This window comes from Dyella sp., assembly GCF_051954575.1.
Classification (GTDB): domain Bacteria; phylum Pseudomonadota; class Gammaproteobacteria; order Xanthomonadales; family Rhodanobacteraceae; genus Dyella_B.
The window spans coordinates 1-57,671 of record NZ_JBQCHP010000134.1; the positions used below are offsets into that span (position 1 = coordinate 1).

A 57,671-nucleotide genomic window follows, 5' to 3' on the forward strand; every position below is an offset into this window, starting at 1 on the left:
ATCGGCATGGTGCGAGCTCAAACGATGGTGTGCCCGTGGCACGTGTTGCCACCTTGATGAGGCCTTATACATAGATGCAGCCGGCCTTCGGGGAATGAAAAAAGCGGTTGACGTAGGGGGCGAGTCCATACATAGGCTGGGATGAGGCGCAGCCGAACCCCCAAGCATCGCCGTGCACATCGTTACGTGAACTTTGCGGTGTCAGCGCGCGACCAGCGCATCCAGGTCCAGCCCCGCCCGCTGCTGCAGCCAATGCGATAGCAACCGGTACGACACGGACAGCGGCGTCGGCGGTTTCAGGCTGCCGTCGGCCAGGCTGTCGATGATCTGCTGCGGTGTAAACCAGCGGGCATCTTCCAGCTCGCCATCGCGCAACCGGATGGTGGGCGACAGCGCGGTGGCGGTGAAGCCCACCATCAATGATGCCGGCATCGGCCAGGGCTGCGAGGAGTGATAGTGCACCTCGCCTACCAGCACGCCGGCTTCTTCGGCGACTTCGCGCCGCACGGCGTCTTCCAGCGCTTCGCCTGGCTCCACGAAACCGGCAAGGGTGGAATAGCGCCCGGGCGGCCAACCGGCCTGGCGGCCAAGCAGGCAGGCACCCTGGTATTCGACGATGACGATGATCGCCGCGTCCGTGCGCGGAAAGTGCAGGCGTCCGCAATCGGGATTCGTGCACTGCGCGCGATGCCCGGAGGACACCATCTGCAGCGGCGCACCGCAGCGCGCGCAGAACCGCGTTTCGCGCTGCCAATGCGCCAGGCCCTTGGCATAGGCGAACAGCCCGGCTTCTTCGGCGGCCAGGCGCAGCCCGGCTTCGCGCAGGCCGACGCGGCGGGCGTTGAAGGCGTGTTCCAGCGCGGCGATGTCTTCGTGCTCGTCGAGCACCAGCATGAAATGCGGCTGGTCATCGGCGATGCCGAGCAGGCTCCAGGAGGCGTGCGCCAGCAATCGCTGCCGCTCGTCGGCGTCGAGCCAGCGCAGGGCTTCTTCTTCCCGGTGCAGGAACGCGTCGCCGGCGGCATCCAGCAACAGATAGCGCGCGTGCGGCGAACCGGCCTTGGCCGTGACCCAGTCGATGGCGTCGCGCTGTTCGGAAACGCGGTCGAGAATCAGGCTGAGTCCGGCGAACGTGTTGAGCTTCGTCGCGATCATCCGGACCGGCTCAAACTCATGTGGAGAACGAGGAACCGCAGCCGCAGGTGGTCTTGGCGTTCGGGTTGCGGATGACGAATTGCGAACCGCTCAGGTTCTCGCTGTAGTCGATCTCGGCGCCGGTGAGGTACTGCAGGGACAGCGGATCGACCAGCAGGGTGACGCCTTCCCGGGCCAGCGCGAAATCGTCCTCGGCCTGCGTTTCGTCGAAGGTGAAACCGTACTGGAAGCCCGAGCAACCGCCGCCGCTGATGTAAACGCGCAGCTTGAGGTCGGGGTTGCCCTCTTCCTGGATCAGTTCATGCACCTTGCGTGCGGCGGCCTCGGTGAAGACGAGGGGGGCGCCGGCTTGGCGGTAATCGGGGATGGCTACGATGGTTTCCATAGCGCGGACATGGGGCTCGGACACTGCGGACTCAAGCATATCAGCTCGAGCCCATGCTCCGTGTAGCCCATTCAGGCGGTGACCGGATCGGTGCGCACTTCCGGCGCCGGCAGCTCGCGCTGCACGTGGTCGTCGCCCTGGTGAGCGATGCGGCCGTTCACCTGGGCGCCGGCGGCCATCTCCAGCGAGCTGTAGCGAACGTCGCCGGTGACGCGGGCCTGCGCGGCCAGCTCCAGCCGGACGCTGGCGTAGATGTCGCCGGTGACCTGGCCGTTGATCATGGCGTGCGGCACGCGCACTTCGCCCTGTACCTGGCCGTGCTCGCTCAAGGTGAACACCGCATTGGCGCCTTCGCCGAGCACCGAACCCTCGACGCGGCCTTCCACGTGCAGGGTGCCGGTGAAGCGCACGTCGCCGCGGATGATCGTGCCTTGCGAGATCAGGCTGGTTTCGGCGTGGCGCGAGGATGAGGTCGGTTCGTTGCGTTTATTACGGCTGAGCATCGGATTCCCCTTGGGTGATCGTAACTGGGCTGGTGAGGGCGTCGCTCCAGGCGACCGCACGGCTGACCGGGTCGCCATTTTCGGGCGTGACCGTGACATGCAATCGCGTGGGACGAAAATCGGCGGGCAGCGCGATGGTCGTGTGCAATTGCTGAAAGTAGCGAAAGCGGAACGGAATGCCGTTCTTCTCAGCGGAGTCGCCCAACGTGGACCAGTCCAGCTGCACCACCTTGTTGTTGCGCAGGCCCTCCACGCTGACCGTGGTGGTGCCGCTGGTGTCGTCGTTGCGCTTGACGTTCTGGGTGAGGCTGATGGTCAGGTTCCACGCCGCCGGTGAATGCGGCACCGGCTGCAGGGACACTTCCTGCACCTTCATGCCTTCGCGTTGCGCATCGCCGCCCACCAGCCGCGAGTAGAAGCCGAGGTCGGCGCGCAGGCCGCTGATTTCCTCGTCGCGTTGCGTGATGGTCTTGCGCAGCGCCTGGTTGGCAACGTCACTTACCTGCTGCGAGCGCTGCAGGTTGGCCACATCCTGCTTGAGCTTTTCGTTCTCCGCATTGAGCGCGCGCAGCGCGCGCCGATCCACCAGGCTCGGTCCCACGCTCTTCCACGCGCCGCCGAGCAGGGCGCCGAGAATCGCCACCAACAGCAGGCTGCCCAGCCACGCCAGGCCGAGCCACAGCATACGGCGACGCTGGCTGGCAGCGTCGTGCGGGCGTACGACGTAGCGGGGCGGTGGACGGGAGGCCATGCGTGATCTTTACGGCAAACGCTGGATATAGCCCGTCCGTGATGAGACCGTCAAGAAAGCAACCGGCGCCTTGTGCTGTAGATCGCTTTGATCCGGCACGAGCAAATGGGTTCTTAACGTACGACGCGTGCAGAGCAGCCGCACAGGCGCCCGAATCAGCTTTGCATCTTCGATTGCAGGTAGCGTTCCGCGCCGATGTCCTTGACCAGGCTGAGCTGCGTTTCCAGCCAGTCGATGTGATCTTCTTCGGAGCGCAGGATCTCCTTGAACAGATCGCGGCTCACATAATCGGCCACGCCTTCGCTGTGCGCGATCGCCGCGCGCAGATCCTGCACCGCCATCAGTTCCAGATCCAGATCGCCCTGGATGCATTCGAGCACGTGCTCGCCGATGCGCAGTTTGCCCAGATGCTGCAGGTTCGGCAGACCTTCCAGAAACAGGATGCGTTCGATCAGGCGATCGGCATGCTTCATCTCGTCGATCGATTCGTGATACTCGTGCTCGGCGAGCTCCTTGTAACCCCAGTTCTTGAACATGCGGGCATGCAGGAAATATTGATTGATCGCGGTCAGTTCGTTGTAGAGCACCTTGTTGAGGAACTCGATGACCTTGGCGTCGCCTTTCATGGCTGTTCTCCGGGCAGGGGTTGATGCGGAACTATAAAGGCCTGCGCAAAGCGATGGCGCAATGAGAATGATTTGCCGCCAAAAGCAAAACGCCATCGCGCGGGGCGATGGCGTTCATGGCTGCAAGCTTTGCGCTGAAAAGCTTGTCGGATCAGGCCGTGACGAAGATCGGCAAATCCAGCGCGACTTGCTGGATTGCTTGATCCAGCGTGGCGCGGGCTTCCGTCTCGCAGCAACCGCAGCAGTCGGAGCAGCCGGTACGCGCCTGCAACTCAGCGAAGCTGCGTACGCCATCGGCGGCCGCGCGGCGGATGTCGTGATCGGTAACGGCGTTGCACAGGCAGATGTACATGCGCGCATTTCAACGCGAATGCGAATGATTGTCAACTAGACTTCGGGTTCAGGCAGCGCGTTGGCCTCGGCCGGGACGGCTGTGGACCTGCGGCTGCGGGCCCAGCTGGATGCACAGGGTGGTTTCCACCAGCGGCGCGAAGTGGCGCAGGGCGCGGTGGTAGACGTCGCGCTTGAAGTTCACCACGTGGGCGGCGGGGTACCAGAAATCCACCCAGCGCCACAGGTCGAATTCGGGCTTCTCGCAGGCATCCAGGCACAGCGCGTCTTCGCCCCCGACCAGTTTCAGCAGGAACCAGACCTGCTTCTGGCCGATGCAGGTGGGATGCTGGTGATGGCGGATATAGCGACTGGGCAGTTTGTAGCGCAGCCAGCCGCGGGTGCTGGCCAGTACTTCCACATGCTGCGGCAGCAGGCCGGTTTCTTCCTGCAGTTCCCGGTACATGGCTTCCAACGGGGTTTCGTCGCTGCGCATGCCGCCCTGGGGGAACTGCCAGCCGTCGCGGTGGACGCGGCGCGCCCAGAACAGCCGGCCGTCTGCGTTTAGCAGCACGATGCCAACATTCGGACGGTAGCCATCTGCGTCGATCATCCAGCCTCCTCGGGGCCTGTCGCTGCAGTCTGCCAGAGACGTCAGCGTGCGCGACCCTGGATCGATTCAACCACAGCCTACGAAGCGGGAGCAAGCCAACCACTTGAACCGAAAGGGCAGCCCGATTAAACTGCCGCGCCCCGCCTGAACAAAGCCCGCTCCGGACCCCGGACGGCGCACCCCTTGGCTATGTAGCTCAGCCGGTTAGAGCACAGCACTCATAATGCTGGGGTCGGTGGTTCGAGTCCACCCATAGCCACCATTTCCTTGTCTCGTTTGTTTTCGGCCCGTCGATGCGGCTGTTGCTCGGCTTGTTCGCCGGCACGCTCCGATTACAGGGATCGATGTCCACAGTCGTTATGCGTATCGATCAATGGTGCGTGTCATCGACCCGCTTTTCCTGTTGCGCCGAATCGTTGTCTTGCTTCCAGAAAGGTATCCTGCGGTTTCCCTCTGCTTGGCAACCATGCACGCATGAACCTTGCCCTGTTCGACTTCGACGGAACGATCACCCGCAAGGAAACCTTCGGCGCCTTCGTGCGCTTTGCCGCCCCGCGTTTCCGCCGTGTACTTGGCGCGCCGTTTTTTGCTCCGCTGGTGGCCGGTTATCGGCTCGGACTGGTTTCCGCCAATGACATTCGCGCGCAGGTCGTGCATTTCGGTTTTCGTGGCTTGCATGCGGATGCGTTGAAGCGCGCGGGGCGGCATTTTGCGCAGGAATGCCTGCCTGCGATCGTGCGGCCGACTGCGCTGGAACGTATTCATTGGCACCGTTCGCGTGGCGACAAGGTGCTGGTCGTGTCTGGCGCGTTGGATACCTATCTTTCTCCCTGGTGCGAGCAGCACGGCCTGGAGCTGATTTGTTCGCGGCTACATGTCGAAAATGGAGTGCTCACAGGACGCTTTCAGGGCGCGCAATGCGTCAGCGCAGAAAAGTGCCGGCGCGTGCGCGAATTATGCACGCCCGAAGATTTTCCGCTGGTCTACGCCTATGGCGATACCAAGGAAGATCTCGCCATGCTCGCGATGGCGCACAAGAAGTTTTATCGCTGGCAGGAAGTAGCCTAGCGGCCTGTGCGGCGGGTGCCGGGGCGCGCCCTTCCGGCGTATAGTCCTAACGGTCATCAGACCGTGACATCGATCTTGCTACCCTGCCGGCCGGATTCGCGGCCTAAGTCGCAATGCGTTGCGCTTCGGCCTGAGCGAATATTCGCCTCATTTCACGAAGGAGTACTGCAATGGAACAACCGACCCGCACGCTCCATGGGCTCGGCCAGAGTCTGTGGTTGGACAACATCACCCGCGGCATGCTGGGTGACGGCACCTTGCTTGGCTATCGCGAGCAGAAGGCGGTGACCGGGCTCACCTCCAACCCGACGATCTTTGCCCAGGCGATCAAGGCCGGCAAGGATTACGATGCTTCCATCCGCGGTGCCGGGCACACTGATCCGGAAACCGTCTTCTTTGGCCTGGCCATCGACGATCTGCGCCGCGCGGCCGCGATCTTCGAACCGGTGTACCAGCACACGCACGGGGTGGACGGCTGGGTCTCGCTGGAAGTGTCACCGCTGTTGGCGGATGACACGCAAAGCACGATCGAGCAGGCGGTGGCGCTGCACAAGCAGGCGGCGGTGCATAACCTCTTCATCAAGGTGCCGGGCACGCCGGCCGGCGTGCCGGCAATCGAAGAACTGATTTTCCGCGGCGTGCCGATCAACGTCACGCTGCTGTTCTCGCCCGAGCAATATCAGGCCGCCGCCGATGCATGGCTGCGTGGCCTGGAGCGCCGTCATGCGGCAGGGTTGGACCTGGACGTGGCATCGGTCGCATCCGTGTTCATCAGCCGCTGGGACGTGAAAGTGGCGGAAAAGGTGCCGACCGAACTGCACAACAAGCTCGGCTTTGCGGTGTGCGCGCAGATCTACGCCAAATATCGCGCGCTGATCAATTCGCCGCGCGTACAGCGCCTGCAGAATGCCGGCGCGCGCGTACAGCGCCTGCTATGGGCCAGCACCGGCACCAAGGATCCGAACGCCAGCGACGTGATGTACATCGAGAACCTGATCGCGCCGCTCACCGTCAACACCATGCCGGAAAAAACCCTGCTCGCGTTCGCCGATCACGGCAAGGCCGAGCGGCTGATGACGCTGGACGATCCCACCGTCGCCAGCACGCTCGCCCAGTTCGAGGCGCACGGCATCCAGGTCGAGCCGCTGGCGCAGACGCTGCAGAAGGAAGGCGCCGATTCGTTCGTGAAATCCTGGCGCGAGCTTATCGATACGGTCAGCGAACGCCTGGGGGCGACTGCATGAGTGCGTTGCGCGAGAAGGCAGCGTGGCGCGCTCTGGAAACGCACAAGCAAGAACTGGCAACGCAACATCTACGCGACATGTTCGCGGCCGATCCGGGCCGCGCCGAGCGTTATCGCGCTGACGCGGCCGGCTGGCGATTGGATTACGCCCGGCATCGCATCAACGATCAAACCTTGCAACACTTGTTTGCGCTGGCGCGCGAGTGCGGCGTGGAGACGCGCCGCGACGCCATGTTCGCCGGCGAGAAGGTCAATACCACCGAACAGCGCGCCGCCTTGCACGTGGCCCTGCGTACGCCGGCACGCAAGACCATCAAGGTCGACGGCGCCAACGTGGTGCCCGAGGTGCATGCGGTGCTCAAGCGCATGGGCGAGTTCGCCACGGCGATTCGCGCGGGACGCTGGCTCGGCTTCACCGGCAAGCCGATCCGCAACATCGTCAATGTCGGCATCGGCGGTTCCGATCTCGGCCCGGTGATGGCGTACGAAGCGCTGCGCCACTACAGCGACCGCAAGCTCAGGCTGCGTTTCGTCTCCAATGTCGACTACACCGATTTTGCCGAAGCGGTGCACGATCTGCATCCGGAAGAAACGCTGTTCATCGTCGCCTCCAAGACCTTCACCACACTGGAAACCATGACCAATGCGCATAGCGCGCGCGACTGGTTGATGAAGGCGGCGGGCGGCGACAAGGGCGCAGTGGCCAAGCACTTCGTGGCGCTGTCGACCAATGCGAAGGCGGTGGAAGAATTCGGCATTTCTGTCGAGCAGATGTATGGCTTCTGGGATTGGGTGGGCGGGCGCTATTCGATGGATTCGGCGATCGGCCTGTCCACCATGATCGCGATCGGCCCGGATGGCTTCGCCGACATGCTCGCCGGGTTCCATGCGATGGACGAGCATTTCCGCACGGCGCCGCTGGAACGCAACCTGCCGGTGATCATGGGTCTGTTGGGCGTGTGGTACACCGACTTCTTCGGCGCCGAAACGCAGGCGGTGCTGCCGTACGAGCAGTACCTGAAGCGTTTTCCCGCATACCTGCAGCAGCTCACGATGGAGTCGAACGGCAAGCACGTCACCATCGAAGGCGCGCAGGTCGATTACGCCACCGGTCCCGTGTATTGGGGCGAGCCGGGCACCAACGGGCAGCATTCGTTCTATCAGCTCATTCACCAGGGCACGCGGCTGATTCCCTGCGATTTCGTCGGTTTCGGGCAATCGCTCAATCCGTACGGGCGCCATCACGATCTGCTGCTGGCCAACATGATCGCGCAGGCCGAAGCGCTGGCGATGGGCAAGACGCTGGAACAGGTTCGCGCCGAGGGCGTCGACGAGCAACTGGCACCGCATCGCGTGTTCGAAGGCAATCGTCCGTCCAGCCTGCTGCTGGCGGAGCGTCTTACGCCGCATGCATTAGGCGCGCTGATCGCGCTGTACGAGCACATCGTGTTCACCCAGGCGGCGATCTGGGACATCAATCCGTTCGATCAATGGGGCGTGGAGCTTGGCAAGCAGCTCGCGTTGCGGGTGGTGGACGAGATCGAATCCCCGCGCAAGCCGCTGCGCCACGACAGCGCCACCAACGCAGCGATCAGCTGGTATCGCAAAGCGCGGCGCAAGACGGATGACGGCGTTGCCGTTCCGGTCGGCGCGGCCAAGCAGAAGGTGCTGGTCATCGATGTCGGCGGCAGCCATGTCAAGGCGATGGTAAGCGGCAACAAGCGTGAGGTGGAGATCAAATCCAGCCGCACGCTGACGCCGGTCGACATGATCAAGCAGCTGCGCCCGGCCATCCGCGGCTGGAAATACGACGCGGTCACCCTCGGCTATCCCGGACCGGTGGTGCACGAGCGCATCGCGCGCGAACCGTACAACCTCGGCAAGGGCTGGGTCGGCTTCAATTTCGGCGCTGCGTTCGGTTGCCCGGTGAAGATCATCAACGACGCGGCGATGCAGGCGCTCGGCAGCTATGAAGGCGGGCGCATGCTGTTCCTCGGCCTCGGGACCGGGCTGGGTTCAGCCTTTATCGTCGATGGCATCGTCGAGCCGATGGAGCTGGCGCATCTGCCGTACAAGAAAGGCACGTTCGAGGACTATGTCGGCGCACGCGGCCTGAAGGAACACGGCAAGAAGAAATGGCATGCGCACGTGTTCGACGTGATCGAGCAGTTGCGTGCCGCGCTGGAGCCTGACTATGTCGTGCTCGGCGGCGGCAACGTGCGCCATCTCAATGAACTGCCGGCCGATGTGCGGCGTGGCGACAACCACAACGCATTCCTTGGCGGCTTCCGCGCGTGGGAGGACCGAACATGAGTGCCGGAAAAGCACAACAGAAATCCTTGCAGCTCGGCTTCGTCGGCCTGGGCCGCATGGGCCTGAACATGGTGCGGCGCATGCTGGAAGCGGGCATCGATTGCGTGGTGTTCGACACCCACGTCGAAGCGCGTCGCGAAGCGGCAGGCTTCGGTGCGACGGCGGCCGAATCCATCCAGGATCTGGTCGCCAAGCTGGACGGTCCGCGCGCGGTGTGGCTGATGCTGCCCACCGCCGTGGTGGATGTGGTGCTCGATCAGCTCGTGCCCTTGCTGACCGCGGGCGACACGGTGATCGACGGCGGCAATTCGCATTACGTGGAAGACCTGCGCCGTTCCGAAGCTTTGGCCAGGCATCAGGTAATGTATGTCGACGTCGGCGTAAGCGGCGGCGTATGGGGTCGCGAGCGCGGTTATTGCCAGATGATCGGCGGCCCCGAGCTGGCTTATAAGCGGCTGGAACCTGCCTTCGCCGCGCTGGCGCCGGGCGTCGAGGCCGCGCCGCGCAGCGAAAGCCGCAGCGGCGATCCGCTGCCGGCGGAAAAGGGTTATCTCTATTGCGGCCCGAGCGGTGCAGGACACTTCGTGAAGATGGTGCACAACGGCATCGAATACGGCCTGATGGCCGCGTATGCCGAAGGCCTCAACGTGCTGAAGAACGCCAACGCCGGCAAGCAGAAGCGCACCGCCGACGCCGAGACGGCGCCGCTGGAACGGCCTGAGCTCTATCAATACGATTTTCCCATCGGCGAGATCGTTGAGCTATGGCGCCGCGGCAGCGTGGTCGGTTCCTGGCTGCTCGATCTCACCGCCAACGAAATGGCGCGCGATCCGAGCCTGCAGGATTACGCCGGCCGCGTTTCCGATTCCGGCGAAGGCCGCTGGACTGCGCAGGCGGCCATCGACGAAGGCGTACCGGTGCCGGTGCTCACCGCCGCGTTGTTCGGTCGCTTCACGTCGCAGGGTAATGATCTGTACGCGAACAAGGTGATGTCGGCGATGCGCCACTCCTTCGGCGGGCATCAAGAGAAAAAGGGCTAGCATGGCTGCCACCACGCTGGTGATCCTGGGCGCGAGCGGCGATCTCACCAAGCGGCTGCTGATGCCGGCGTTGTATCGCCTGCATACGTTGGGCTTGACGCGGGATCTGCGCATCGTCGGTTACGCGATGGAAGCATGGAGCCGCGAGCACTTCGAACGGCATATCCAGGAAGCCCTGCAATCTTTTGCGCCGGACTACACCCCGGCGCATTGGAATCGCTTCCGCCGCCAGCTGGATTACGTCGGCGGCGAGCTGCATGCCGATCATCTGGCTGCGCTCAAGGACAAGTTGAGTCCGGCCACGCTGTTCTATCTCGCCTTGCCGCCGCCGTTGTTCGGCGTGGCGGCCAAGGCCTTGGGTGAGGCGGGTTTCGCCAAGCCGCCGCGTGGCGGCTGGCGGCGCCTGATCGTGGAAAAGCCGTTCGGTACCGATCTGGCTTCCGCGCAAGCTCTGCGCCAGACCATGCATGCGTATTGGGAAGAAGAACAGATCCTGCGCATCGACCACTTCCTGGGCAAGGAAACCACGCAGAACCTGATGGTGTTCCGCTTCGCTAACCGCTTCATCGAACCGATCTGGAACGCGCAGCACATCGCGCAAGTGCAGATCACCTACGCCGAAACGCTGGGTGTGGAAAAGCGCGCGACGTACTACGACAAGGCCGGCGCGCTGCGCGACATGCTGCAGAACCATCTGATGCAGCTGTTCAGCCTTACCGCCATGGCGCCCTTGGCCGAATGGGACGCGGAAGTGCTGCGCAACCATAAAGTGGAGGTGCTGCGCTCGACGGTGCCGATCACCGCGGCCACCGTGGATGCGCATGCGGTGCGCGGGCAATACCGCGCCGGCCAGATCGGCCGCAAGAAAGTGCCGGGTTATCGCAGCGAGCCGGGCATCGCGCGCGGCTCATGCACCGAGACGTTCGCCGCCCTGCGCCTGGAGATCGATAACTGGCGCTGGCGCGGCGTGCCGTTTTATCTGCGCAGCGGCAAACGCCTGGCGACCAACTATTCGGAAATCGCCGTGCAGTTCCGCGAAGTGCCGGGTGCGCTGCCCAAGGCCGTGCATGCGGGCAACAACTGGATGATCTTCCGTATCCGGCCCACCGAGCAGATGGATCTGCTGGTGACGGCCAAGCGCCCGGGCCTGGACCTGGCCGGGCGGCCGATCGTGCTTACCGCGCCCTACGCCAGCGCGGACGATCGTGAGTTCTCCGCCTACGAGCAATTGCTGACCGACGCCATCGATGGCGATCGCACCCATTTCCTGCGCTTTGACGAAGTGGAGTGGGCGTGGCGCCTGCTGACGCCGGTGCTGGAAGCATGGCAAAGCGGCACGCCGGATTTCTACGCGGCCGGTTCCGATGGGCCGGCAAGTCAGAAGCGCTTGCTTGACGCTGGGCACGCGTGGCGGTCGATCGCGCACAACGGTGAAATCTAAAGGCAACACTGATTAAGTATCGCCGTCGTCATGATGCCTGGAAGGCTCGCAGGGTGTGTTGCGCGGCGCCGGGAAGACTGGCGGCCGTCTTGCCAAGCCGCGCGGCGCAGCCTGCGGGCCTTCCAGGCATCACCCCATCATTTGAATTCAATACGTGGGGGCCAGCCCTGTTTGTCCGCATGCCGCAGGTACCCGTCTCGACGATGCGCCAGTCTGCCTTCGCCGACGGCCCTGTGGCCTGCGAACAGACAGGGCTGGTGACGACGGCGATACTTGATCTGTGTTGCCTTAAGGATGCTCTGATCTATTCCACGCGCCCGTCACCGCGCTGTATGCGCGCCTCGCCGCTTGAACAGACGGCCAGTCTGCCCTGCGCCGCGCAACACACCCTGCGAGCCTTCTGGACGTCATGCCGAGTGCGCGGAATAGATCAGAGCATCCTTCCAAAGGCTCTCTTGCAAATGACGACTACACGCGATTACACGTTCATCGGAATGACAACAACGATCGTTACGCTACACAAAGCAACGCGAACCACACATGCATAGTTGAGTTCGCCAACTCGCATCGCGCGTGAAATCCCCCTGCAGATCGGCAGGAATTGCGCAGCGAACACGCAACACCATCATCACGAAAACACATCACGCACAACATCATCGCAACGTGCATCTCATGCATGCATCACCACGTTCGCATCCACGTTCATGAACATCACATGGATGAAGTGTCAAAGATCGACACGACGAATACATCTTTTCCGCCACGATCACTGGGCAAAAACAGAAAGCGCACTGCGTCAGGCAATTCACGTCGCAATCACTTTCAAAAGAATTTTCGCTATCACAATATTGAATGAAATTATGCGACTTACAGCACGTTTCTTAACGCCACATACACCCCCTAAACCCTAGGATCGCTCACCAACACCTGGTGCAGTTCTGCAGTAATCGCGACGGAAGCAGGGGCCATCGCGCTACATGTAAAAGTCGTGTAGTCGGGAGAATCCATGCAGTACCGGATGCTAATTTCGTGTGTCATCGCCGTGTTGTCGTCGGCGGCCGCCATGATTCTGCTGTACCACCACGCGGAATCGATCGGACTGGTCGACCGACCTGACGAACGCAAGCGTCACGTCGGCAACATTCCTCTCATCGGTGGGCTCTCTGCGTTCTTCGGTGTCATCGTCAGCATGTGCTTCGAGGGGCAGTCGCTGCTGTTCACCAACGCATTGCTCGGCACCGGCGCCGTGCTCGCACTCACGGGCGCGCTGGACGATCGCTTCGACTTGAGCGTGCGCACTCGCCTGGTGATCCAGACCGGCGCCGTGCTCACCATGATCTACACCACCGGTGTGTACGTGCACACGCTTGGACGTCTGTTTGGCCATGACCTGGAGTTGGGCGCCGCGGGCATACCGCTGACGCTGGTGGCGGTGGTCGGCCTGCTCAACGCCTTCAACATGATGGATGGCATCGATGGGTTGGCGGGCATGCTCACCCTGGTGAGCATCGGCGCGATCAACGTGTTCCAGGGTTTCTCGCAATGGCAGAGCTGCATCTTGCTGTTGTTGCTTGCCGCCGCGCTGATTCCCGATCTTGCCGCCAACCTGGAGCTGGTCGGCCGCAAAGTGTTCCTGGGTGACGCCGGCAGCGTGATGATCGGCTACTTCCTGGCGTGGACGTTGATCCAGCTCAGCCAACAGCCGCAGCCGCATCTGTCGACGGTGGACGTACTGTGGTGCGTCGCCCTGCCCGTGCTCGACACGCTGGCGGTGATGATCCGGCGCCTCAGCGAAGGCAAGTCGCCGTTCAAGCCCGATCGCGGGCACATCCATCACATTCTGCTCAATGCCGGTTTCAGCGCGCACACCGCCCTGGTGATGCTAGTGGGCCTGGCGATGGCGCTTGTGTTCATGGGCACGCTGACGCGCAACCTGGCGCCCGGTAGCAACCTGCTTACCTTCGCCGCGCTCACGCTTATCTATGTGGCGCTGACCGGGCGCGTCTACCGCGCACAGCAGGCGCGCAAGCTGTCCGATGCGGTCGAACCGGCGCTTGCGTCGCTGGCGGGAAAGCTGCCGATGGTCGCGCAGTTGCACCTGTCCACGTTGGCCAGCTACCAGGACGACGATGACGAAGCCGAGCAAGAGGCTGCCGAATCGTCGGAGCAATAAGGGCTTGCCAAGACCAGCACGAACACCCCTTCGGAAAACAGAACAGGACGTGATCGCCATGAGCCATACAGACGACGTGATACACCGGACGGAACAGCCGAAAACCAGCGGGGATGCGCAGCGCGAGCCTCGCCCTCTGCATGCTTCCATCCACGGCGGCGACACGGCTCCGGTGAGCGTGGTCGTCCCCTGCTTCCGCTGTGCGCACACCATCGGCCAGGCCGTGGCATCAGTCGCGGCGCAGGTCGTTCGGCCGGCCGAAGTGCTGCTGGTGGATGACGGCAGCGGCGACGGCACGCTCGAAGCACTATGGAGCGTAGCGCGCGATTATCCGCCGGGCTGGGTCAAGGTAGTCGCCATGCCGCGCAACGGTGGACCGTCCGCCGCACGCAACCGCGGCTGGGAACAAGCCAGCCAGCCGTGGATCGCCTTTCTCGACGCTGACGATACCTGGCATCCGCAAAAGCTCAAGCTGCAGATGAAAGCGCTGGCGGATGATCCCCAGATCGCGCTGATTGCGCACGAGATGAACGTGCAGTCGCGCTCGGCGCCGGCGCCCGCCCTGCACTATCCGCTGCAGGTGCGCGTGTTGCCGCGCCATTTGCTGATGCTGCGCAGTCCGCTGCCCACCGCATCGATCGTGCTGCGCCGCGATCTTCCTTTCCGCTTCGACGAAGCACGCTGGCGCGCCGAAGATTTCATGCTGTGGGCGCAGATTCTGCTATCCGGCTATCGCTGCGCCAAGCTCAACCAGGTGCTTGCCTCCTGGCACAAGCCGCCATTTGGCGCCGGTGGACTGAGCGGCGACCTGACCGCCATGTACGAAGCGGCCGTGGACGTGCGCAAAACCCTCTACGAGCAAGGCCTGCTCCCTTGGTGGCAGTGGCAGCTTGCCGACGCCATGGGCCTGGTGCGTTACGCACGGCGGCGCGTGCTTACCTTCAAACGTCGTCATGACGGCTGGCTGCTGGCCCGACGCAGCGCTTAAGCGAACACTCCATGCCTACATCCGCAACACCCTATCTGGAATATTCCAACACGTCGAACGTCATGACGAACGCGCGGATCGTGCTGAGCACGATGTTGATTCTCGCCGCCTGCGTGTTCGTCGATCTGGTGGTGGGCCTGCGCGGCATCGACGTGGGTTCGGATACCTATGTCTACGCAGACGTCTTCGAGCATCTGCGCGGCGGCATGATCGAAACGCGTTTCGAGCCGGGCTTTCTGCTGATCACGCGACTGATGAGCGTGGCCGGTTTCAGCGTGCATGCCTACCAGTGCGTATTGTTCGGATTGCTGCTGCTGCTGGCGATCATCGCCGCACGCCACTATTTCGCCTACCTGGGTGGCGGACGCGGGCGACTCACGTTCGTGATCGCCGGCCTGGCGTTCCTGTTGCTGTCGCCGATGTTCGTGAACGCCTCGATCAACGCCGTGCGCCAGGGCCTGGCCTCGCTGCCGGTGTTCATCGCCCTGCTGGCCTTTCACCAACGCCAGTGGCGCACGTTCTTCATCTACGGCGTGATCGCAACCGGCTTTCACTATTCCTCGCTGGTTTATCTTGCCTTTGCGCCGTTGCTGCTGATCAATCTGAAGACGCTGCGCATCATCGCCCTGCTGGCGTTCATCGCCTACTGCACCGGCCTGACCATGATCGTGGTGCGCGCGGCCGTACCTTCGCTGTACAACGCGGTCATGGATTACAGCCTGGCATCCAAATACAAATCGGGCGTACGCCTCGACTTTGCGGCGTTTTCGATCTTCTGGTACGCGCTGCCGTTCATGCTTTCGAGCATCGTGCGGGAGCCGTTCAGAGCGCGACTCAAGGACAGCACGGCGGTGTACCTGGTCATGCTGCTGCCGTTTTTCGCCCTGGGATGGGGCAATTTCTCCAACCGTTACCTGCTCTCAGCCTATATGGCGATCTCGATGATGGTCGCTGCGATATTTTTCCATAGTCGTTTATCGGTGCTGCGCAATCCCATCCTGCTGCGTGGTGGCCTGGTGATTTCCTGCGCGGTTTTCTATTACTACGTGGTCAACCAAGTGCTTGTATGAACGCATCCGTCAACGAGTACACCCGTACGTCGCTCGAGCCTCCCAGGCGTATCCAAATCACCACTTCGCCCAATGCCGGCGAGGTGGACCTCTCGCCGCTCGGCGACCACGGGCGGGATTTCGCATCGCTGGACCTGGTATCGCTTGCCGACATCCTGCGCAATGCATCGGTCTATCCGCCGCATACCATCTACCGCGACGTCAAAGTCGCCGCGACGGGTTTTGATCCCGCCCAGGATCTACACGATCAGCCGCGCTTCCACTTTCCGTTCCAATCGGAACTGGCGACTTCGCGTCCGCCCGTGGACGCGGTCGACGAAGAAGCCCTGCTGCGCACCTACCATCGCCTGCTGTGCGAAGCGGTCGCGCGCAGCACCGCCGGTGTGCGCTCACCCTGGCTGTTGCAGAGCGGGGGCAAAGATTCTACTTCGATGGCGATCGCGCTGGCCGACGTGCGGCCCGACGCCACCTGCCTGACCTACCTGGGCGGCAACGAAGAAAACGAAGTGGCGTCCGCGCGCTTCGTCGCGCAGCAGCTGGGCTTGCGCCATGAAGCGCTGGTCTGCGATCCGTGCCGCGCGTACGACCGCTACCTGGCAGTGCTGCCGCGCATACCGCTGCTCACCGCGGACTTCGCGGCGTTGTCCTATGTGGATCTGGCCACCGAAGTGAGCCTGAGCCATGGCGACGGCCTGATCGACGCGCTGGGTTCGGATCAATATTTCGGGGTGCCATTGCATCGGCAGGATTACGTGCTGGCCTGGCTGGCGCGCGGCCTGCGCGTGCCACAGCGAGTATTCCAGTCGCGCCTGGTCCGCCGCAGCTTCAGGCTGTGCTTCCTGCTGGCCACGCTGCAGATGAACCAGTTCGAGCGCTATTTCCCCGGTTCGCGCTTCAGCGATGCGGAAGTCGACGAGCTGTTCGGGTGGAACGTATCGGTGTGCTCGCGCCGGCGCATGGAAACTTTCCGCCCCGACCTGGAAGCCGCGGGCTCCGTCGAAGCGGTACGCCGGCTGTCGCTGGTGATCGGCGAATCGTCACACCTGATCAAGGGCATGAACGCCGCGCATGCACTATCGCTGCACCTGGCCTACCCTTACGCCGATCCGCAATTCCGCGACTGGGTGTTCCATCACGTACCAACCGAGCTGCTGGTCAGCCGCGACGGCGTGAACAAGGTGCTGATGCGCCGCTATATCGCCAAGCGTTTCGATCATCTGCCGTATGTGCAGGCGAAGGGCTGTTTCCGCTTCGATCTGCGCGGCTTGGCGCGGCGGCGCTTCGACCAGGTCTATGCCTACGCTCAGCAGGCACAGGTGTTGTTGCCAGGCGCACCGCATTGGCTGACCACGCATCGCGATCGGCTGGACAACAAGTATTTCGCGTCCAAGTTCTACTTGCTCGCGATGATATTGCCGTGGCTGCTGAGCCGCATGCACACGGCCACGACTGTTCAACACGCCGCTGCCGAGGAAAAGGTGGCGCCGTGACAAGGAAGATGTTCCCAAGGCAAGCACACGCGTCATCGAGCGAGCATCGGTTCGCCAGGACGTTGCCAGGTGGAAAGCTCCGTTCCGCGCTTTTGCGCTACCCATGGTTGAAGCGGAAAAAGCTTCACGGCCGCCTACGCAGGCATGCACCCGGTGATTTTATGACATCCGCCATGCTTCCTAAAAAAAAGCACGATGCGTTCGGACGAACGCATATCCAGCTCAACACGTCGCCCTATCAGGATGAAGTGGATTTCTCCCCGCTCGATAAACTCGAGCGTGGGGAAGCATCGCTCGACCCGGTATCGATAGCCGACCTGCTGCGCAACACCTTCGTCTACCCGCCACACACCATCTATCGGAATGTGAAGGTTGCCTCCTCGGGTTTCGACCCGGCCCAGGATATGCACGCCGACCCGCAGTTCCACTACCCTTTTCAATCGGCCCTGGCCAAGTCGCGGCCGCCGCCTGACACGGTCGACGACGACACATTGGTGCAGACCTATCACCGCCTGTTGTGCGAAGCGGCGGCACATGCGACCTCCGGCATGCGTGCACCATGGTTGTTCCAAAGCGGCGGCAAGGACTCCACCTCGATGGCGATCGCGCTCGCTGACGTTCGTCCAGACGCCACCTGCCTGACTTATCTCGGCGGCCGCGAGGAAAACGAAGTGGCCTCGGCGCGCTTTGTGGCCCGCAAGCTTGGCCTGCGCCATGAAGCATTGGTATGCGATCCGGGCCGCGCCTACGACCGCTACCTGGCGATCGTGCCGCGCATGCCCTTGCTTACTGCCGACTTCGCCGCGCTTTCCTACGCGGACATGGCCACGGAAGTGCGCCAACGGCGTGGCGACGGCATCATCGATGCAATCGGTGCGGACGAATATTTCGGCACGCCAGTGCACAGCAAGGAGCGCATCCTTGCCTTGCTGGCGCGCCGCCTGCGTCTGCCGCAGGCGCTGTTCAAGCCACGCTGGGTGAGCCGCAGCTTCGAGCTCTGCTTCGTCCTGGCGACGCTGCAGATGGATCAGTTCGAGCGCTTCTTCCCTGGTTCGCGCTTCAGCGATGCCGAAGTGGACGAGCTGTTCGGCTGGAACATTTCCTCCAGCTCGCGCCAGCGCCTGGAAACCTTCCGCGCCGACATCGCCGCGGCCGCATCCAAGGAAGCCCAGCGCCGTCTTTCGCTGATCATCGTGGGCTCGGCGCACGTGGCCAAAGGCATCTATACCGCCAAGGCAATGTCGATGCGGCTGGCGCAGCCCTATCTCGATCCGCAGCTGCGCGACTGGGTGTTCAACAAAGTGCCCGACGAACTCCTGATCAGCGCCGGCGGCATGAACAAGGTGCTGATGCGCAGGCATATCGCCCAGCACTTCCAGGAACTGCCGTACGTGAAGGCCAAGGGCTGCTTCCGCTTTGACCTGCGCGGACTGGCCCGGCAACGCTTCGATCAGGTGCATGCCTTCGCCGAGCAGACCCGCCACCTGATGCCAGGGGCAACCCGATGGCTGGAAACGCATCGGGATCGGCTGGACAACAAATACTTCGCTTCGAAGTTCTATCTGCTCGCGGTCACCCTGCCGTGGCTGCTGAGCCGCATGCACGGCGCAACGCAGCCGACCGTACTGGCGGAGGAACGCGTGCCATGAAAAGTAAGGAGTCATGACTCGATGTGCAGTACTCGCCGCGATTTTCTGCGTCAATCCTTGCTGATCCTGCCTCCGATCGCCTTGTCGGCTTCGCTGTTCCCGAGCACCGCATGGGGCGCACAAAGTTCGGGCGGCACGGTGATCAATGTTCGCGACAAGGGCGCCAAGGGCGACGGTGTGCATGACGATACGTCGGCCTTCCAGGCAGCGGTCGATGCGCTGCCGCCGTCCGGCGGCACGGTGACGGTGCCATCCGGCAACTACATCATCGATGCGATGCGCTCGATCAATCTGCGCTCCAACATGCTGCTGCAGTTGGCGCCGGATGCGACGCTCACCGCCATTCCCAACAATTCGCCCCGCTCGCACGTGATCAAGGTCTGGAACGCGAACAATGTGCGTATCACCGGCGGACGCATCGTGGGCGAGCGCAACGAACACAGCGGCGCCGGTGGCGAATGGGGTTACGGCATCAACATCCAGTCATCCAACCACGTGCGCGTGTCGGACATGCATATCTCCGATTGCTGGGGCGACGGCATCTGGATCGGCGCGCTCGGCCCGGATGGCCATGCGACGCCTTCCACGGACGTCACCATCGACCGGGTGGTGTCCACCGACAATCGCCGGCAAGGCCTGTCGATCGGACCGGTGGATGGTGTGGTGATCATGAACTCCACCTTCAGCAACAGCGACGGCACCAAGCCGATGTCGGGCATCGACATCGAGCCACAGGCGCAGGGTCTTGCGCGCAACATCACCATCGACCACTGCATCATCAGCGGCAACCATGGCACCGGCATGGAGATCCACTACAACGTCAGCAACGTCACCATCAAGAACTGCACGTTCCGGAACAACCAGGGTTACGGCCTGCTGACCGTCGACAGCCCCTCCAATCTCACCATCACCGACAACGTCATCACCAACAACGGGCTGGTTGGCCTGGTGATCGCCGGCCAGACCACCCACGTCAAGGCCACTGGCAATACGCTCACCGGCAACAGTGCGCGCTATGCACGGCGTATCGCCAATGCGTTGGCGTCACCCGCCGCGCTGGCGAACGTGCAGAAGCGCGAACTGCGCGTAGATGCCGGCACCAGCGATGTTTCGGTGACGAGCACGAAATTTTCGCAGTAAGCCCTGCGCGGCATGGATCTGGGCGTACGCGCTCGGCGTGCATGAACCATGCCCGACCATGACACAGGCACGCGTCGGGATGCCATCCAAATATACGTTCGAAGGACACGACAGCTTTTATGTTGTCTGCGTCGCACGACGCCTCTGCACCGAATGCCTGCTTTCGCCAGGCTGACGGCAAAGCAGCAATCATCCCTTCGGCAAGCGGATAAATTGAATGAAATACGCCTTCTTCGCCAACACCGATTGGTATCTGTACAACTTTCGCCTGTCGACCGCGTTGCGTCTGCGCCACGACGGACACGAAGTGGTGATGATCTCGCCGCCGGGTTCATTCGGCGAACGTTTTGCCGCACATGGTTGTCGCTGGGTGCCGCTGGACTCGATGGATCGCGCGAGCCTCAACCCCTTCCGCGAGGCGGTCACGCTTTACCAATTGATGCGCGTGCTGCGCCGGGAGCGGCCCGACTTGCTGCACAACTTCACGCTGAAGTGCGCCATCTATGGCGCCATCGCCGCGCGTGCCGCGCACGTTCCCGCCGTGGTCAACGCGGTGGCCGGCATGGGCTATGTGTTCACCAGCGACGCCCGCAAGGCGCGTACGCTGCGTCCACTGGTCAAGGCACTGCTGCATATGGCGCTCGACAACGAGCGTTCCCTGTTGATATTGCAGAATCCCGATGATGCGATCGCCTTCAACACCGCCGGCCTGATCGCGCCGGAGAAGATTCGCGTTATCCGCAGTTCCGGCGTCAATACGGCGCGTTTCCAGCCGCCAAAGCGTTTTCCCAACCGGCATGAACGCCTGCGTGTATTACTGGCGGCACGCTTGCTGCGCGAAAAAGGCATCCAGGAGTTCGTCGACGCGGCGGCGCTACTGCGCGATTGGGGACGCGACGTGGAGTTCATTCTTGCCGGCACGCCCGATCCCGGCAATCCACATTCGGTCACGCAGGACCAGGTGCAGCAATGGGCGCAGGCCGGCCTGGTGCGCTGGCTTGGCCACGTCGACGACATGCCTGCCCTGCTCAAAACAGTGCACGTCATGGCCTTGCCGAGCTACTACCGGGAAGGCGTGCCGAAATCGCTGATCGAGGGCGCCTCCTGCGGCCTTGCGCTGATCACCACCGACATGCCCGGTTGCCGCGAGGTGGTGACGAGCGACGGCTTCGATGGATTGCGCGTGGAACCGCGCAATGCACGCGCATTGGCCGATTGCATCGTCCGGCTGGACGACGATCGCGAACTGCTGTTGCAGCTTGGCCATCATGCACGCCAGAAGGCCTTGCGCGATTTCGACGAGCGGCTAGTGATCCAGCGCACCCTGGACGTGTATGCGGAACTGATCAATCCGCTGGCGGGCACCAGCGGCGCGATTCGTTCGGTGTCCTGATCGGAAGAAAATTCCAAGCCCGAATGGCTGCTCTTTGGCCGCCAACGCTCTGGCACGATCCAATTCCGCTATTCACGCTAAATAGACGTATGGACGTCCATCCGGCGATCGCATGCGCCTAAAAGCCCCGCGCCAGCGCGTAAGCGTACGCAGGTGTGTGTTCATATGTCGTAATTTTGACGACCGTGAACCGGAGCATAATTTCACATTTGATTTTTCACGAGGGAATGACGCACCTTACGCCCGCCGTTGACAAAAAAGAGGCGTATTTCCAGGTGAAAAGTAATTCAGTGCTGAAAGGCGCGAAGGGGAATTCCCACACATACTCGAGCGTATTCACTGTACGTAATTTTAACTTCACATCACGTCGCAAGCTGTTGTCGATCGTTGCCGCCTCGCTGGCGCTTTCGGCGGTTGCTTTGCCGGCTTCCGCAACCAACTGGTGGAACCCCGCGCCACCGCAAACCATCGGATCCACCGTTCTGAACGTGCGCAATTTCGGCGCGACGGGCAACGGTTCCACCAATGACACCGCCGCCATCCAGGCCGCGATCAATGCCCTGCCCTCCAGCGGCGGCACCATTGTCGTGCCGGACGGCACCTATATGATCGATGCGGTCAAGGGCGTGAGCCTGCGTTCGCATACGCGTCTGTCGCTGTCGAGCGGCGCATATCTGAAGGCCATTCCGAACAGCGCGGAGCGCTATAACGTCGTAAAGATCTGGAAGCTCAACAACGTCGAAATCGTCGGCGGCCATATCCTGGGCGAACGCAGCCAGCACCGTGGCACCACGGGCGAATGGGGCTACTGCGTGAACATTGCCGGATCGAGCAATGTGTACCTGCATAACGTCGCGGTCGCCGACAGCTGGGGCGACGGTGTATTGGTGGGTGGCTATGGCTGGGGCAGCGCCCTGGTGATGTCGGACGGCGTGGTGCTGAACGGCGTGAAAGGTACCAATAACCGCCGCCAGGGTTTGACGATTACGCCGGCCTATCGAGTGTATGTCGTCAACAGCAGTTTCACCGGAACCAAGGGCACTGCGCCGCAGGCGGGCATCGATATCGAGCCGCAGACGCAGGGCAAGGTTTCGCAGGTGCGCCTGGAGAACACCACACTATCGAACAACGCCGGCAACGGGCTTGAAGTGCACAACAACGTGAACGGCCTGGCGCTCTATAAGGTGACTGCCAAGAACAACAAGGGCTTCGGCGTGTACACCGGCGGCCCGACCAATGTAACGGTCCAGAGCAGCACGCTGACCGAGAACTACCTGTTCGGCGTGAGCATCTCCGGCACCACCAGCTACGTGAAGATTTTCGACAACACCATCAACTACAACGGTGACGCCTGGTACTACGCCCACGGCGTGTCGATCTACACCGCAGGCTGGTCGCCGCGCGACATCTCGATCGCCGGCACGGCGAAGTACGTTACGCAGTACAACAACGTGGTGTCGCCGTTGCGGAAGTAATCGGCTTTATTGTTGTCATTCCATTGGACCCTCTCCCTTGCGGGAGAGGGTTTTTCTTTTTCGGTCGCCTAAACCAGCTTGCGCGCATGAAACCAGCGCACGCCTCCATACATCGCCAGCAACAGCGACATTTCGCCAGCGACCGTCGCGAACGCCGCACCCATCTCGTGAAAGCGTGGCACCAGCAGCACGTTGAACAGCACCACCACTACCGCGCTCAAACCCATCGCCAGCACGCGGTAGCGCATATGCCGCTCGTTGAGCAAGGCCGAGCTCAAGGCGGTGGACAGAAAACGCACCGGCACGCATATCGCCAGCACGGCAAGCACGTGGATCACGGGGCGGTATTTCTCGCCAAAGATGATCGGTACCACCCATGGCGACACCAGCACCATCGCCAGCCCCACGACAATACCCGAAGCCAGCATCGCGACCGCGCCGTGGCGATAGACTTTCCAGAATTTGTTCTGGTCGTGCACCGCCCAGCGATGCAGTTTGGACAGCAGGAATTTCTGGTACACCGTGGAGGGAATGAGGTAGATCGCCATCATCACGCCGAGCGCGATACCGAAGATGCCGGCCTGCGTGTTGCCGTCGAGGTATTTCAGCAGCACCGTGCTGACCTGGAAAAAGATCGGATACAGCGTGGCCTCCATGCCGTACGCCCAGGCCTGCGACCACAGGCGCGCCACGCTGGGCGATGGGCCTGCCATTGGCTCGCTCGGCCGCGGTCCGTGCCCGTGCAACTGGATACCGCCGTGCATCATCGCCACCAGCCGCGGCAGCGCGAGCGCCGCTACCAGCAGCGAAATCAGGCTGAAGCCGATCGCCACGAAGCGTCCATCCAGGCTTGGAATCAGCAGCAGCACCACCGCCACCAGCATGCGGCTGCCCGGCGTCGTCAATTGCCACAGCGCCAACGCGTAATGCCGTTCTTCCAGGCGCAACTGGCTGCTGATCAGGCTCACCGCCAGCACGCCCAGTACGATCGGCAACAGCAGCAGCAACAACGGCCGTGCGTCCAGCGGTGCGCCGACGAACGACCACATCGCTACCAGGCTCAACGTGAGCACGGTGCTGCCGGTGATGAATCGCAACGAAGGCTTCAGCCAGCGATTGCCCTGCCAACCCTCCACGCCGTAGATCTGCAACCAATACGGCGGCAGACCGAAGCCTGCGAGCGGCGCCACCATCGTGACGGTGGCCAGCGAGGATGCGAACAAGCCGTATTCGGCCGGGCCCAGCTCGCGCGCCAGCAAAGCCTGGGTAAGAAAGGCCATCACCGCGCCCAGCGCGGTAGCGATCCACAACACGGAGATGGCGCCCAATGCGCGGCGCCATCCCTGCGGCAGTCGGCCCAACCATGGAATGTCGGAGGCGGAAGAGTTCACGTCACAGGTTCCGGTGAAAGCCCTTTACTGTCCTGCAAGGTTGCAACGGTTTGCCACGCTGCCTCGCCCCGGTGTTCGCCGGGGGTGACGGATGGAAAACCTCTCCTTGCCTCGCACCTCTCTCGCACGAGAGGTGCGAACCTGCATTGGCGCGCCAAAGGTCGATTAGACCTTGGTCGGCTCGTACGCGTAATAAGCATACGCGTAGTAGCCGGCGGCGCGCTTCTCCACCAGATTGAAGATGGCGCCCTTGATCGGCACGCCGTTCTGATCCAGGCGCTGCTTGGCCAGGGCGATTTCGCGCACCTGGTTGATGCCGAAGCGCACCACCAGCAGGCTGGTACCGACGTGATGGCCGATCACCGCCGCATCAGTCACCGCCAGCACCGGCGGCGTATCGATGATGATCAGGTCGTAGCGTGGGCGCAGCGTCTCCAGCAATGTGTTGAAGTTGGCATGCATCAGCAGCTCCGACGGATTCGGCGGAATCTTGCCGCGCGGAATGAACATCAGCTGGCCGACGCCGTTGACCGGGCGTATCACATCGCTGATCTGCATCTGTCCGGAAATCAATTCGGACAAACCGTTTTCAGGCCGCCCGCCGATCATCCGGTGCAGCAAGCCCTTGCGCATATCCGCATCGATCAGCAGCACGCGCTGGCCGGCCTGCGCCATCACCACGGCAAGGTTTGCCGCCACGAAGCTCTTGCCCGCGCCGGGGCTCGCGCTGGAAATCATCAACACGTTGTTCTTCGTTTCCATGCGCGCGAAGTGCAGGCTGGTGCGCAAGCTGCGCAATGCCTCCGTCGCCATATCGGCCGGCGCATTCAAAGCCAGCAGATGCTGATGGTTGCTGACATGTCGATGGCCCAGGCGCATCGCAGTCGCCTTGCGCTGCGTATCGCTGAGCGGAATGGACACGTAGACCGGCAGGCCCAGACGCTCGATCGCCACCGGATCTTCCACGCCGCGGCTGAGCAACTGACGCACGTAGATGAAAGCCAGCGCCGCCAGGAAGCCAAGCACCGCGCCGCCCGGAATCACCCAGATCGCGCGCGGCCACCACGGCTTGGCCAGGTTCACCGCCGACTGGTCGATGATGCGCACGTTGCCGACCGTGCCGGCACGCGCGATATCCAGTTGCTGCGCCTGGTTGAGGAGGTTGGTGTAGGTCTGGCTGGTGACAGTGACATCACGCGTCAGTTTCAAGAGTTCCTGCTGCGTGTTGGGCAATTGGCCGATCTTGTGTTCCAGCGCACCCTTCTCGGCCTGCAATTGGCCGATCTGCTGTTGCAGCGAGCGGTATTCCGGATGCTCCGGCGTGTAATGGCGCTGCACCTCGGCCATCTGCATCTTCAACTGATCGAGGTTGGTATCGATCGATACATTTTGATCCAACAGCGATTGCGTCTGCATGGATAGATCCACCGAACGCGCCTTGAGCTGGAACGCGTTCAAAGCCTGCGTGGCGCGTTCCAGTTCCTGCTTCACCCGCGGCAACTGCTCGCGCACGAACTGCAGGCTATTGGCCGCTTCGGCCGCGCTGCGGTCGACATTCTGGCGCACGTACAAGTTGGTGACCTGGTCCAGCAGATTGGTGGCGAGAATCGGATCGGCGTTGTTGTAGGTGAGCTGGATGATGCCCGAATCCTTGCCTTCCTCTTCTGCCTGGACTTTCTTTTGCAACGCCGCGATGGTGTCCATATGCGAATGGCGCACGACGCGGAAGCGCGTACCGGGATTGGCCTGTAGCGCGCGCACCTGCAGAGTGACGCCGTTGGCGGACACCGTCTGCCCGACGCGGCCACTGACCAGCACGTTGCCGTCCGGATCCTTCAACACGTAGGCACCATGATCGCCGGCGATCAGCGACAGTTTTTCATCCAGCAGGTCGGCCGGCACGTCGAGCCGGAAGATGTCCAGCTGCGAACCGCCCCAGTCGTAGCGGCTGATGCCGAATACCGGCGAAGCCACTTCGCCCGGATGATCGGCCACGAACTGCCGCGCCAGGAAGGAACCGATAAGCGGCAAGCGCTTCGGATGGGCTTCGATATCCAGCTTGAGATTCTCGACCGCCTGGCCGATCACCTTGCGCGAGGTGAGCAACTGTATTTCAGTCACCGCCTGCGACGTGGAAATGCCAAGGGTTTCGGTGAGATCGCTCATGCCCGGCAAGGTCGGCGCTTTTTGCTCCACCTGCACGGACGCGCTGGCCTGGTAGATCGGCGTAGCCAATATCGAATACAACACGCTGATCAGCAGGAACACGACGGTAATCGACGCGATCAACCATTTATTGTCGAGCAGCGATCCCAGCAATGCACGCAAATCAATATCTTCGTCGCGTGTCGCGAAGGTCTGCTTGGTGGTCATAGGCCGCTCCTCAAGGGATCAGATAGTCACGTTCATAAATAACGAAGCCAGCTTTCGACACCGCGCTCGATCATGCCGTGGACATGTTCGAACATCTGCCGTGACTGGCGATAAGGGTCTGGAACATCATCGGCGTCGTGCCATTTGTCGAGCAGGAATATTTTTCCGCTGGCTTCCGGCGCCATGCGTGATACGGCGGAAAGATGTTCGCGCTCCATCGCAAGCACCAGATCGGCCTGGCGAAGCATGGCGGGGTCGAGCTGGCGCGCGCGATGCTCGGCCGCATCGATGCCGCGTTCTTTCAGGATCTGCATGGCATGGTCATCCATAGGGCGGCCCACCAGTGCTCTAAGACCTGCACTGCTGACATGGATGTCCCGATGCTTCAACTTCTCGCGAAAGATGAATTCCGCCGTGGGACTTCGGCAGATGTTGCCCACGCAGACGATCAGGATGCGTTCGAACACGTATGAAAACACTCCCGCCGCTTGTCAAATCGTACAAACCCATAATCACTGCTCTTTCAGCCGAACATTTCATTGCTTTGCATTTCAACGCTGCTTGCCGTTGCAGCGCGCCCGTCGATCTCCCACGCTCCATGCCCATCATCTAAAAAACGGATGAAGGTATAGCGCTTCCTTTGTCAAAGCCGCATAGATTTTCCAAAACATTTGGCATCACACGACATTCCGTGCACACACGTGACGAAAAAAAGTCGTGTTCGACCACAGTTCATTTACGCGCCGGCGACGACCCCGCGAGCTTAATTAATTAAACAAACGTGGCCGATTCGAGGATTTCCGATTTATATCCAGCACTTTTACGCGCAGTGCTCCATGCCAAAGCGGCACAACATCAAAACATGTGGAGTGCACATGAAAGCATCGTTTGTTCTGGCAGCAGTGTTTACCGTAGCCCTATCCGGATGTGCCGCCCTACCTGGACAGCACATGTCTATGCATGGCCCGGAGAAGGATCATGTCCAGGTGGTGCAAATCACCCCCGAATGGCTGGCAAGCCAGCCCGCGGCAGAAGAAAAAGCCATCCCACCGGAATTATTGAACTACCAGCCTGAGCCGTATCGCATCGGCCCCGGCGATATGCTGTACATCACGGTATGGGATCACCCAGAGCTGACGGCGCCAGCAGGATCGCAACAGCAAACCAGCGCCAACAGCCGTCTGGTGCGCTCGGATGGCACCTTGTTCTATCCCTATGCGGGCACCGTCAAGGCCGCGGGCATGACGGTGGATGAATTGCGTCAGGAGCTTACCAGCCGATTGACGAAGTTCGTGACCAAGCCTCAGGTTGACGTAGCCGTCACAAGCTATGGCAGCCAGCTGATAACGCTTCAGGGTGCTTTCAGCAAGAGCGATCCGCAGCAAGCCACCACCGTTCCGCTCACGCTTTCACAGGCGATCGGCACGGCCGGCATCGATCTTGCGCATGCGGATCTTTCGGACCTGGTGCTGACGCGCGATGGTCGCGACTATCACCTCGACCTGAACACCATGAGCAAGACGGCCGAGCAGCGCATTTATCTCAAGCCCGGCGATCGCTTGTTCCTGACCTACAACGACGCCAAGGAAGTCTATGTGCTCGGCGAAGTCTTGCGCCCGCAGTCATTGTCCTTCAGAACGGATGACATGACGCTCACGCAAGCACTCGGACGCGCTGGCGGACTAAATCCTGTCACGTCGAGCAGCAAGTCGGTGTATGTCATACGCGGCGTGAAAGACCTGGCGCACGAGCCGGCTACGGTTTACCAGCTCAATGCACGTTCCCCGGCATCCTACGCGCTGGCGGACAATTTTCACGTGCGCGCTGGTGATGTGGTGTGGGTGGGACCGGCGGCCATCACGCAATGGAACCGTTTCCTGCAGCAACTGCTTCCGATTGGCAGCCTGGTGACGAGTGCCGCCGTAGCTAACGGCGGAGGTAGCGGTAGCGCCGGTTTTTAAGATTTCAGGTGTGTTTCTTGCTCGATGGGCGCCTTCGGAGCGGCGCCCTTTTTTTGTGCCTATGGTTTTTGCTTACTGGCCTGAACGAAGCCGCGCGATTTCCGCATAGGCCTCATCCAATTCATGCCGCAACGCTTGATTGCTTTCCAGCAATTGCTTGATTTCCTGGCACTGCGCGATCACCGACTGCAGCACATCGCACTTCACCGTCACATGGCGAGCGCGATAGGCCCGCATGCGTTCGGCCGCCGATTTTGCGTTGCCGCTGGGCGGACGTCCGCGCCGTCGCCTGAAAGACATGTCAATGGTTCCTGGGTCGCGTGGGTCGACCATGGGCGCTTTCTCCGCGGTTTTGGCGGCCCGAATTTATCGTAACGTTACGACAAAATCAACAAAAATGCGCGATGCGATGCGCGCGTTGGACGCACTCGCGCATGCGTTTGTTATCACTGCTCGCCATACCGACAGTCGCATCGTTCATCGATCCAAACGTTTCCTTTTGCAAAGCAGCAAAGTATTTATATAGGCAGCTTTCCGTCGGTGCGCCGTCGCACCGGGGACGCGAAAGCAGCGGAAAATCCGCGCGCCTTAACCCATTTTCATCCCGACAAGCCGCCTGCGAAGCCACCCCACTTCGCGCGCATGACGGCCGCTTGTTCGCGATGCGACAACGAGAGTCCCCAGCATGAAAAACACCTTCGCGTTCCCGTTCCGAACACTCGCCGCGGCCGTCGCGGCAAGCCTTGCTTTGGCCAGCACGCCCTCCTTCGCGCAATCGACCACCGGCAGCATCTTCGGCCAGGTGCCTGCCGCCAGCGGCGAGAGCGTGCAGATCAGGAGCAGCACCGGTATTTCGCGCACGGTGCCGGTCGATAGCCGTGGGCGCTACGTCGCACCGGAATTGCCGCTGGGCGTGTATGCGGTATCGCTGCTGCGCAACGGTACGGTGATCGACTCGCGCGACAACGTGAACCTGCGCGTTGGCACAGGCACCGAGATTTCCTTCACCGAAGTGGCGGCCAAAAATCTCGGCACAGTATCCGTAACGGCCAGTTCAGTGCCGCCGATCGACGTGACCAGTACCGACTCGCGCACGGTGATCACGTCCAAAGAACTGGCGCAGTTGCCGCTCTTGCGTTCGGCTGAGGCGATCGCCCTGCTCGCGCCGGGCGTGGTGAACAACAGCGGTGGCTATAGCGGCCCTACCGGTCAGTCGTTGGTGAGTTTCGGCGGTTCCGCGGCGAGCGAGAACGCGTATTACATCAACGGTTTCAACGTCACCGAAACGCAGCGCGGACTGGGCGGGCTAACCCTGCCCTATGGCGCCATCGAGCAGCAGGAAATCTACACCGGCGGCTACAGCGCGCAATTCGGGCGCTCGGATGGCGGCGTGATCAATATGGTGGGCAAGCGCGGCAGCAACGACTGGCACTTCGGCGCGCAAGCGTTGTGGGAACCGGACTTTGCACGCGCCAACGAAACCAACACCTATTACACCAACGGCCTTCCGACATCGCCGGTGGCGGGCAATCTTTACGATCCCAAAGCCAAGAACCAGCAGTGGACACGCACCTACGATGCCTACGTGGGCGGCCCCTTGATCAAGGACAAGCTGTTCCTGTTCCTTGCCGCCGAGGCGACCACGCAGAACGGCACCACCGTCAATGAAGTTTCCAATGCTCAGCCCTACGTGCGCTACCACTACACCTTGCCGAAGTGGTACGGCAAGCTGGATTGGAACATTACCGACAGCAACATTCTGGAGATCACCGGAGCGTCGAACCGCAAGCAGACCCAGGGTTCCATCTACAGCTACGACTACAACACGCTACAACCGGACCGGTTCATCAACTATGCCGACCGCGTCAAGACCGGCGGCGATCTCTATATCGGCAAGTTCACCAGCTACATCACCGACAGCCTTACCTTGACCGCCACTTACGGCAAGATGCGGCTGGACAACTACGACGTACCCGGCGGCTACGACGGCAGCCTTACTTATCTTGCCAATATCCAGAACCAGAACCCGGCCTTGAACGGCGGCGCACCGATCGGCAACAGCCAGGTGACGCGCTCGCTCTACAATCCCCATCGCCGCAACGAAGGCGACAACCTGCGCGTCGACCTCACCTACCAGTTGGGACAGCACTCGATTTCGCTCGGCATCGACAATCAGAACGCGCGCGCGATCGACCAGGGTAGCCAGACTTCCGGACCGGGCTATTACTGGGACTACGAATACACCACTACACCGACGGTGGCGCTGATTCCCGGCCTTGGCGTGGGTGCGCCGGCGAACTACCCCAACGGCGCCTCGGGCTACTACGCCATCCAGCACGTCAACAACTCGATTGCCAGCGTGCGTTCCGCGCAGCGTGCGCAGTACATCGAGGACAAATGGCAGGTAAGCGATCGCTGGCTGGTGTCGCTGGGTTTGCGCAACGACCAGTTCATCGACTACAACGCCAATGGGCAAGCCTATATCCGCCAGACCCGGCCGCAGTGGGCGCCACGGCTCGGCTTCAGTTGGGACGTGTTTGGCGACGCCAGCCTGAAGGTGTATGGAAACGTGGGTCGCTACTATTTGGGCATGCCGCTCAATCCCGCGTTGAATGCGGCCGGCGCGTACGTTTCCACGCAGCAGTATTTCACCTACGGTGGCATCGCCGCGGACGGCACACCGACTGGACTTACGGCGTTCTCCAATGCGGTATCGGCCAACAATACCTACGGCATCCTGCCCGATCCGAAGACGGTAACGGCATCGAACCTGAAATCCGAATACCAGGATGAATTCATCCTCGGCTTCGCCAAGGCGATCGACAACCGCTGGGTGTATGGCGCCAAGCTGACGCGGCGCATCCTGCGCAACGTGATCGACGACTACTGCGACGTGCAGGCGATCGAAAACAAGGCTGCTTCGCTCGGCTATACCGTCAACGCCACCAACAGTTGCTACCTGATCAACCCGGGACGCGAAAACGTCTTCACGGTGATCGACGCTGGCGGCAGCTACCGCAGCGTGCCGTTGACCAATGCGGAAATGGGCTTCCCACAGATGAAGCGCAAGTACTACGCACTAGAGACCTTCCTGGAACACCCGTTCGACGGCAAGTGGTACGGCAAGGTCGATTACGTGTTTTCTCGCAGCTATGGCGACACCGAAGGACAGCTGCGTTCGGACATCCAGCAGACGGCCGCATCGACCAGCATCGACTGGGATTTCCCTGAACTGATGTCATACAGCAATGGTGCACAAAGCAACGATCACACGCATCAGTTCAAGCTGTTCGGCTATTACCAGATCAACCCGCAATGGCTGGTGTCGGGCAGCGTGCAACTCGTCTCGGGCAGTCCGCGTAACTGCCTGGGCTACTACGGCCCAAACCAGACCGACCCGGACGGCTACGGCAGCTTCTATCACTGGTGCGGCGGCCAGCCCTCGCCGCCTGGCACGTATCGCTTGCCCTGGTACAAGCAGGTGGACGTGGGGTTGACCTATCTGCCCTCGGCCGCGGCGGGCAAGCTGGCGTTGTCGTTGAACGTGTTCAATCTGTTCAACTCGCAGGCTGTCCTGAATGCGTATCCGTATTATCAGATTTCGCCTGGTACGCCTGATCCGCTGTATGGATCGGCAGTGAACCGGCAGGCACCGCGGTATGTGCGATTGTCGGCGACGTACGATTATTGATGCGCAAGTTGAGCCTGCCGCATGACCGTTCCCTCCCCTGCTTGCAGGGGAGGGTCACCATTTCGCCGCCGGAGTTTTCAGGGTGGGGTGCGAGCGAAGCGAGCGGCGGAGACCACACGTCATCGCAAGCCTCATCGTGCGGGATTCGTCCGCACGCTAAAGCACAAGCAACCCCACCCCAGCCCTCCCCTACTACGCAGGGGAGGGAGGGCATCTCGGGAGATGCGGCCTTAGTCGATCTTCCAATCCAACGACAGGAAAACTTCACGCCCGACATAACCCGCGCCCTGGTTCGTCGCAATGTATTCAAAGCCGCCCGCGTAATACGGAATGACGCCGACCTTGTCGAAGATATTGGCGATGTTCAATCCTACCTTTAGCTTGTCGTTGATGGCATACGAGGCGGCGGTGCTGAAGATCACCCAGTTCGGATAGTGGCCTTTGTAGATCACGCAATCGGTATCGCCCAAGCCCGGTTGGATGCCGTTGGGCAGCACTGTGCAACCGCCATAGTTCGGTGCGCGCACGCCGCCGGTGCGTTCGCCGTGCAAGGTGAAGTCCCAGGCATTGATATGCCAATTCGCATTGAAGACCGTCTTGGTGGCCGGGTAGTTGTAACGGGTATTGAGCAGCGGGTCGGTTGGCAGGTCGCGTTCCTGGTACGACAGGTTATTGGTGTAGTTGAGGTCGAACTTGAAGCTGCCCCAGTGGGAGGTGTTGTATTTGTAGGTGAGCGTGCTGTCGACGCCACTGACATACAGCGACGCCACGTTGATGGGTCCGGTGCGCAGACCAATGATATTGCCGCTCGCGTCGCGCGTTACGTTATGGATTGCCTGCTGGCAATACGCCGATCCCATCGCATGCGCGACATACGGCGCACCGTTGACCTGCAAGCCCGTGCGGCAGCCGGCTTCGTCATCCAGCGCCGTGCCCTGCCCGATCCACTTGATCGCATTGTTGATGCCCATCTTCCAGTAGTCGGCGGATACCGAAAGGCCATCGATACCGGGCACGTCCCACACGAAGCCGTAGGTCCAGGAATGGCCGGTTTCGGGTAACAGGTCGCGGCTGCCGGTCTGGTATTGCGGAAAGTAGGTGGAATGCTGATACGCCTGGCATGTGCGATCGCCGGTCTGGATACACAGCAGCGGATCGGCGTAGAAGCCCACGGTCTGCTGTGAATTGGCCAGGTAAATGGCCTGCATGTCCGGCGCGTGGAAGTTGGTGCCGTAAGTGCCGCGCAATAGCAGGCCGTCGATGGGACGCCACTCAAGGCCGATACCATAGGTCTTGGCGATGTTGGCTACGCTGTGGTCCTGGTATTTGTCGAGGCGGCCGGAGACCGTCCAGGTGAGCGAATCGAGCAGCGGCACGCGGAATTCGGTGGCCGCGGAGTAACGCGTGCGCGTGCCGCCGCCGGTGATGTAGTTCTGGAAAGGATTGCTGAATTGAAGCGTATTGCCGCGCGGGTCCGGTGCGAGGTGGAAGCCCTGATGATTCATTTCCAGCACGCCGGCGAAACCCACCGACTGGCCATTGCCCATCTCGAACAAATCGCCATTGAGGTTGAACACAGCCTGGTTCATCCAGGTATAGGCGCTGTCCTCGCCGTTCACGCCAAAGGTGGCGTATTGCGACGGCGTGATCGGATTCCAGAATCGCTCCGTATTGAGTGCGTACACCGGCATGCTGACGCCGTTGATCGTGGTGTCGCCGAGCTGCGGGCCGAAGAAGAAATCGAACATGCCCTGCTGGTTAAGGCCGGTGTAGTACTGGTGCACGATGTATTTGGAAGAGCCGACGTTGACATCCCAGTTGAAGCGATCGTCGAAGATCCGCCCGCGCAAACCAGCGTGGATATCCCAATTCTTTTCGCGGGTATGCGTGTTGCCGTAGCTGCCGAGTTCCTGCGGCGTGAGCTGCCGGCTGTAATTGCCGATCACCTGCCCGGTTGTCTGGTCGTAGAACACGGAGTTGCCGGAGCCGGGAAGCCCGGCGATCGGCCCCAGGCCAGGCAATTGGGTGTTCGTGGTCCCTGTATTGGTGAACAAGCCCACCGAGCCGTACGCCTGCAGCTTGTCGGTGAGCTGGTAATCGCCCGCTACGTAGAAATTGTCGGCGCGCAGGCCCGGCGACAACACCCAGTTGCCGTAGTCGGCGTTCAGCTGGCAGTAGTAGCCGCCATCCATGACGCCAGGCAGCACCTGGTTGCCGCTCGTGGCGACAGTCTGCTTGTGATACAGGCTGAAGTTGTTGCCGAATCGACCGCAGGCGCCCACAGGCGGCGCGATGTATGGACCTTTACCGCCATCGACCTGCTTGTTGGCGCCATTGACCAGCGCAAGACCCGTGCCATTGCCGAAACCGAACAGGCGCTGGCTAGGGTTCCACGCGCCGTAGCCGGCATCCGACTGCGCATCGGTGTACGGGCGGTCACGCCCCCACAGCGGCGAGCGATTGGTGTGCTCATAGGTATACAACAGATGCCATTTCTCGCCCGAACGTCCGCCGGTGTAAAGAAAATCCCCATAGGCACGACCGCCGCGCGTGGCGCCGCCGCCGGTGAGCTTGATATTGTCGCCCTGGTAGGTCTTCTTGAGGATCACGTTGATCACGCCGGCCACGGCATCCGAGCCGTAGATGGACGAAGCGCCCGATCCGAGCACTTCGATGTGATCGACCATGCCGACCGAAATATTGTTGTAGTTCTGAAAGGTGCTCTGGCCGAAGGTGCCGGGCACCGGGTAATCGGTAACGCGATAGCCGTTGATCAACAGCAGCGTGTGATCGGCACCGAGATTGCGCAGGTTGATGGAGCGCGCATTGGCGGCGTTGTTGCCCCAGGTGGAAATGCCGTTACCGAATTCCGGTGTGGATACCTGCGGCATGGAGCCGAGGAATTCGTACAGCGTGGTGTAACCCTGCGCCTTGATCTGCTCGCCGGTGATCACCGACACCGGCGCGTCACCTTCGATTTCCGAGCGGGGAATGCGCGAGCCGGTCACCGTCACTTTTTCCAGGGTCTTGGGGCTGGACGAGGTTTCCTGTTCGCCGGACGACGCGGCCGATACTTGCGCAAGAGCGCACGGCGCGGCCAGCGCCAATGCCAAGGAACCAGCGAGCACGCGACGGCGTACATAAAAAATAGTCATGTTTTTCCCCTCAAAGAAAGATTGAGCCGTAGCGATATCTTCTTTGAGGTTGATCTACCTGACCTATGCGTCAGCGCCTTGCGGATATGAAGGCGATGGGAGCGATGCTTCGTAGGCTGGATGACAATCCCAACATCGCCATGTACGCACGCATTGCAATGCTGGGATTGTCATTCCAGCCTTCGTTAGTGGATCACTAACTCGTCGACGAACAGCCAGATGTCTTTCGCACCGTTGGAAAAATCGGCCGGCACGGTTTTGCACTGTGTCCCCTGGATGCGGACATAACGCGCGGTCACCGGCTTATCCGAATGAAAACGGAAAACATGATGGCGTCCAGCGGAAGCGAAATCGACGCTGACAGTATCGTTGTACAGCGAGGTCCAATGCTGGCCATCGGACGACACGGCATAAGTCACCTGTTCCGGTAGGAGGATGCGCGATGCGGGCTCGAACAGGAAGGCCACTTCGATGCTGTGGATCGCCGTTTCCTTCTGCAGATCGATAGTGGCGTCGAGGTCTTCGTCGTGCCAGGCCGCCCAGCGGCCATCATGAAAATCGCTGCCGCCCATCACGCCATCGATCAGTACGTCACCAGGCGCGTAGTCCTTCGAGGGTGAATGGCTGAAGCTGATGGCATGGTCTGATGCGAGATTGTCGACCAGCGTGAAACGCACGGCGTTGTCGTAACGCAGTCCCTTGCGGAAAGGCACCACTTGGATAGTACCCGCCTTTGCTATGCCCACTTCCGTATCGAACGACGGTGAGTGTACCGTAGGCTCGGCGCCACTGACCGTGTAATGGCTTTTCAGATCGTCGAAGCCGCGCTTGGCATGCAATTGCCATCCCTTGCCCGAAGCATCGTGGGTGACGGTGTAGGTCACCACCGGTTTGTCTTCCGGACCGTAGGCCACTTTCTGCGCATCGAGCCAATGGTAGTGCGCTTGCAGGCGATGCTCGAAATCCGCATACGCCGCATCGTCATGTGTGCCGGTCCAAAGATTTTCCGCCAAGGCCAGCAGGCGCGGATACATCTTCGATTCGGCATTGAAGGGATTGGCGCGCTCGCTCCACAGCGGCGCCTCACCGCCCAGGATTTGCGCGCGATGTTGATGGAACACCGCCTCGTCTTCCGGCGCCGCGGAATCGGACGTGCGGCCAGTAATATCGGTACCGTAGATCTTCTTCACCGTAAGCACATCCAGCGGTGCATCGAGATAGAACGGTCCGGCCACGATGACGCGATTGCCATTGGCCAATGCCTTGCGCGCTTCGTCGTCGCCACGCCAGATCTCAATGATGGCATGTTTGTCCGCACCGCCTTCGAGTATCTCGTCCCAGCCGATCAGGGTCTTGCCCTTCTCGGCAACATAGCTCTGCATGCGTTTGATGAAATAGCTTTGCAGGCCTTCCTCGTCTTTGAGACCTTGCTCGCGCATCAGCGCCTGGCAGGCGTCACACGCTTTCCAGCGATCCTTCGGCGTTTCATCGCCGCCGATGTGCACGTAGGGTGACGGAAACAAGGCCATCGTCTCGTCCAGCACATGCTGCAGGAAGGTGAAAGTGTTCGGGTTGCCGACGCAATAGATGTCCTTGAACACACCCCAGGTGATCGGCACGCTCATCGGCTGCTGGGTGCAGGAAAATTCCGGATACGACGCCAGCGCAGCCACGCTGTGGCCGGGCATCTCGATTTCCGGGATGACGGTGATGTTGCGCGCCCGCGCGTACTCCACCACTTCGCGGATCTCGTTTTGCGTGTAATAGCCGCCGTAGCGACTGCCATCGGCCTCGGTGCGCCACGCGCCCACTTCCGTGAGTTTCGGATAACGATGAATCTGGATGCGCCAACCCTGGTCTTCGGTCAGATGCCAGTGGAAGGTGTTGATCTTGTAGTAGCTCAAAAGGTCGAGCTGCTTCTTGATAAAGGACACGGGATAGAAATGACGCCCCACGTCGAGCATGAAACCGCGATAGCCGAACGCCGGCGCGTCCTCGATATGCACAGCGGGAACCTGCACCGCTGAAGCGCGTTGCAGCGGCAACAGCTGGCGCAGCGTCTGCACGCCCCAGAACAAGCCCTTGTCGCTCGAAGCCTGGATGATCACGCCACGCGGCGTCACCACCAGCCGATAAGCTTCTTCGCCTTTCACGGTGGGGTCGATGGCCAGCTCGATGCCATGCGCGTGCGGACTGCGCGACAGCTCGATGCCGGTCTGCGCATGAATCGCCTGGCGCAGGAAGAAGGCGATCTCCGCGGCGCGCGCCCCTTCCGGCGCGTCGATGCCGGTCTTCGCATCGAGCTGATAACTCCCCTCCCCTGTCTCTATCTGCTGCGGTTTCGGAATGATGGTGATCTCCGCAACCGCCTGCGTGCTCGCGAGGACGATGGACAGACCAAGGCACCAGGCCAGGAGAGGTTTCAGCATCGGTGGACTCCTAACAACTTGTGACGTGCCGGCACAGACGTGCAATAGCCGAGAACACTTGCATCTAGGAACGTCATTCCCGCGAAAGCGGGAATCCGTTTTCAGATGGTGCATCAGAGCAACATGGACTCCCGCTTTCGCGGGAATGACGACCGTAAATCGGGAAACGCTCGCGGCACACTTGCATTACACCCTAAAGCAGCGAGCCCGGCTTTGGGCCGGGCTCGCTTTGTTGCGTCAATCAAGCTTGTAGTCGAACGTCAGGAATACCTCGCGACCGTTGTATTCACTACCGGTCTGACCGGTGGTGACGTACTCGAAGCCGCCGGCGTAGTACGGAATCGACGAGACCCTGTCGAAGATATTGTTCACCGTCAGCTTCAGCTTGGTCATATGGTTGATCTGCCAGCTGACCGAGCCGTTCCAGGTGATCCACACTGGCGTGTGGCCCTGGTAGGTGGTGCTTTCCGGAACAGTGACCGGGTTGCCATCGAGTTTCACCTGGCAGACGCCCGTGCTGACCGACTCGGTGCCGTTCTGCACCGTCACCATGCCCGGCTGGATGCCGTTTGGCAGCACCGTACAACCACCGTAGTTCGGCGCGCGCATGCCACCGACACGCACGCCGGAGATCGATGCACTCCAGTCGCCCTTGTGCCAATCGGCAATCCACGTGATCCTGCTCGCCGCGTAATTGTAGCGGGTGTTCTGCAGCAGGTCCGAAGCCAGCACGCGCTGCTTGTACGAGAGGTTGTCGGTGTAGTTGATGTTGGCGCGGAAGTCACCCCAGTCGTCGGTGTGCATCTTGTAGTCCAGCGAGGCGTCGATACCGCTTACATACAATGAAGCCTCGTTGATCGGACCGGACTGCACCGAGACGATCTGGCCGGCCGCATTGCGCTGGACCATCTGAGTCACCATGCTGCAGTACGCCGAACCCGGGGTATGCGCCGTGTACGGCGACAGCGCGTTGCCGTTGGTCTGCAAGCCGGTAAGGCAACCCGCCTCGTCGGCCAGCACGGTGTCGCCACCCAGGTACTGGATTGCGTTGTCCACGCCCATATGCCAGTAGTCGGCGGAGAACGACAGGTTCTGCACGCCCGGAATCTGCCACACGAAACCGTAGGTCCAGGAATGACCGGTCTGCGGCTTCAGGAGGCGGCTGCCGTTGGTGTACAAGGTGTAGTACTGCGAAGCCGGGCGCTGCTGCGAGGTACACCAGCTACTGTTGGAGATACCCGCGTTGACGTCCTTGATGCACTGGTACGGGTCGGCGTAGAAACCGACCGGTGAGGTAGAACCGGTCAGGTAGATAGCCTGCATGTCCGGCGCCTTGAAGTTGGTGCCGTAGCTGCCACGCAGCAACAGACCATCATACGGACGCCATTCCAGGCCCGTGCCCCAGGTGCGTGCGATATCGGCACTGCTCGCATCGTGGTATTTGTCGATGCGGCCGGAGATGGTCCAGGTCACCGAGTCGAGCACCGGTACGCGGAATTCGTTGCCGAACGAGTAGCGCTGACGGGTACCGCCGCCGGTGAGGTAGGCATAGAACGGGTTGACGAAGGTGTTCGGGTCCAGGCCGCGCACATCGGGCGAGAGCTTGTAGCCGTTGTCCGCCGCTTCCAGCACCGCCGCCCAGCCGATCGGTTGGTCATGCACCCACGGCAAGGTGTACAGGTCGCCGTTGACGCGGAACTGCACCTGGTTCAACCAGGACGTAGCGGTGTCTTCGCCATTGACCGAGAACTGGCTGTATTGCTGCGGCGTGATCGGGTTCCACCATTGTTGCCAATTGAAGGCGTAAATCGGAATGGTGTTGCCACCGCTGTCGGTGGTGGTGCCCTGCTGCTTCCCAAGGAAGAAATTGTTGATGCCGTCCTGATTAATGCCCGTGTAGTCCTCGCGCACGATGTACTTCTGGGAGTTGAGGTTCAAATCCCAGTTGAAGCGGCTGTCGAAGAAACTGCCGCGCAGGCCAGTCTGGATGTTCCAGTTCGTCTCGCGATCGTGGGTGTTGCCCGCCGTGCCCATTTCCTGCGCAGTCAGCTGGCGAATGGCCTGTTTGACGACTTGTCCGGTGGTCGAATCGTAGAACTCGCCAGTACCCGTCGCGATCAACTGGGTGTTGGAGATACCCACCGTGTTGTACAAGGCCACCGAGCCGTAGAGCTGTAGACCATTCTTGAAATCGTACTCGCCGGCCACGTAAGCGTTGTTGCTGCGGCTACCGGGCGTCAAAACCCAGTTCTGCCACATCGTGGGCTGCGAACAATAGAAACCGTTATCGGTCACGCCGGTGACCTGGGTGCCATTAGTTGTCGTGGTGTAGGAGTGGCTCAACTGCGAATTGGTGAACTTCCCGCAGGTGCCCGACGGCGGCGTGATGTAGTGGCCCGAAGCGTCCATCGCGGAGAGCGCAATCGAGCCGCGCTGGTCATACTGGTAGCCGAACATGCGGTCAGCCGGACCCCAGGAACCGTAGCCTGCATCGGCCACCGAATCCTGATACGGACGATCCGAACCCCACAGCGCGGTGCGGTTGGATTTTTCCAGGTTGTAGGTGACGTGCCAGTTTTCGCCGGACTTGCCGCCGGTGAAGTTGATATCGCCATAGGCACGGCCACCGCGGGTGGAACCGCCGCCGGTCACCTGCAGATCATCGCCCTGGTAGTTTTTCTTCAGGATGACGTTGATCACGCCCGCGACCGCATCCGAGCCGTAGATCGATGAAGCGCCGGAGGCCAGCACTTCGACATGGTCGATCATGCCCAGAGGAAGATTGTTGTAGTTCTGGAAATTGCTCTGCTTGTTCAGCGGCTGCGGGTAATCGACGACGCGATGACCGTCGATCATCAAGAGGCTGAAGCCAGGTCCCACGCCGCGCAGGTTGACCGAGCGCGCGTTGACCGAGCTGGAACCCCAGGATGCCGGGTCCGAAATCTGCTGGCCTACCTGCGGCAGCGAATCGAGGAATTCATACAGCGTCGTGAAGCCCTGCTCTTTGATCTGCTCGCCGGTGAGGGAAACCACGGGCGTGGGCCCTTCGACCTCCACGCGCGGAATCATCGAACCGGTCACGACGACCGTTTTCAGCTCTTTCGCATTCGGCTGGCTGCCCTGCTGCGAGTTGCTGGAAGACGTGCCCTGCTGCTGATCGCCAGCCGACGCCGTTGACGTCTGCGCGACGGCATACGGCGCAAAAAGCGCCAGCGCCAAGGAACTGGCCAGTACGCCGCGGCGTACGTGAATGGTATTCATAATATCCCCTCCCGGTAAAAAACGATGGTGCTGCCGCCGCGACACCCCTGATTCCTCATCGAGTCGAAGCTGGCATATGTGGGTCTGTTTGTTTATACGTACTTCGGTCGCGCCGAAGCTGATTGGTCAATAACGGCATCGGTTGTGTGGAAGATCTGCACGTTCCTCCGGTCTGGTTTTCAGAACATCGTCTTCCTGTCGATGCGCCAAGAAGATCGCCTGCACACAGGCGTTCCCGTCACTCTTGTAAAGCTTGCGGAGCGTGATTCATCAGCCAGCTCGCCGCGCCGACCACGCCCAGTTGGGCGTGATCGACCACATGCACAGGCACGGTCTGCTGGAACGGACGCATCACGCCCTTGTCCACAAAACGGCTGACGAAACTGCTCCTGGCCATGAAATCGGTCATGCGCGACAGGAAACCGCCGGCTACATAGATACCGCCGCTTGCGCCGTAGAGCATGGCCAGATCGCCGGCGAAGGAGCCGAGCCATCCGCAAAAAAGCTCCAGCGTTTCCGCCGCCTGCGCATTCGTGCCCGCGCACGCCGCGGCGGTGATCGACGCAGGCTCGCGCAGTTCGGCCGATACGCCGTCAAGACCGCAAACCGCCTGGTACACGCGCAGCAGGCCCGGGCCCGACAGCACCGAATCGTAAGGAATATGCGTATCGGGCGGCACCAGCTCGGTGAGCACGGCTTGTTCACGGCCCACGCGGGCAGCCAATTGGATATGCCCGGCCTCGGTGGCAAGCACTTGCGGCGGCGTGCCAGGCAGGCGCACTGCCACACCCAGGCCGGTGCCAGGGCCGACCACGACTACCGGGCCTTCTTCGGCACTCTTGCTGCGGCGAGGATCGTGCAGCGTGATCATGCTTGCCGGATCCAGATAAGCCGTGCCATAGGCCAGCGCTTCGAAATCGTTGAGCACCTTGACTTCGCTCAACGCCAGTCTCTGTTCCAGCGTGGCCGGAACGATCGGCCAGCGCAGATTGTTGTTGACGACTTCGCCTTCGTGCAGGAAACCCGCGCAGGCCAGTGCAAGGCGCTGCGGTTTTACGGAAAACTCATCGCAGAACGCGCGCACGATCGCATCGAAACTTTCGAAGTCTGCGCATTGATAGATGCGATACGCGAGCGTCACCGGAACGCCCTGCCCCGGCCGAAATGCAATCAGCCCGATGCGGGCATGCGTGCCACCGACATCCGCGGCGAGAAAAGCATCGTGCATGGCGGAGGGTTGCGTCACAGGCGTGGACACCGCAGTGGTGTCGCGCTCATCATCGCCGCGAAATGCATCCGCGGCGGAAACATTCCGCGCGTCACCGTACCGCTCGTAGCCGCCGCCGTCACGCACGCTTGGCCCCCGTACCCAAAACCGGTCGAGCTGTGACGATCTTAGTCCTATTTTGGGTCGAACCTTGCATAACCCCTCCGGCACCGTGGCGCCCGCCTGCGCCATTCATATACGAATGTCCATTTCATATGTAGTTCGGTAGGGAGCTTATATGGGGGGTTTAGATCGTGGCAAGTCGCGACGCAACAGATTTTAAAGATTTGGGGAATTTTTTTCTGCCTAGCCTGTCGCCCAGCGTCCTGGAGGCGTGCCGGGGCGGCCACCGGGTGCGCGGCGTGTAACCGTTTCCATGTATAAATGACGCGGATCAGGCCGTCTTTGGCCAGGATGACGGACAGCAGAACTTCGCAGCCGGGTCGCGCCACGGTCAGCACCGCTTCCCGTTGGTCGCCATCAGCCGATCTGGCTGACGCAAACGTGCCGCAGGTCGTCCCACCCGTTCTTTGCTGTGGAGGCGAATTGTAGACCAGGCAGGCGTGGCCGTCGGCAGGATGGCATGCATGTCTGAATTGATGTTGGGCACGTCCAGCCGCTTCAACGGCGGCCATCTGCATCCGCCAGATTGGCGCAAATGCCCCGCACAGCAATGTGGCGCATCCGATCGCCTCTGCTCTTGCGCTGGGCGTCGCGTTTTGCGAAGACGACGCTTCGCCGCGGTCTGCGACTGTGGACGTGATAAGCAACACTTCGCTTTCATGAGCCGTTTCGGCAACGCATGCCTGTTGTCCTGACGCTTCTCTTTTCAGACCCGGGTAGCAACGGCGCATCATCCAATGCGTCGGCGGCGCTGCGGTGGCCATCATGCAAATGCCTCAACGCAAATCGTGATGCAACGCAAGTTCCGGCGCGCACATTTTCACGCGTTGTGCGCATTTGCCATCTCATTCTGTCGTCAAGGCGCAATCACCACTTCATCCCCCAACCGCGGTGGTCTGGAATGACTCTCCGCACGATTCGCTTTTCGCTCACGGACATGTAAACAGCACTGCAGCCGTTCACCGCGACCCCTCTCAACGTCATCTTCGCGCCACCAGGCATGACGTAGCGTCCGGCCATGGTTGCGTTCGCAGCTTGGATGAAGGCGGAACACCGCCGAGGCCTTTCTTCAAGGGCCCTGCAATGGAGTGATGCATATGATAGAAATCATCGGCATTGGCTGCCGTTTTCCTGGCGGCGCCCATTCTCCTGACACGTTCTGGCAGTTCCTCAAAGGGCAGCGCACCGCCATTGGCGAGATGCCGCCTGATCGCTGGCAGGCTGCAAATTTCTTGAGCGAGGCACCTGACGAACCGGGTCGTTCCTGCACGTTCCGTGCTGGCTGGCTGGATCACATCGATCGTTTCGATGCCGCCTATTTTCGCCTGTCGCCTCGCGAAGCGCTGGAGATGGATCCGCAGCAGCGCCTGACGATCGAAGTTGCGCACGAAGCGCTGTTCGACGCCAACATCAATCCACAAGCTTTGGAAGATCGGCGCGTCGGCGTATACGTCGGCGCCGGCATGGCCGAATCGCTGGGCCTGGCGTTTTCCGATCCCGAGCACATGACCGCGCATACCATGTCGGGCAATGCGCTGGCGGTGATCGCCAATCGTCTGTCTTACGTCCTGAATCTCGAAGGGCCCAGCCTGGCCGTCGATACCGCCTGCTCGTCCGCGTTGACGGCACTGTATCTGGCATGCCAAAGCCTCAGCACCGGCGATTGCGATCTCGCGCTGGTCGCCGGAGTCAATGCGATGCTGGGGCCTTCTCCGTTCGTTGGCCTTTCCCATGCGCACATGCTTTCTCCACGCGGCAAGTGCTCGCCGTTCGACGAGCAAGCCGACGGTTTCGTGCGTGGCGAAGGTTGCGGTGTGGTGGTGCTCGGGCGGCACGATCGTCCGTTCCAGGCACTGCGCCGTGTCTATGCCGAGATCGTGGGCTGGAACGCCAACGAGGATGGCAAGACGGCCAGCCTGACGCTGCCTTCAGGCGAACGTCAAGCGGCCGTGATCCGGCGCACGCTGGAGCAGGCCGGCGTGGCTCCCGAACAGGTCGTCTATATCGAGGCTCATGGCACCGGCACCGCAGCGGGCGACCCCATCGAAGCTACAGCCATTGCCACTGCGGTGGTAGGGCAACGCCGTGCGCCGTTGGCGATCGGCTCGGTCAAGGGGCATACCGGGCATCTGGAAACCGGCGCCGGCATCGTGGGCCTTATCAAATCGGCCTTGTGCTTGTATCACCGGCAGTTGGTACCGACGGTCGGCCACCATCATTGGTCGCCGCGCATCGATGCCGAAGCGTTGCGCATACGCGTCCCCACCGCCGTGGAACCGCTACCGGACAGCGAACTGGGTGGCGACCCCGCCATCGGCGTGTGTTCCTACGGCTTTGGCGGCGCCAACGCATTTGCTTTGCTCAAACCTGCGCAGCACATGCCGGGGCAGATCAGTGCGCCGGCATGGTGCCGCGTACTGCCGCTCAGTGCGCCTCGGCGCGAAAGCGTCGCGCAACTGGAAGCAGACTTTGCCGCGATGGCGCCGACCGAGCGCGCCGATGCCGTGCCGTGGGCAGGCGTGGCTTTGCCGAGCTTGCGCCACCGGCGCGTTCGACTGGCCATCGATGGTGACGTGTTCGGTACGGGCGCCGTCGTGATCGACGGCGAGGTCAAAGGCAAGGCGCCGCAATTGATTTTTGCCTACAGCGGGCAAGGCAGCCACCATCCGTCGATGGGTCTGCCGCTGTATCAGCAGTTTGCGGCGTTTCGCCATGCCGTGGACGAAGCCGACCGATTGTATGCAGCCTGCTCCGGCAACTCGCTGGTGGAACGCTATGGCTTCGGTCGCGTCGACTTGGATGCGGACAGTCTTTCAAATGTATTGGTGGCGCTGCCTTGCATCGTGCTCACCCAGATCGGCCTGACCGCGCTGCTGCGCGACGCGAACGTGCTGCCCTCGGCCGTGCTTGGACATTCCACCGGGGAAATGACTGGGGCGTGGGCCTGCGGCGCCATCGACCTGGCCACGCTCATGCGCCTGACCTGGGAACGCGCCAGGGCACAGCACGACATGCCGCCCGGTGCGATGGCTGCATGGTCCGCCGATGAAACTTACACCAGCGCCGTGCTGCACGAGCTGGGCTTGCAAAACCGCATCGTCGTGGCGGCGCGCAACGGTGAGGAAGCCTTGACCTTGTCCGGCGACACGCAAGCCATCGATCAATTGCTGGAATACGCCAGACAGCACCGCGTACGCGGCGCCAAGCTGGGAGTGGCGCGCGCATACCACAGCCCGCACGTCGATGCCGTGCTTCCCGCGCTGCGGGAACGCTTGGGCGAGGTCAGCGCCAACGCCACCGCCACTGCGTTCTGCTCCACGGTGGCTGACGCTACCGGGGTCACGCCTGGCGACAGGCTCGGCAAGGACTATTGGTTGCGCAACATCCGCAACGCCGTCGATTTTGCCGCGGGTGCACGCGCGGCCGCGGCGCACGGCGATCTCTTCGTGGAGATATCGCCCGTACCGGTGCTGTCCAGTTATTTGATGGCGCACCAGCAGGGAGTGTTGTGCGCGCAAGACCGCCGAACCAAGGGCGATATCGCCTTGCTGCAATGCCTGGCCGAATTGTTCGCACGCGGCACGGACGTGCGCTGGGCCGCAGTGCAAGCGCCTACCCGCTTCGTGTCCCTGCCCCGCGTCGCGTGGCAGCACGATGCGCCGCTGCGCAGCGTCACATGGAAAGTGCCCTCACGCGGCACGCCGCCGTCGCCGGCCATAGCCGAAGCATCCCCCCATGCCATCACCCTCGACGCCGATACGCATGGTTTTCTGTCCGACCACAAAGTCGAAGGCAGCGTGGTGATGCCGGGCGCGGGATGGGTGGCGCTTGCACTGGCGCGAGTGACCAAGCCGTTGCGAGAAATCGCATTCCGCCGTTTTTTGCCGCTATGGAGCACGCGCGACAGGATCACCCTGGAATGGACGCACGAAGGCGAACGTTGGGAATGGCAGGCTGACGGCAGCGCCCGATGGTCCTGCAGCCTCGGCGCAACGCCGCAAGCGGGTAACGCCGAAGCGCTCCAAGACATACTGCAACGCTGTTCCACCGCAGATCCGGCGCGCCTGTATGAAGCATGGCGCCGCCACGGTGGTCTCGATTTCGGGCCTTCTTTCCGCAGCCTGGCCGAACTGCGCGTGGGCGATGCGGAGGCCATGGCGCGCGTGCGCGTTCCAGAGACGGTTCCGCGTGGATGGGCAGGCGATGCCGTGCTGCTCGATGGCTGTTTCCAGACCCTTGCCGCACTGCTCGGACTGGACGTGCACGGCTATGTGCCGATGCGCATCGGCGCCCTGGATGGATGGCCGGCCAGCGCGCAAGCGCGCGAGGTGTGGTGCCACGCCTCGCTGACGGATCTGGGCAGGGATTGGGCCGAAGGCGATCTCGTCATCTACGCCCCCGATGGCGCGCAGATCGCACGCGTTACCGCATTGCGCCTGCAGCGGATGAAGTCATCGCGCGCGACCATGCCTCAGGCTTTTACCGTCGTGCATGAACTTCGTGGCCTGCCCGCCGCGGTTCGCGCTTGGGATTGGCGCGATCCGGCCGCCTGCCTGGTGCGCTTGTATGCGGCCGATACAGGCAAACGCAGCCTGCGGATACTCGATCTTTCCATCGGCCGTATCGCGCTGAAGACGCTGCAGGCATTGCCGGACTCAACGCTGCAGGCAGCCTGCATGCCGTATCTGATAAGCGCGGCACCATTGCCAGCGGATGCACCCTCTTGGTGTCACCCGCTGCAGCCGGATGATCCGCCGGAACCGCTCGGCTTCGATCTGGTCATCGGCAGCACCGGACAACGCTGGATGGCACCGCATGGGGTATTGGCGCCGCTGGACGATGTCGTCGCGCTTGCCGACCATGCACCTGCACCGAAACGACTGCTGCGTGCCTGCCTGTTTGGCGCAGGACGGGAAGCATGGCCTGCCGCCACGCTGACCGACGACGTGGAGGCGGCAACGGTGGTTATCGACGGGCGTCAGTCGCTACAGGATGCCAGCGCCTTGCTCGCACGAATCAACCGCATCGAACCGGCACCCACACTGGTGTTCGTGATCGAAGAAGATGAGGGCGCGCCACCTTCCCCGCTTTGGGGGTTTGCCCGTGCTGCGCGCAACGAACTGCCGCAACTGGACATCTGCGCCATCGGCTTGCCTGCGCGCCTTGATGGCAAGGCAGCGGCAGCCTTGCTTGAACTGTGCGAGCAGGGCTTCGGTGCCGACCCCGAACTGCGTTGGGACGGAAACGGCTGGCAAGTGCCTCGCCTGGTGCCGATCGATTCGCTGCCGCCCCCTGTACCAACAGGAGCCTTGCGACTCGAAATCGCGCAACCTGGCCAGCTGGCCAGCCTGCGCTGGCGGAGCGTCCACACCCAGAACGAAAGCCTTCGCGCGGACGAAATCCGTATCGAGGTCCAAGCGGCGGCGCTCAATTTCAAGGACGTGATGGTGGCGCTAGGCATGCTGCCGGGCTACCGGCCGGTGCTCGGCCTTGAAGGCTGCGGCACCATCATCGAAGCCGGTGCCGACGTACCCACGCTTTATCCCGAACTGCAGCCCGGTCGCAAAGTGATGGCGCTCACGTTGACCGCTCAGGACGGCCAGCGTTGCGCGCTGTTCGGCACCACGGCCATCGTGCAGGCGCGCAACGCAGTACTCAAACCCGAAGGCGTGGACGATATGGCAGCCGCAAGCTTTCTGGGCGTCTACACCACCGCCTGGCAAGCTTTGCATCACATCGCCCGTTTGCAGCCCGGCGAAACCGTGCTGATCCACTCGGCGGCCGGTGGCGTCGGGCAGGCGGCGGTGCAGGTGGCGCGCGCGCTTGATGCGCAGATCATCGCCTCGGCGGGCTCCGAACAAAAGCGCAGCTATCTGCAGCAGACGCTCGGCGTAGACCTGGTGTTCGACTCCCGCCGCCCTGCGCAGTTCGTGGAAACGATCCACGCATTCACGCAAGGCCGTGGCGTGGAGGTAGTGCTCAACAGCCTCGCCGGCGACGGTTTGCGCGAAAGCCTGCGCTGCCTCGCACCGGGCGGACGGCATGTGGAAATCGGCAAGCGCGACATTCTGGACGATGCGGCGCTCGGGCTGCTGGCTTTGAAGAACAACATCTCCTTCCATAGCGTGCACATCGATGGTTTGGCCGAAACGCATCCGCAGCGTCTGCGGGCCTTGGTGGAGGAATGCACCGCGCGCCTGGGCTGCGGCAAAGCCGCGGCCTTGCCCGCCACCGTCTTTGCGGCCAGCCAGGCATTCGATGCCTTTCGCCTGATGGCCGCGGGCGATCACATGGGCAAGGTGGTGCTCGCCATGCCTGCGCGTGGCGATGGCGCAGCCCTGGCATTGCAGGCCCAGGCCGAGCCGATTGCGCATGCACTGTTCGGCATGCACGAAACCTTGCTGGTCACCGGCGGTACGGGCGGCATCGGCCTGGCCCTGGCCCGCTTCCTGGCCGAGCGTGGCGCCGGACGCCTTTTGCTGGCCGGCCGGCGCGCGCACATCACACGGCGCGCCGCACTGGCGATCAAAGCCTTGCAGCGCGACTACCCGCGTTGCCACATCGAGCCCATCGCACTGGATCTGCGCGAAGACGGGCCGCTGGAAGAGCTACTGGCGCGCGAACCGAACCTGACCGGCGTGTTCCACCTGGCCACCTCGTTCGGCGCGGAAAAGGCGACCGAGATCGAACCTGGCTCGCTGGAAACCTGGTCTGTGAAAGCGGAAGCCGCGTGGCGGCTGCATCGTTTGACGGCCGCGCACAAGCTGCGTCACTTTGTACTGTTCTCTTCGCTCGGCGGCCTGCACGGCAACACGCAACAGGCAGTTTATGTCGCGGCCAACGCGGCGCTGCACGAGCTGGCGCGACATCGCCGCGCGCAACGCCTGCCCGGTATCGCGATCGATCTGCCGATCACCCTGGGCGCCGGACGGCTGAGCGAAACCCGGTACCTGCTGGAATTGCAGCTCAACACCGGCAAAGGTTTTGCCGCCATCTCGAGCGCCGACCTGGAAGGCTGGCTGGAACGCCTCTTCGCCAATCCGCAGGCCTGTCCGCCCGTGGTGGCGCTGGATGCGCCGCGCTGGCGCGGCTACTGGAACCTGGCCCCGCGGCGCCGCGCGTTCTTCGCCCATCTCGTGCCGCGCGACGCCTTGGCGACACAACCGCCCAAGACGAGCACGACCAGGCAGATGCCACCAGCGACGGACATCGAACAGGCCGCGCGCGAACAGGTGGCTACGCTGCTGGGCGCACGCGCCGACGAAATCGAACTGGATACGCCGCTTGCCGAAATGGGCCTGGATTCGCTCGGCGCGGTGGAATTGCTCTCATGGCTGCAAGACCGCTACGGTGTCGCCATCTCGCAAACGCAACTGCTCACGGGTGCTACCGCTCGCACGCTGGTGGAGGCCGTGTTGGCCGGCGGTGCTGTTGCATCCCCCATGCCGGTCCAATCCGTCGATGCGCGCGAGATCGAACAGGACGTGCGGCAACAAGTGGCCACGCTGCTGGGTGCGAAGGCCGGGGAGATCGAAGCGGATGCGCCGCTCGCCGAACTGGGGCTCGATTCCCTTGGTGCAGTGGAGCTTCTGTCATGGATGCAAAATCGCTATGCGGTGGAAATCTCGCAGACGCACTTATTGACGGGGGCCAGCACCCGAAGCCTGGTCGACGCGATCGCCGCGCAGAAAGGACCTGCGCACGATGCCATCGCACAAGCCCCTGCACTCGTTGAAGCGCCACGGGTAGCGCACGCGCCTGCGCCGCGACCGGACATCACCGTCAACGTCTCCAGCACACCGCAGGCCGTGGCGGCAGCGCTGAACACACCGCCACCGCTCTCGCTCGTATCCGAACCGGATGCAGCCATGGCGGTTCCGCTGCGATCCTTCCAGCCGGCGCGCACGGAAGAACAGGTCGTCCATCTGCCGCCCGCCCTTACGGCTGCCGAACTGGCACCCTTGATCGAAACCTTGCGCAATTGCCGGCAAACGCTGGTGCTGCGCGCGACGCCAGGCAGCGAACACTTCTGCCTGGGCATGGATCTGGGTGAGGCAAGTTTCGGCGATGCAACCATGAGCGAAGGACTCGAGCGATTTGCCGAACTGTCCAATCTGCTGGAAGCGGCGCCCATGCCGATCATCTGCGTGGTGGAAGGCGCCTGTCGCGGCGGCGGCATGCTTTTTCCCAGCCTCGCTTCCATCGTGCTGGCTACCGACGAGGCCACGTTCGGCTTTCCCGAAATACGCCGCGGAGGATTGCCCGGCGTGGTGAGCGTAGCGGCGCAGCGAAGACTTCGCGCGGCCGATTGCCGCCGCCTGATGCTCACCGGCGACGCCATCGATGCGCGTACCGCCAGGCGGTACGGATTGGTGGACGTGATGGGTTCCAAACAGGACATCGAGCAGGAACTCAAACGCCTGCTTATGCGTTTGGCCACCATCGAGCCGACATTGCTGCACGCCTGCCAAACCCGGTGCCCGGCACCCGACATGGCATCGGCCTTGGTGACCATGGGTGCATTGGGTGCGTCGGCGAATGAAGCCACGCACGACGCACAACCACTGGTGCGCGTGCAGCATGATGCAGCCGATGGCGTGGCAGTGATCGAACTCAACGATGCTTTGCATAGCAATGCCATCGATGCACCCATGGCCAGGGATCTACATCGCGCCATGGCGACTGTCCAGCAGCTGCAAGCCGTTCGCGCCGTCATCGTGCAGGGCGACGGCGCGCATTTCTGCGTGGGAGTGAACCCGTATCGGTTTACCGCCACGATGAAAGCCATGCCGGTACTGACGGCCGCGCATCAGGTCTTCGACATCTACCGCGCCTTCACCCGCATGCGCGAGTTGCCGGTGCCGGTCATCTGCGTGGTACACGGCAAGGTCGTGGGCGGCGGACTGGCTGCCATGTTGAACGCCGATTACCGGATCTGCTCGGCCGATGCGAGCTTCAATGTCGGCAACCTGCCGCGCGGCGTGTGTCCAGGCATGCTGATGTCCGAATCGCTGCAACAGTTGGTAGGTCGGCGCTGGGCATCCGAGCTTTACCTGCACGATTACACGCTGACCGCCGAACAGGCGCTGGAGCTGGGCCTGGTCAACGAAGTGCATCCGACCCTGGCCGAGGCGCAGGCAGCCGCCAGGCAGATGGCGCGTCATATCGCGCAGCATCCGGCTGCGGGCGTGCGCGCGACCACCGCCCTCATGCGTCCGCCGGTCGATCTTGCACGCCTGGCGCGAGAAAGCCTGGGCATCGCACGATGCGTGACGCAGGGCGACGCGTTCACCGGCACCTGGCAGGGCGAAGTGCGGCCATGGGTCTCCACGGCTGCAGCGATCACGCCACGGCAAGCAAGCAACACCCCGCTGGCGCCGGCAACTCCGCCGCCCGCTGCAAACCCGCCCGTGGCCGTGCTCCCTGCTTCGCCTGCCGGCGCAGCGCCGGTACGCGCACACAACGCCGGCATCATTGCGATGGAGCTGTACTTCCCCAACCACATGGTGCTGCAAGCCGACATGGAGCGTCATCATGGCTGCCCGGGCAAATACACCGTGGGCCTCGGCCAGGAGGCGGTCACGTTCTGCGGTGACGATGAAGACACCGTGTCGATGGCCTTGACGGTAGTGCAGCGTCTGATGGAGCGCTACGGCATCGACTGGTCGCAGATCGGCCGGCTGGAGGTCGGCACCGAAAGCCAGGTGGATCGCAGCAAGAGCATCAAGTCCTATGTGATGCAGCTATTCGAGGCGCACGGCTGCAGCAACATCGAAGGCGTGGATACGTACAACGCCTGCTACGGCGGTACCTCGGCACTGTTCAACACCATCGCGTGGTGCCAAAGCGAAGCCTGGGACGGACGCTATGGCCTAGTGGTGTGCGTGGACATCGCCGATCTCAACGAACAGCAATCGTATTTGAATGGCGCCGCCGCCGTGGCCATGCTGATCGGGCCGGACGCCGCGCTGGTGATGAAACCCGAGCGCGCCTCCCACATGCTGCATCGCTGGGATTTCTACAAGCCCGTCGGCTGGGCCGACCCGTTCCCGTTGATGCGCGACGGCAAGCACAGCATCGATCTTTATACGGCCTGCCTGGATGCCTGCCAGAGGGGCTTATCGGAGCGCCTCGGTAGCGGTTTGCTGGGCACCCACGACCATTTCGTTTTTCATTGCACCAGCACGTACCTGATCAAGCGCGCCTTCGACCGGGTGATCGAGAACGAAGCCCCCGCGCTGTCGCTGCGGGAAAAACGCGCGATGTTCGAAACGATGGTGCAGCCAAGCACCTATCTGACGCGGCAGATCGGTTCCACCTATACGGCATCGGTCTACGTCAATCTGTATTCCCTGCTGCTGCAATGCCATGACTCGATCGTCGGCAAGCGGATCGGGGTGTATTCCTACGGCTCCGGCTCCAGCGCAAGCTTCTATCGGATGGAGGTGGCGAAGCCGCCGCTGATCGATCGGGACATCGATGCACGACTCAAGGCGCGCCGCCGCTATGAGCCGATACCTTTCATCGCCTTGACCCGACAATATTCATCGGCCTACGGACGCTTCGATTACGTGCCCATGGCGTCGAAGGGCCGGCTCGATGGCGTGTTTTATCTGCTGCGGGTCGACGCATGGGGACAGCGCACGTATGCGCGTCACGGCCAATCGGCAGTCCCGGGAGTGTCCTCTGCCGGAAGCAACGATGTCGCCGCGCTGCCGGAACTCGAAGGCGCTCGCTCATGACGCAGAAGCTGCATGGCGCCGTGATCGAACCACCGCAGACCTCGCTGGCCGAGCGCGTGGCCGACGATCTGACGCTGCTGCCAGGGACCTTGCTGGCACACGGCGCGACGGCAGCGCGTCCACTGGATCGCATTCTGTTGACGGGTGCAACGGGCTTTATCGGCGTGCACCTGGTCGATGCACTGTTACGGTCCACCTCCGCCATGATTCATTGCCTTGTTCGCGCCGAACATGCACAAGCAGGCATGGCGCGGCTGGAGACGGCCATGCGCGGCTACGGCCTGGAAACCCGCGAACTGGCGGCGCGCGTTGCGCTGGAAACCGGCGACCTGACCGCACCGCGTTGCGGCCTGCGCGCGCCTCGCTGGGAGGCCATTGTCGAGGGGATCGATGCGGTACTGCATAACGGCGCCGAGGTGAATTTCGTGGCGCCCTATCACCAATTGTGCGCAGCGAACGTCTCGGCGACGCGCTATCTGCTGCAACTTGCAGCGCAGGCGGCATGTCGCTTCGTCCACATTTCCACCACCATGGCCGTTACGCCAGCCGGAGGCATTCGCCAGCTGGGGCACGAACGGATTTTCGAATACGACCCGCCGCCGCCGGTGGATGCGCTCGGTGGCGGCTACGGCCAGTCAAAATGGGCTGCCGAGCGGCTGGTCGAACTGGCCGCCGCCGCAGGATTACCCGCTTCCATCCTGCGCGTCGGCACGGTGATCGGTGACGTGCGCTCCGGACGCCGTCCGCAATACCAGCTGCAGGCACGCCTGGCGGCGGCATCGATAGCGGCCGGCCTGTTGCCAGCCCTGACCGGATCGGTGGATCTGGTGCCGGTCGAATACGTCAGCGCGGCAACGGTTGCGCTACTGACTCGCGCACCGATTTCAACTGGCGTGTTTCACCTAGCCAATCCACAGCCGCTGACCGCAGCGCAATGGCAGGCCGCCGTGCAGCGATTGGGCCTGCCGCTGCGCATCCTTCCCTTGGACGATTGGCTGGCCGCCATGCGCGAAGCTGCGCGAACCACACCGCAGCATCCATTGGCATCGCTGGTGCGCGGCGCGACGCTGGGCACCGGATTGCAGGAATTGCAGCAAGGCTTTCCCGTCTACGATTGCAGCCGCACCGTAGCGGCGCTCGCCGGTACGGGCATCGTGTGTCCGCCACCGGGCGACACCCTGGTGGCGCGATTGCTGCAGAGCGCGTGAAGTTCGCCGCATGCAAGTGCAGCTTGGAGCATGGTCATGACCACTGGGCAGGCATTGTTTTCCACGATCCCCGCAACATGGCTGGCGGAGCACGAAGCCCGCGGTGCCTCGACCGCGGAAGCATGGGCCTTTTTCGATACGCTTCCGGCCGTGGACGTGCACGAAATGATCGGCCGATGGCGCGGCAGCGGGCTTCCTACCGCCCACCCCATCGATGGCCTGCTGGAAGCTTACGGCTGGTACGGCAAGGCCTTCACCTCCCCGGAGGACGTGCAGCCGCTGCTGTTTTGCCACGGCCAGGGCAACGTGGTTGCTTTCCATCCGCGGCGCATGCCGATCAATCTGATGGTCAGGCATCCGGGGTGGCTTCGTCACAAGGCCGCCTGCCGCGCATTCGCCGCCGCGGCCCCGTTGCTGCGTACACGCCGTCCCATGGCACGCTTGCGCATGATGGAACATCGGGGGGTGACGAGCGCAACCATGATTTATGATCATTGGCCAATACTGGACACCTTCCGCCGGGTGAATCATGACACCCTGCTTGGCGTGATGGATCTTCGGGACATGGCGCAGCCTTTCTTCTTCGTGCTTCGTCGCCATACGGGTTGATTCTCGACCATCACGCCCCCGAATTCCCCTTCTCTCCGCAAGGACCCGGCCAACATGCCTGCAGCCTCTAAAGCCGCTGCGGATCGATCACCACGTGTGCAATGCGCAAGCGCTTCCATGTATACGTCACGTGCAAACGCCCTTCTTTGCCCTGGATGACCGCCGGATAGGAAAACTCCGCAGCAGACGCTTGCTCCAGCACCAACACCTGTTTCCAATGCGCCCCGTCGCTTGATATCGCCACGGCCAGCGTGCCGCGGCCGTCCCACCAGTGCTTGCCGTGCGTGGTCGGGTTGTAGACCAGGCAGGCGCGGCCGTCGGCCAGGATCGTGGCGTCGATGCCGGAGTTGGGATTGGGAACGTCCAGCAGCTTCAGCGCCGACCAGGTATGCCCGCCGTCCGCGGACCAGGTTGAGAACAGGCGATCCTGCTTCGTACGGCCGATCGCCTGCAGCCTGCCATCCGGCCAGTGCAGCAGGCTCGGCTGAATCGCCTCGATGGCATCGGGATTGGGCACCGGCTGGCTGGTTTGCCAAGTGGTGCCGTCATCGGTGGAAAGCTCGAAGTGGATCGTCCAGCGCCCCTGCTCCGCGCTCGACGGGCTGATGATGGTGCCATCGGCCAGTTGCACGGGTTTGTCCTTGATCGGGCCGAGCATGCCGGCCGGCAATGCACGCGCATCCGACCAGTGTTCACCGCTGTCGCCGGATGTCTTGAGCATGCCGCGCCAGTGCTGCGGATCGGGGCCGACCTTGTAGAACAGCATCAGCGGCCCGTGATGCGGCAGAAACAGCACCGGGTTCCAGGTGGGTTCGCGAAGCCCATTCGGGTGCGCGCCGTTCGCTACTTCGACCGGCGTCGTCCAGTGACCGTGCACGTGGCGCGACAGCCAGATGCCCACACCGGGATCGCGTTCCTGCTTGCCGCCGAACCAGGCGGCGACGAGACCTGCCGGCGTCTCCACGATGGTGGAGGCATGGCTTTGCGGCGTAGGCGGCGTGGTGGCGATAAATTCACGCAGGACAATCGGGTCAGTTGCCATGGCCGGCAGCGACGTGGCGGTCAGCAAGGACATTAGCGCCGAGCGCATGAGCGAACGCGTGAATATCATTTGGCCGTCTTTACGTCCGGTTCGTACCAGACCGGCTGCGTGGCGCCACGCACCACCCTACCGTTCGGCGCCTGCAAATCAAACACTACCACCGTGTTGTCGCCCTGTTCCATCCATGGCGCCGGCCAATACAGCGAACGCTGCGGACCGATATTCCAGATGCGCCCAAGATTGTGCCCGTTCACCCAAGCAAAGCCTTTGCCGAACGCGCTCATGTCCAGGAACGTGTCGGCTGGCGACGCCACCTTGACGTGACCTCGATAAAACGCAGGTCCGCTTACCGGCTGCGTGGTCCATCCGCGGATCGCATCCGGTGAGGTCATCGGCAGCGGATAGGTCTGCCAACCGTGCAGTTGCTTGCCATCCAGCATCACCGGATCGACCAGCCCTGCGCGGCCATCCGCGAGATGCGGCCCGTAATTGATGCGTCCGGTGTTCTCCACCAGCACGTCGAGCGTATGCGCGCCGGCATCGAGCGTGATCGGCAGTCCTGCCTGTTTAAGACGCCGATCCACCGTACCGATCGGCTTGCGATCGACGTACACCGTTGCGTAGTCGCGTACCTCACCCAGATAAAGCTGCGCCTTCACCGGGCCGCTCACTTGCGTGCGATAGAGGATGTAGCCGTACGCCTGGCCGAACTGTTCCATCGGCTGCGGCTGCTCTGTGGTCACCGCCTGGGGCAAGTTGTCCCATAGCGATGCCGATTCGGTAAGCGTAAACGCGGGCACCGCCGTAAACGGCGCGGGCGCAGGCAGCGGCGGCGGCTTGATGCCGGTGGCCTTTTCGATCGCGTCGCGGAACATCGCGAATTTCGGCTTCGGCCGACCTGCTTCATCCAACGGCGCGTCGTAGTCGTAGCTGGTGGTCTGCGGCGCGTAGTGATCGTTGGGATTGCCCTGGAAATTGGCGCCGTTCATGAAGCCGAAGGTGGTGCCGCCTTCGAACATGTAGAGGTTGACGGAGTAACCCTGGCTCAGCATCCATGCCAGTTCTTTCGTCTGCACGCCGGCATCGGTATGGGCGTGCGGCTCGCCCCAATGATCGAACCAGCCGGCCCAGTATTCGCCGGCCATGCGCGGTTGATCGGGCCGGAACGCCTCGAGTTTCGCGAACGCGTCTTTCGCTTTGCCGGTGCCGAAATTGACCACCGCCAGCACGCCGGGCAATGCGTCGTTACCCAGCAGGTCTGCGCCATCGGAGGTGAACATCAGATCGGTGCCGAAGCCGGCGCGGATCAGCGCCTGGTGGATCTGCGCCATATACGTGCGATCGTCGCCGTAGGAGCCGTATTCGTTCTCGACCTGCACGGCGATGATCGGCCCGCCATGCGCAGCCATCAGCGGCGCCAGTTCCTTGCCCAACCGCTGGAAGTAGCGTTCCACCGCCTGCAGGTATTTTGGATCTTGCGTACGCACGTGCAGATGTGGGTCGGCGAACAACCAGGCGGGAAAACCGCCCGCTTCCCATTCGGCGCATACATACGGACCGGGGCGAAGGATCA

The 57,671-nt window shown here is 62.2% G+C and carries 35 protein-coding genes and 1 tRNA gene (1 of these 36 running past the window's edge); 19 read left to right on the forward strand and 17 right to left on the reverse strand.

Annotation, left to right across the window (positions count from 1 at the left end; genetic code table 11):
• Positions 1-201: 201 nt before the first annotated feature.
• From nudC to ACTHNE_RS17090, 7 genes are all read right to left on the reverse strand, one after another.
• A complete protein-coding gene (gene nudC, locus ACTHNE_RS17060) occupies positions 202-1,155 on the reverse strand; it encodes an NAD(+) diphosphatase (protein ID WP_324937563.1) in 954 nt (317 codons plus the stop codon).
• Positions 1,156-1,171: 16 nt separating this feature from the next.
• On the reverse strand, positions 1,172-1,540 hold the full coding sequence (gene erpA / locus ACTHNE_RS17065) for an iron-sulfur cluster insertion protein ErpA (protein WP_324937562.1): 369 nt from the start codon (positions 1,538-1,540) through the stop codon (positions 1,172-1,174).
• 71 nt (positions 1,541-1,611) lie between these two features.
• Complete coding sequence (locus tag ACTHNE_RS17070; protein WP_324937560.1) at positions 1,612-2,043, reverse strand: bactofilin family protein; 432 nt, start codon at positions 2,041-2,043, stop codon at positions 1,612-1,614.
• A complete protein-coding gene (locus ACTHNE_RS17075; RefSeq protein WP_324937558.1) occupies positions 2,030-2,794 on the reverse strand; it encodes a DUF6776 family protein in 765 nt (254 codons plus the stop codon). Before ACTHNE_RS17075 ends, ACTHNE_RS17070 begins: the two co-directional genes overlap by 14 nt.
• A 155-nt stretch (positions 2,795-2,949) precedes the next feature.
• The gene (gene bfr, locus ACTHNE_RS17080; RefSeq protein WP_324937556.1) at positions 2,950-3,420 is read right to left on the reverse strand and encodes a bacterioferritin; all 471 of its coding nucleotides are present in this window, start codon (positions 3,418-3,420) and stop codon (positions 2,950-2,952) included.
• 151 nt (positions 3,421-3,571) lie between these two features.
• On the reverse strand, positions 3,572-3,772 hold the full coding sequence (locus ACTHNE_RS17085) for a (2Fe-2S)-binding protein (protein WP_324937554.1): 201 nt from the start codon (positions 3,770-3,772) through the stop codon (positions 3,572-3,574).
• Between the two features lie 48 nt (positions 3,773-3,820).
• Complete coding sequence (locus ACTHNE_RS17090; protein WP_324937552.1) at positions 3,821-4,363, reverse strand: RNA pyrophosphohydrolase; 543 nt, start codon at positions 4,361-4,363, stop codon at positions 3,821-3,823.
• 185 nt (positions 4,364-4,548) lie between these two features.
• Here ACTHNE_RS17090 and ACTHNE_RS17095 point away from each other — a divergent pair.
• The 14 genes from ACTHNE_RS17095 to ACTHNE_RS17160 all read left to right on the forward strand — a co-directional run bounded on the left by ACTHNE_RS17095 (position 4,549) and on the right by ACTHNE_RS17160 (position 22,846).
• Positions 4,549-4,625 (forward strand) — tRNA-Met (locus tag ACTHNE_RS17095).
• Between the two features lie 212 nt (positions 4,626-4,837).
• Positions 4,838-5,431, forward strand: coding sequence for an HAD family hydrolase (locus tag ACTHNE_RS17100; protein ID WP_324937550.1), 594 nt, complete (start codon positions 4,838-4,840; stop codon positions 5,429-5,431).
• 170 nt (positions 5,432-5,601) lie between these two features.
• Positions 5,602-6,675, forward strand: coding sequence for a transaldolase (tal, locus tag ACTHNE_RS17105; protein ID WP_324937548.1), 1,074 nt, complete (start codon positions 5,602-5,604; stop codon positions 6,673-6,675).
• Complete coding sequence (gene pgi, locus ACTHNE_RS17110; RefSeq protein ID WP_324937546.1) at positions 6,672-8,987, forward strand: glucose-6-phosphate isomerase; 2,316 nt, start codon at positions 6,672-6,674, stop codon at positions 8,985-8,987. The genes tal and pgi overlap by 4 nt, the downstream gene beginning before the upstream one ends.
• Positions 8,984-10,027, forward strand: coding sequence for a phosphogluconate dehydrogenase (NAD(+)-dependent, decarboxylating) (gene gnd, locus ACTHNE_RS17115; protein ID WP_324937544.1), 1,044 nt, complete (start codon positions 8,984-8,986; stop codon positions 10,025-10,027). Before pgi ends, gnd begins: the two co-directional genes overlap by 4 nt.
• Before the next feature lies 1 nt (position 10,028).
• Positions 10,029-11,468: a glucose-6-phosphate dehydrogenase gene (gene zwf / locus ACTHNE_RS17120; protein ID WP_440269871.1), complete on the forward strand. Its 1,440-nt coding sequence runs from the start codon at positions 10,029-10,031 to the stop codon at positions 11,466-11,468.
• 1,063 nt (positions 11,469-12,531) lie between these two features.
• Positions 12,532-13,641, forward strand: a complete 1,110-nt coding sequence (locus ACTHNE_RS17125) for an undecaprenyl/decaprenyl-phosphate alpha-N-acetylglucosaminyl 1-phosphate transferase (protein WP_440269872.1) — start codon at positions 12,532-12,534, stop codon at positions 13,639-13,641.
• A gap of 58 nt (positions 13,642-13,699) precedes the next feature.
• Entirely contained in the window at positions 13,700-14,629 is a 930-nt protein-coding gene (locus ACTHNE_RS17130) for a glycosyltransferase family 2 protein (RefSeq protein ID WP_440269873.1), read from the forward strand.
• Positions 14,630-14,640: 11 nt separating this feature from the next.
• Positions 14,641-15,699 (forward strand): EpsG family protein, encoded by a 1,059-nt coding sequence (locus tag ACTHNE_RS17135; RefSeq protein ID WP_324937893.1) that lies wholly within the window; start codon positions 14,641-14,643, stop codon positions 15,697-15,699.
• Positions 15,696-17,189: an asparagine synthase-related protein gene (locus tag ACTHNE_RS17140; protein ID WP_440269874.1), complete on the forward strand. Its 1,494-nt coding sequence runs from the start codon at positions 15,696-15,698 to the stop codon at positions 17,187-17,189. Before ACTHNE_RS17135 ends, ACTHNE_RS17140 begins: the two co-directional genes overlap by 4 nt.
• A 173-nt stretch (positions 17,190-17,362) precedes the next feature.
• Positions 17,363-18,838 carry an asparagine synthase-related protein gene (locus ACTHNE_RS17145; RefSeq protein WP_324937656.1) on the forward strand — a complete coding sequence of 492 codons (1,476 nt, stop codon included), beginning with the start codon at positions 17,363-17,365 and terminating at the stop codon, positions 18,836-18,838.
• A gap of 21 nt (positions 18,839-18,859) precedes the next feature.
• Positions 18,860-19,978: a right-handed parallel beta-helix repeat-containing protein gene (locus tag ACTHNE_RS17150; protein WP_440269875.1), complete on the forward strand. Its 1,119-nt coding sequence runs from the start codon at positions 18,860-18,862 to the stop codon at positions 19,976-19,978.
• Positions 19,979-20,195: 217 nt separating this feature from the next.
• A complete protein-coding gene (locus ACTHNE_RS17155; RefSeq protein ID WP_324937652.1) occupies positions 20,196-21,371 on the forward strand; it encodes a glycosyltransferase family 4 protein in 1,176 nt (391 codons plus the stop codon).
• Between the two features lie 377 nt (positions 21,372-21,748).
• Positions 21,749-22,846, forward strand: a complete 1,098-nt coding sequence (locus ACTHNE_RS17160; protein WP_440269876.1) for a right-handed parallel beta-helix repeat-containing protein — start codon at positions 21,749-21,751, stop codon at positions 22,844-22,846.
• A 68-nt stretch (positions 22,847-22,914) separates the two neighbouring features.
• Here ACTHNE_RS17160 and ACTHNE_RS17165 read toward each other — a convergent pair whose 3' ends face one another.
• The 3 genes from ACTHNE_RS17165 to ACTHNE_RS17175 form a co-directional block, all read right to left on the reverse strand.
• Positions 22,915-24,237: an oligosaccharide flippase family protein gene (locus tag ACTHNE_RS17165; RefSeq protein WP_324937646.1), complete on the reverse strand. Its 1,323-nt coding sequence runs from the start codon at positions 24,235-24,237 to the stop codon at positions 22,915-22,917.
• A 165-nt stretch (positions 24,238-24,402) separates the two neighbouring features.
• Entirely contained in the window at positions 24,403-26,610 is a 2,208-nt protein-coding gene (locus tag ACTHNE_RS17170; protein WP_324942289.1) for a polysaccharide biosynthesis tyrosine autokinase, read from the reverse strand.
• A 32-nt stretch (positions 26,611-26,642) separates the two neighbouring features.
• Complete coding sequence (locus ACTHNE_RS17175; protein ID WP_324942285.1) at positions 26,643-27,077, reverse strand: low molecular weight protein-tyrosine-phosphatase; 435 nt, start codon at positions 27,075-27,077, stop codon at positions 26,643-26,645.
• A gap of 369 nt (positions 27,078-27,446) precedes the next feature.
• Between ACTHNE_RS17175 and ACTHNE_RS17180 the strand changes: the two genes are divergently transcribed.
• On the forward strand, positions 27,447-28,571 hold the full coding sequence (locus ACTHNE_RS17180; RefSeq protein ID WP_440269877.1) for a polysaccharide biosynthesis/export family protein: 1,125 nt from the start codon (positions 27,447-27,449) through the stop codon (positions 28,569-28,571).
• A 72-nt stretch (positions 28,572-28,643) separates the two neighbouring features.
• Here ACTHNE_RS17180 and ACTHNE_RS17185 read toward each other — a convergent pair whose 3' ends face one another.
• Complete coding sequence (locus ACTHNE_RS17185; protein WP_440269878.1) at positions 28,644-28,871, reverse strand: hypothetical protein; 228 nt, start codon at positions 28,869-28,871, stop codon at positions 28,644-28,646.
• A 385-nt stretch (positions 28,872-29,256) separates the two neighbouring features.
• Here ACTHNE_RS17185 and ACTHNE_RS17190 point away from each other — a divergent pair, with 385 nt between their 5' ends.
• Positions 29,257-32,262 (forward strand): TonB-dependent receptor, encoded by a 3,006-nt coding sequence (locus ACTHNE_RS17190; protein ID WP_440269879.1) that lies wholly within the window; start codon positions 29,257-29,259, stop codon positions 32,260-32,262.
• 230 nt (positions 32,263-32,492) lie between these two features.
• Here the strand turns inward: ACTHNE_RS17190 and ACTHNE_RS17195 are convergent, their stop codons facing one another.
• The 4 genes from ACTHNE_RS17195 to ACTHNE_RS17210 form a co-directional block, all read right to left on the reverse strand.
• Complete coding sequence (locus ACTHNE_RS17195) at positions 32,493-35,417, reverse strand: TonB-dependent receptor domain-containing protein (protein ID WP_440269880.1); 2,925 nt, start codon at positions 35,415-35,417, stop codon at positions 32,493-32,495.
• Positions 35,418-35,602: 185 nt separating this feature from the next.
• The gene (locus ACTHNE_RS17200) at positions 35,603-37,846 is read right to left on the reverse strand and encodes a glycoside hydrolase family 20 protein (RefSeq protein ID WP_440269881.1); all 2,244 of its coding nucleotides are present in this window, start codon (positions 37,844-37,846) and stop codon (positions 35,603-35,605) included.
• A gap of 237 nt (positions 37,847-38,083) precedes the next feature.
• Positions 38,084-41,107 (reverse strand): TonB-dependent receptor domain-containing protein, encoded by a 3,024-nt coding sequence (locus ACTHNE_RS17205; RefSeq protein WP_440269882.1) that lies wholly within the window; start codon positions 41,105-41,107, stop codon positions 38,084-38,086.
• 238 nt (positions 41,108-41,345) lie between these two features.
• Positions 41,346-42,461, reverse strand: a complete 1,116-nt coding sequence (locus ACTHNE_RS17210) for a glucokinase (protein ID WP_440269883.1) — start codon at positions 42,459-42,461, stop codon at positions 41,346-41,348.
• Positions 42,462-43,594: 1,133 nt separating this feature from the next.
• Between ACTHNE_RS17210 and ACTHNE_RS17215 the strand changes: the two genes are divergently transcribed.
• From ACTHNE_RS17215 to ACTHNE_RS17225, 3 genes are read left to right on the forward strand one after another with little or no spacing between them, the layout of a single operon-like run.
• Positions 43,595-53,239 (forward strand): hydroxymethylglutaryl-CoA synthase, encoded by a 9,645-nt coding sequence (locus tag ACTHNE_RS17215; protein ID WP_440269884.1) that lies wholly within the window; start codon positions 43,595-43,597, stop codon positions 53,237-53,239.
• Complete coding sequence (locus ACTHNE_RS17220) at positions 53,236-54,447, forward strand: thioester reductase domain-containing protein (RefSeq protein ID WP_440269885.1); 1,212 nt, start codon at positions 53,236-53,238, stop codon at positions 54,445-54,447. The genes ACTHNE_RS17215 and ACTHNE_RS17220 overlap by 4 nt, the downstream gene beginning before the upstream one ends.
• A 36-nt stretch (positions 54,448-54,483) precedes the next feature.
• Positions 54,484-55,056 (forward strand): DUF4334 domain-containing protein, encoded by a 573-nt coding sequence (locus ACTHNE_RS17225; RefSeq protein WP_440269886.1) that lies wholly within the window; start codon positions 54,484-54,486, stop codon positions 55,054-55,056.
• 67 nt (positions 55,057-55,123) lie between these two features.
• On the opposite strand, the gene ACTHNE_RS17230 is transcribed toward ACTHNE_RS17225, so the two are convergent.
• Both ACTHNE_RS17230 and ACTHNE_RS17235 read right to left on the reverse strand, forming a co-directional pair.
• Positions 55,124-56,098: a sialidase family protein gene (locus ACTHNE_RS17230; protein ID WP_440269887.1), complete on the reverse strand. Its 975-nt coding sequence runs from the start codon at positions 56,096-56,098 to the stop codon at positions 55,124-55,126.
• 65 nt (positions 56,099-56,163) lie between these two features.
• Positions 56,164-57,671, reverse strand: partial view of a beta-galactosidase gene (locus ACTHNE_RS17235; RefSeq protein ID WP_440269888.1) — the 3' portion only. The gene runs 292 nt beyond the window's last position; 1,508 of the gene's 1,800 nt are visible here — the last part of the coding sequence; its start codon lies off the right edge, out of view; the stop codon is at positions 56,164-56,166.

What these genes read in the sequence shown, in the direction of transcription:
- nudC (WP_324937563.1), bottom strand. Translation starts at nt 1,155, where the DNA reads ATGATCGCGACGAAGCTCAACACGTTCGCCGGACTCAGCCTGATTCTC.
- erpA (WP_324937562.1), bottom strand. Translation starts at nt 1,540, where the DNA reads ATGGAAACCATCGTAGCCATCCCCGATTACCGCCAAGCCGGCGCCCCC.
- ACTHNE_RS17070 (WP_324937560.1), bottom strand. Translation starts at nt 2,043, where the DNA reads ATGCTCAGCCGTAATAAACGCAACGAACCGACCTCATCCTCGCGCCAC.
- ACTHNE_RS17075 (WP_324937558.1), bottom strand. Translation starts at nt 2,794, where the DNA reads ATGGCCTCCCGTCCACCGCCCCGCTACGTCGTACGCCCGCACGACGCT.
- bfr (WP_324937556.1), bottom strand. Translation starts at nt 3,420, where the DNA reads ATGAAAGGCGACGCCAAGGTCATCGAGTTCCTCAACAAGGTGCTCTAC.
- ACTHNE_RS17085 (WP_324937554.1), bottom strand. Translation starts at nt 3,772, where the DNA reads ATGTACATCTGCCTGTGCAACGCCGTTACCGATCACGACATCCGCCGC.
- ACTHNE_RS17090 (WP_324937552.1), bottom strand. Translation starts at nt 4,363, where the DNA reads ATGATCGACGCAGATGGCTACCGTCCGAATGTTGGCATCGTGCTGCTA.
- ACTHNE_RS17100 (WP_324937550.1), top strand. Translation starts at nt 4,838, where the DNA reads ATGAACCTTGCCCTGTTCGACTTCGACGGAACGATCACCCGCAAGGAA.
- tal (WP_324937548.1), top strand. Translation starts at nt 5,602, where the DNA reads ATGGAACAACCGACCCGCACGCTCCATGGGCTCGGCCAGAGTCTGTGG.
- pgi (WP_324937546.1), top strand. Translation starts at nt 6,672, where the DNA reads ATGAGTGCGTTGCGCGAGAAGGCAGCGTGGCGCGCTCTGGAAACGCAC.
- gnd (WP_324937544.1), top strand. Translation starts at nt 8,984, where the DNA reads ATGAGTGCCGGAAAAGCACAACAGAAATCCTTGCAGCTCGGCTTCGTC.
- zwf (WP_440269871.1), top strand. Translation starts at nt 10,029, where the DNA reads ATGGCTGCCACCACGCTGGTGATCCTGGGCGCGAGCGGCGATCTCACC.
- ACTHNE_RS17125 (WP_440269872.1), top strand. Translation starts at nt 12,532, where the DNA reads ATGATTCTGCTGTACCACCACGCGGAATCGATCGGACTGGTCGACCGA.
- ACTHNE_RS17130 (WP_440269873.1), top strand. Translation starts at nt 13,700, where the DNA reads ATGAGCCATACAGACGACGTGATACACCGGACGGAACAGCCGAAAACC.
- ACTHNE_RS17135 (WP_324937893.1), top strand. Translation starts at nt 14,641, where the DNA reads ATGCCTACATCCGCAACACCCTATCTGGAATATTCCAACACGTCGAAC.
- ACTHNE_RS17140 (WP_440269874.1), top strand. Translation starts at nt 15,696, where the DNA reads ATGAACGCATCCGTCAACGAGTACACCCGTACGTCGCTCGAGCCTCCC.
- ACTHNE_RS17145 (WP_324937656.1), top strand. Translation starts at nt 17,363, where the DNA reads ATGCTTCCTAAAAAAAAGCACGATGCGTTCGGACGAACGCATATCCAG.
- ACTHNE_RS17150 (WP_440269875.1), top strand. Translation starts at nt 18,860, where the DNA reads ATGTGCAGTACTCGCCGCGATTTTCTGCGTCAATCCTTGCTGATCCTG.
- ACTHNE_RS17155 (WP_324937652.1), top strand. Translation starts at nt 20,196, where the DNA reads ATGAAATACGCCTTCTTCGCCAACACCGATTGGTATCTGTACAACTTT.
- ACTHNE_RS17170 (WP_324942289.1), bottom strand. Translation starts at nt 26,610, where the DNA reads ATGACCACCAAGCAGACCTTCGCGACACGCGACGAAGATATTGATTTG.
- ACTHNE_RS17180 (WP_440269877.1), top strand. Translation starts at nt 27,447, where the DNA reads ATGCCAAAGCGGCACAACATCAAAACATGTGGAGTGCACATGAAAGCA.
- ACTHNE_RS17185 (WP_440269878.1), bottom strand. Translation starts at nt 28,871, where the DNA reads ATGTCTTTCAGGCGACGGCGCGGACGTCCGCCCAGCGGCAACGCAAAA.
- ACTHNE_RS17190 (WP_440269879.1), top strand. Translation starts at nt 29,257, where the DNA reads ATGAAAAACACCTTCGCGTTCCCGTTCCGAACACTCGCCGCGGCCGTC.
- ACTHNE_RS17195 (WP_440269880.1), bottom strand. Translation starts at nt 35,417, where the DNA reads ATGACTATTTTTTATGTACGCCGTCGCGTGCTCGCTGGTTCCTTGGCA.
- ACTHNE_RS17200 (WP_440269881.1), bottom strand. Translation starts at nt 37,846, where the DNA reads ATGCTGAAACCTCTCCTGGCCTGGTGCCTTGGTCTGTCCATCGTCCTC.
- ACTHNE_RS17205 (WP_440269882.1), bottom strand. Translation starts at nt 41,107, where the DNA reads ATGAATACCATTCACGTACGCCGCGGCGTACTGGCCAGTTCCTTGGCG.
- ACTHNE_RS17215 (WP_440269884.1), top strand. Translation starts at nt 43,595, where the DNA reads ATGATAGAAATCATCGGCATTGGCTGCCGTTTTCCTGGCGGCGCCCAT.
- ACTHNE_RS17220 (WP_440269885.1), top strand. Translation starts at nt 53,236, where the DNA reads ATGACGCAGAAGCTGCATGGCGCCGTGATCGAACCACCGCAGACCTCG.
- ACTHNE_RS17225 (WP_440269886.1), top strand. Translation starts at nt 54,484, where the DNA reads ATGACCACTGGGCAGGCATTGTTTTCCACGATCCCCGCAACATGGCTG.
- ACTHNE_RS17230 (WP_440269887.1), bottom strand. Translation starts at nt 56,098, where the DNA reads ATGGCAACTGACCCGATTGTCCTGCGTGAATTTATCGCCACCACGCCG.